57 protein-coding genes (1 of these 57 only partly in view) are annotated in these 57,671 nt (G+C 35.2%); 32 read left to right on the top strand and 25 right to left on the bottom strand.

Features of this window, described 5'->3' with window-relative positions; all coding sequences use genetic code 11:
- The first annotated feature begins 2 nt into the window (after positions 1 to 2).
- A complete protein-coding gene (locus ESU54_RS08910; protein WP_146744036.1) occupies positions 3 to 590 on the top strand; it encodes a Crp/Fnr family transcriptional regulator in 588 nt (195 codons plus the stop codon).
- An 84-nt stretch (positions 591 to 674) separates the two neighbouring features.
- On the opposite strand, the gene ESU54_RS08905 is transcribed toward ESU54_RS08910, so the two are convergent.
- Positions 675 to 869, bottom strand: coding sequence for a hypothetical protein (locus ESU54_RS08905; RefSeq protein WP_146744035.1), 195 nt, complete (start codon positions 867 to 869; stop codon positions 675 to 677).
- Here ESU54_RS08905 and ESU54_RS08900 point away from each other — a divergent pair.
- Together ESU54_RS08900 and ESU54_RS08895 are read left to right on the top strand one after the other, a co-directional pair.
- Entirely contained in the window at positions 862 to 1,299 is a 438-nt protein-coding gene (locus ESU54_RS08900) for a hypothetical protein (protein WP_146744034.1), read from the top strand. The genes ESU54_RS08905 and ESU54_RS08900 overlap by 8 nt on opposite strands.
- Positions 1,300 to 1,311: 12 nt before the next feature.
- Positions 1,312 to 2,016 (top strand): class I SAM-dependent methyltransferase, encoded by a 705-nt coding sequence (locus ESU54_RS08895; RefSeq protein ID WP_160113303.1) that lies wholly within the window; start codon positions 1,312 to 1,314, stop codon positions 2,014 to 2,016.
- A 101-nt stretch (positions 2,017 to 2,117) separates the two neighbouring features.
- Here the strand turns inward: ESU54_RS08895 and ESU54_RS08890 are convergent, their stop codons facing one another.
- From ESU54_RS08890 to ESU54_RS08870, 5 genes are all read right to left on the bottom strand, one after another.
- Positions 2,118 to 3,491: an aspartyl protease family protein gene (locus tag ESU54_RS08890; RefSeq protein WP_146848104.1), complete on the bottom strand. Its 1,374-nt coding sequence runs from the start codon at positions 3,489 to 3,491 to the stop codon at positions 2,118 to 2,120.
- Positions 3,492 to 4,292: 801 nt separating this feature from the next.
- Positions 4,293 to 5,201, bottom strand: coding sequence for a DUF4476 domain-containing protein (locus ESU54_RS08885; protein WP_160113302.1), 909 nt, complete (start codon positions 5,199 to 5,201; stop codon positions 4,293 to 4,295).
- 1,131 nt (positions 5,202 to 6,332) lie between these two features.
- Entirely contained in the window at positions 6,333 to 7,382 is a 1,050-nt protein-coding gene (locus ESU54_RS08880) for a T9SS type A sorting domain-containing protein (RefSeq protein ID WP_111844601.1), read from the bottom strand.
- A 2-nt stretch (positions 7,383 to 7,384) separates the two neighbouring features.
- Complete coding sequence (locus ESU54_RS08875) at positions 7,385 to 9,688, bottom strand: T9SS type A sorting domain-containing protein (protein WP_111844600.1); 2,304 nt, start codon at positions 9,686 to 9,688, stop codon at positions 7,385 to 7,387.
- Positions 9,689 to 9,697: 9 nt separating this feature from the next.
- The gene (locus ESU54_RS08870) at positions 9,698 to 11,266 is read right to left on the bottom strand and encodes a T9SS type A sorting domain-containing protein (protein ID WP_160113281.1); all 1,569 of its coding nucleotides are present in this window, start codon (positions 11,264 to 11,266) and stop codon (positions 9,698 to 9,700) included.
- Positions 11,267 to 11,424: 158 nt separating this feature from the next.
- On the opposite strand from ESU54_RS08870, the gene ESU54_RS08865 reads away from it, so the two are divergent.
- From ESU54_RS08865 to ESU54_RS08855, 3 genes are all read left to right on the top strand, one after another.
- Complete coding sequence (locus tag ESU54_RS08865; protein WP_111844598.1) at positions 11,425 to 13,428, top strand: tetratricopeptide repeat-containing sensor histidine kinase; 2,004 nt, start codon at positions 11,425 to 11,427, stop codon at positions 13,426 to 13,428.
- A 10-nt stretch (positions 13,429 to 13,438) separates the two neighbouring features.
- Positions 13,439 to 14,071, top strand: coding sequence for a response regulator transcription factor (locus ESU54_RS08860; protein ID WP_111844597.1), 633 nt, complete (start codon positions 13,439 to 13,441; stop codon positions 14,069 to 14,071).
- A 480-nt stretch (positions 14,072 to 14,551) separates the two neighbouring features.
- The gene (locus ESU54_RS08855) at positions 14,552 to 14,773 is read left to right on the top strand and encodes a hypothetical protein (protein WP_146743993.1); all 222 of its coding nucleotides are present in this window, start codon (positions 14,552 to 14,554) and stop codon (positions 14,771 to 14,773) included.
- Here ESU54_RS08855 and ESU54_RS08850 read toward each other — a convergent pair.
- From ESU54_RS08850 to ESU54_RS08820, 7 genes are read right to left on the bottom strand one after another with little or no spacing between them, the layout of a single operon-like run.
- Positions 14,770 to 15,045, bottom strand: a complete 276-nt coding sequence (locus ESU54_RS08850; RefSeq protein WP_111844594.1) for an ATP-dependent Clp protease adaptor ClpS — start codon at positions 15,043 to 15,045, stop codon at positions 14,770 to 14,772. The genes ESU54_RS08855 and ESU54_RS08850 overlap by 4 nt on opposite strands.
- Before the next feature lie 35 nt (positions 15,046 to 15,080).
- Entirely contained in the window at positions 15,081 to 15,914 is an 834-nt protein-coding gene (gene prmA / locus ESU54_RS08845; RefSeq protein ID WP_111844593.1) for a 50S ribosomal protein L11 methyltransferase, read from the bottom strand.
- Positions 15,914 to 16,663 (bottom strand): triose-phosphate isomerase, encoded by a 750-nt coding sequence (gene tpiA / locus ESU54_RS08840; protein WP_111844592.1) that lies wholly within the window; start codon positions 16,661 to 16,663, stop codon positions 15,914 to 15,916. The genes prmA and tpiA overlap by 1 nt, the downstream gene beginning before the upstream one ends.
- Positions 16,660 to 17,136 (bottom strand): TlpA family protein disulfide reductase, encoded by a 477-nt coding sequence (locus ESU54_RS08835; RefSeq protein ID WP_111844591.1) that lies wholly within the window; start codon positions 17,134 to 17,136, stop codon positions 16,660 to 16,662. Before ESU54_RS08835 ends, tpiA begins: the two co-directional genes overlap by 4 nt.
- 47 nt (positions 17,137 to 17,183) lie before the next feature.
- Positions 17,184 to 18,260 carry an ABC transporter permease gene (locus ESU54_RS08830; protein ID WP_111844590.1) on the bottom strand — a complete coding sequence of 359 codons (1,077 nt, stop codon included), beginning with the start codon at positions 18,258 to 18,260 and terminating at the stop codon, positions 17,184 to 17,186.
- A gap of 1 nt (position 18,261) precedes the next feature.
- Entirely contained in the window at positions 18,262 to 19,977 is a 1,716-nt protein-coding gene (locus ESU54_RS08825) for a BT_3928 family protein (RefSeq protein ID WP_111844589.1), read from the bottom strand.
- Between the two features lie 24 nt (positions 19,978 to 20,001).
- On the bottom strand, positions 20,002 to 20,544 hold the full coding sequence (locus ESU54_RS08820) for a DUF1599 domain-containing protein (protein ID WP_111844613.1): 543 nt from the start codon (positions 20,542 to 20,544) through the stop codon (positions 20,002 to 20,004).
- 134 nt (positions 20,545 to 20,678) lie between these two features.
- On the opposite strand from ESU54_RS08820, the gene folP reads away from it, so the two are divergent.
- Together folP and ESU54_RS08810 are read left to right on the top strand one after the other, a co-directional pair.
- Positions 20,679 to 21,506, top strand: a complete 828-nt coding sequence (gene folP / locus ESU54_RS08815) for a dihydropteroate synthase (RefSeq protein ID WP_111844588.1) — start codon at positions 20,679 to 20,681, stop codon at positions 21,504 to 21,506.
- Positions 21,507 to 21,555: 49 nt separating this feature from the next.
- Positions 21,556 to 22,329: a diadenylate cyclase gene (locus tag ESU54_RS08810; protein ID WP_111844587.1), complete on the top strand. Its 774-nt coding sequence runs from the start codon at positions 21,556 to 21,558 to the stop codon at positions 22,327 to 22,329.
- A gap of 2 nt (positions 22,330 to 22,331) precedes the next feature.
- Here ESU54_RS08810 and ESU54_RS08805 read toward each other — a convergent pair whose 3' ends face one another.
- Entirely contained in the window at positions 22,332 to 24,098 is a 1,767-nt protein-coding gene (locus ESU54_RS08805; RefSeq protein ID WP_111844586.1) for an ABC transporter ATP-binding protein, read from the bottom strand.
- Positions 24,098 to 24,841: a tRNA pseudouridine(38-40) synthase TruA gene (gene truA, locus ESU54_RS08800; protein WP_111844585.1), complete on the bottom strand. Its 744-nt coding sequence runs from the start codon at positions 24,839 to 24,841 to the stop codon at positions 24,098 to 24,100. The genes ESU54_RS08805 and truA overlap by 1 nt, the downstream gene beginning before the upstream one ends.
- A 103-nt stretch (positions 24,842 to 24,944) precedes the next feature.
- Between truA and ESU54_RS08795 the strand changes: the two genes are divergently transcribed.
- Positions 24,945 to 25,436, top strand: coding sequence for a metallophosphoesterase family protein (locus ESU54_RS08795; protein ID WP_111844612.1), 492 nt, complete (start codon positions 24,945 to 24,947; stop codon positions 25,434 to 25,436).
- 70 nt (positions 25,437 to 25,506) lie between these two features.
- On the opposite strand, the gene ESU54_RS08790 is transcribed toward ESU54_RS08795, so the two are convergent.
- Positions 25,507 to 25,917, bottom strand: coding sequence for a DUF4293 domain-containing protein (locus ESU54_RS08790; RefSeq protein WP_111844584.1), 411 nt, complete (start codon positions 25,915 to 25,917; stop codon positions 25,507 to 25,509).
- 202 nt (positions 25,918 to 26,119) lie between these two features.
- Between ESU54_RS08790 and rho the strand changes: the two genes are divergently transcribed.
- Entirely contained in the window at positions 26,120 to 27,808 is a 1,689-nt protein-coding gene (gene rho, locus ESU54_RS08785) for a transcription termination factor Rho (protein ID WP_111844583.1), read from the top strand.
- Positions 27,809 to 27,859: 51 nt separating this feature from the next.
- Here the strand turns inward: rho and ESU54_RS08780 are convergent, their stop codons facing one another.
- Together ESU54_RS08780 and ESU54_RS08775 are read right to left on the bottom strand one after the other, a co-directional pair.
- Positions 27,860 to 28,555, bottom strand: a complete 696-nt coding sequence (locus ESU54_RS08780) for a LytR/AlgR family response regulator transcription factor (RefSeq protein ID WP_111844582.1) — start codon at positions 28,553 to 28,555, stop codon at positions 27,860 to 27,862.
- A complete protein-coding gene (locus tag ESU54_RS08775) occupies positions 28,552 to 29,604 on the bottom strand; it encodes a sensor histidine kinase (RefSeq protein WP_111844581.1) in 1,053 nt (350 codons plus the stop codon). The genes ESU54_RS08780 and ESU54_RS08775 overlap by 4 nt, the downstream gene beginning before the upstream one ends.
- A 215-nt stretch (positions 29,605 to 29,819) precedes the next feature.
- On the opposite strand from ESU54_RS08775, the gene ESU54_RS08770 reads away from it, so the two are divergent.
- Positions 29,820 to 31,073 (top strand): kelch repeat-containing protein, encoded by a 1,254-nt coding sequence (locus tag ESU54_RS08770; protein WP_160113280.1) that lies wholly within the window; start codon positions 29,820 to 29,822, stop codon positions 31,071 to 31,073.
- Positions 31,074 to 31,187: 114 nt separating this feature from the next.
- Positions 31,188 to 32,942 carry a M14 family metallopeptidase gene (locus ESU54_RS08765; RefSeq protein WP_235004581.1) on the top strand — a complete coding sequence of 585 codons (1,755 nt, stop codon included), beginning with the start codon at positions 31,188 to 31,190 and terminating at the stop codon, positions 32,940 to 32,942.
- Here ESU54_RS08765 and ESU54_RS08760 read toward each other — a convergent pair.
- Complete coding sequence (locus ESU54_RS08760) at positions 32,904 to 33,533, bottom strand: NUDIX hydrolase (protein ID WP_111844579.1); 630 nt, start codon at positions 33,531 to 33,533, stop codon at positions 32,904 to 32,906. The genes ESU54_RS08765 and ESU54_RS08760 overlap by 39 nt on opposite strands.
- Positions 33,534 to 33,540: 7 nt before the next feature.
- On the opposite strand from ESU54_RS08760, the gene pyrE reads away from it, so the two are divergent.
- Together pyrE and ESU54_RS08750 are read left to right on the top strand one after the other, a co-directional pair.
- On the top strand, positions 33,541 to 34,182 hold the full coding sequence (gene pyrE / locus ESU54_RS08755; RefSeq protein WP_111844610.1) for an orotate phosphoribosyltransferase: 642 nt from the start codon (positions 33,541 to 33,543) through the stop codon (positions 34,180 to 34,182).
- 24 nt (positions 34,183 to 34,206) lie between these two features.
- Positions 34,207 to 34,599 carry an SRPBCC family protein gene (locus ESU54_RS08750; protein WP_111844578.1) on the top strand — a complete coding sequence of 131 codons (393 nt, stop codon included), beginning with the start codon at positions 34,207 to 34,209 and terminating at the stop codon, positions 34,597 to 34,599.
- A gap of 8 nt (positions 34,600 to 34,607) precedes the next feature.
- On the opposite strand, the gene ESU54_RS08745 is transcribed toward ESU54_RS08750, so the two are convergent.
- Positions 34,608 to 35,339 carry a biotin--[acetyl-CoA-carboxylase] ligase gene (locus ESU54_RS08745; RefSeq protein WP_111844577.1) on the bottom strand — a complete coding sequence of 244 codons (732 nt, stop codon included), beginning with the start codon at positions 35,337 to 35,339 and terminating at the stop codon, positions 34,608 to 34,610.
- Between the two features lie 90 nt (positions 35,340 to 35,429).
- On the opposite strand from ESU54_RS08745, the gene rsfS reads away from it, so the two are divergent.
- The 6 genes from rsfS to ESU54_RS08715 all read left to right on the top strand — a co-directional run bounded on the left by rsfS (position 35,430) and on the right by ESU54_RS08715 (position 40,234).
- Positions 35,430 to 35,801: a ribosome silencing factor gene (gene rsfS / locus ESU54_RS08740; RefSeq protein WP_111844576.1), complete on the top strand. Its 372-nt coding sequence runs from the start codon at positions 35,430 to 35,432 to the stop codon at positions 35,799 to 35,801.
- A gap of 14 nt (positions 35,802 to 35,815) precedes the next feature.
- Positions 35,816 to 37,771 carry an ATP-dependent zinc metalloprotease FtsH gene (gene ftsH / locus ESU54_RS08735; protein WP_111844575.1) on the top strand — a complete coding sequence of 652 codons (1,956 nt, stop codon included), beginning with the start codon at positions 35,816 to 35,818 and terminating at the stop codon, positions 37,769 to 37,771.
- 110 nt (positions 37,772 to 37,881) lie between these two features.
- Positions 37,882 to 38,493 (top strand): LUD domain-containing protein, encoded by a 612-nt coding sequence (locus ESU54_RS08730; protein ID WP_111844574.1) that lies wholly within the window; start codon positions 37,882 to 37,884, stop codon positions 38,491 to 38,493.
- 1 nt (position 38,494) lies between these two features.
- Positions 38,495 to 39,328, top strand: coding sequence for a phosphatidate cytidylyltransferase (locus tag ESU54_RS08725; protein WP_235004580.1), 834 nt, complete (start codon positions 38,495 to 38,497; stop codon positions 39,326 to 39,328).
- Positions 39,318 to 39,968 carry a phosphatidylserine decarboxylase family protein gene (locus ESU54_RS08720; RefSeq protein WP_111844572.1) on the top strand — a complete coding sequence of 217 codons (651 nt, stop codon included), beginning with the start codon at positions 39,318 to 39,320 and terminating at the stop codon, positions 39,966 to 39,968. The genes ESU54_RS08725 and ESU54_RS08720 overlap by 11 nt, the downstream gene beginning before the upstream one ends.
- Positions 39,968 to 40,234, top strand: coding sequence for an acyl-CoA-binding protein (locus ESU54_RS08715; protein WP_111844571.1), 267 nt, complete (start codon positions 39,968 to 39,970; stop codon positions 40,232 to 40,234). Before ESU54_RS08720 ends, ESU54_RS08715 begins: the two co-directional genes overlap by 1 nt.
- Here ESU54_RS08715 and ESU54_RS08710 read toward each other — a convergent pair whose 3' ends face one another.
- Positions 40,235 to 40,477: a hypothetical protein gene (locus ESU54_RS08710; protein ID WP_111844570.1), complete on the bottom strand. Its 243-nt coding sequence runs from the start codon at positions 40,475 to 40,477 to the stop codon at positions 40,235 to 40,237. It lies immediately after the preceding gene.
- A gap of 153 nt (positions 40,478 to 40,630) precedes the next feature.
- Positions 40,631 to 43,261, bottom strand: a complete 2,631-nt coding sequence (locus tag ESU54_RS08705) for a valine--tRNA ligase (RefSeq protein WP_111844569.1) — start codon at positions 43,259 to 43,261, stop codon at positions 40,631 to 40,633.
- A 128-nt stretch (positions 43,262 to 43,389) separates the two neighbouring features.
- On the opposite strand from ESU54_RS08705, the gene ESU54_RS08700 reads away from it, so the two are divergent.
- Complete coding sequence (locus tag ESU54_RS08700; RefSeq protein ID WP_111844568.1) at positions 43,390 to 43,785, top strand: DUF1573 domain-containing protein; 396 nt, start codon at positions 43,390 to 43,392, stop codon at positions 43,783 to 43,785.
- 57 nt (positions 43,786 to 43,842) lie between these two features.
- Here ESU54_RS08700 and ESU54_RS08695 read toward each other — a convergent pair whose 3' ends face one another.
- Complete coding sequence (locus ESU54_RS08695) at positions 43,843 to 45,099, bottom strand: aspartyl protease family protein (protein WP_146743992.1); 1,257 nt, start codon at positions 45,097 to 45,099, stop codon at positions 43,843 to 43,845.
- A 186-nt stretch (positions 45,100 to 45,285) separates the two neighbouring features.
- On the opposite strand from ESU54_RS08695, the gene ESU54_RS08690 reads away from it, so the two are divergent.
- Complete coding sequence (locus ESU54_RS08690) at positions 45,286 to 46,476, top strand: pyridoxal phosphate-dependent aminotransferase (protein WP_111844566.1); 1,191 nt, start codon at positions 45,286 to 45,288, stop codon at positions 46,474 to 46,476.
- Positions 46,476 to 47,489 (top strand): UDP-N-acetylmuramate dehydrogenase, encoded by a 1,014-nt coding sequence (gene murB / locus ESU54_RS08685; RefSeq protein WP_111844565.1) that lies wholly within the window; start codon positions 46,476 to 46,478, stop codon positions 47,487 to 47,489. Before ESU54_RS08690 ends, murB begins: the two co-directional genes overlap by 1 nt.
- Here the strand turns inward: murB and ESU54_RS08680 are convergent.
- Positions 47,486 to 48,025 (bottom strand): fasciclin domain-containing protein, encoded by a 540-nt coding sequence (locus tag ESU54_RS08680; protein WP_160113279.1) that lies wholly within the window; start codon positions 48,023 to 48,025, stop codon positions 47,486 to 47,488. The two genes, murB and ESU54_RS08680, sit on opposite strands and share 4 nt — an antisense overlap.
- Before the next feature lie 177 nt (positions 48,026 to 48,202).
- Between ESU54_RS08680 and ESU54_RS08675 the strand changes: the two genes are divergently transcribed.
- From ESU54_RS08675 to ESU54_RS08650, 6 genes are all read left to right on the top strand, one after another.
- Positions 48,203 to 48,427: a membrane or secreted protein gene (locus tag ESU54_RS08675; protein WP_111844563.1), complete on the top strand. Its 225-nt coding sequence runs from the start codon at positions 48,203 to 48,205 to the stop codon at positions 48,425 to 48,427.
- 46 nt (positions 48,428 to 48,473) lie between these two features.
- A complete protein-coding gene (locus tag ESU54_RS08670) occupies positions 48,474 to 49,568 on the top strand; it encodes a glycosyltransferase (RefSeq protein ID WP_111844562.1) in 1,095 nt (364 codons plus the stop codon).
- Positions 49,559 to 50,125: an RNA polymerase sigma factor gene (locus tag ESU54_RS08665; protein WP_111844561.1), complete on the top strand. Its 567-nt coding sequence runs from the start codon at positions 49,559 to 49,561 to the stop codon at positions 50,123 to 50,125. Before ESU54_RS08670 ends, ESU54_RS08665 begins: the two co-directional genes overlap by 10 nt.
- Before the next feature lie 153 nt (positions 50,126 to 50,278).
- A complete protein-coding gene (lipA, locus tag ESU54_RS08660; RefSeq protein WP_111844560.1) occupies positions 50,279 to 51,151 on the top strand; it encodes a lipoyl synthase in 873 nt (290 codons plus the stop codon).
- Between the two features lie 14 nt (positions 51,152 to 51,165).
- Positions 51,166 to 52,164, top strand: a complete 999-nt coding sequence (gene gap / locus ESU54_RS08655; RefSeq protein ID WP_111844559.1) for a type I glyceraldehyde-3-phosphate dehydrogenase — start codon at positions 51,166 to 51,168, stop codon at positions 52,162 to 52,164.
- A gap of 29 nt (positions 52,165 to 52,193) precedes the next feature.
- Positions 52,194 to 54,440, top strand: a complete 2,247-nt coding sequence (locus ESU54_RS08650; RefSeq protein WP_235004579.1) for a response regulator — start codon at positions 52,194 to 52,196, stop codon at positions 54,438 to 54,440.
- Here the strand turns inward: ESU54_RS08650 and lpxK are convergent, their stop codons facing one another.
- Positions 54,441 to 55,448 (bottom strand): tetraacyldisaccharide 4'-kinase, encoded by a 1,008-nt coding sequence (gene lpxK, locus ESU54_RS08645; RefSeq protein ID WP_111844558.1) that lies wholly within the window; start codon positions 55,446 to 55,448, stop codon positions 54,441 to 54,443.
- Between the two features lie 103 nt (positions 55,449 to 55,551).
- On the opposite strand from lpxK, the gene ESU54_RS08640 reads away from it, so the two are divergent.
- The 3 genes from ESU54_RS08640 to msrA all read left to right on the top strand — a co-directional run.
- Positions 55,552 to 56,646, top strand: coding sequence for a Nif3-like dinuclear metal center hexameric protein (locus ESU54_RS08640; protein WP_111844557.1), 1,095 nt, complete (start codon positions 55,552 to 55,554; stop codon positions 56,644 to 56,646).
- A 3-nt stretch (positions 56,647 to 56,649) separates the two neighbouring features.
- Positions 56,650 to 57,432 (top strand): zinc ribbon domain-containing protein, encoded by a 783-nt coding sequence (locus ESU54_RS08635; protein WP_111844556.1) that lies wholly within the window; start codon positions 56,650 to 56,652, stop codon positions 57,430 to 57,432.
- A gap of 106 nt (positions 57,433 to 57,538) precedes the next feature.
- On the top strand, positions 57,539 to 57,671 hold the start of the coding sequence (msrA, locus tag ESU54_RS08630; protein WP_111844608.1) for a peptide-methionine (S)-S-oxide reductase MsrA. It continues 539 nt past the right edge of the window; 133 of the gene's 672 nt are visible here — the first part of the coding sequence; its start codon is at positions 57,539 to 57,541; the stop codon falls past the right edge of the window.

The following is a 57,671-nucleotide window of genomic DNA, read 5'->3' as shown; positions in this document are numbered from 1 at the left end:
AATTGGAAAATAATACTCATCCCATGTATAGTCCCATAGCTGAAGTTTTAAATAAGACAGGTCGTTATTCTCAATTAGAGCTGGTTCTTTTTGAAAAAGAACTTCTTTATAGAAAATTAAAAAGAGAAGATTATTTACTCACTAAAGGCGAAATATGTTCCTCAGTTTATTTTATAATTGAAGGAGCACTATATCAATACAAAATTAATTCCGAACAAGATAAATCGATTATAGATTTAAACCTTGCAAAAGACTGTGTGTTAAATTATAAAAGCTTTATTTTACAAGAACCCTCAGCTTATTATATTCAAGCATATGAAGACACTTCTATTTACGAGTTATCAATAGATTCAATACATAAACTTATTGCAATATCTCCCTCATTTCTTCAAATGGGAAGGCTAATGGATGAAACTCTTTTCCGTATTGAATTTTACGACAATAATTTTTCTCCTGATGAAAAGTATGAACATATTTTAAATAATAAACCTCAAATAATTCAAAAATTTTCTCAAAAACTTATTGCTTCCTATTTAAACATTACTCCCGAAACCTTAAGTAGAGTTAGAAGTCGTTATTTTAGTTTATAGCATCGTTATTGATTCTAATCAAGTTTACTTTAGTATTAATTCCGCATTTTTGATTTTCGAATAAATAGAAAATCATATGAAAAGTTATTTTACCAAAAGTACCGGTACTTCAATAATATTAGGAGCTATTTTAATGTTAGCGACTATGGTATTCCATCCATCTGGCGGAAGTATTGAAAAAATATTAAAAGAATCCAAATCCTTGTCGATAATCCACTCGTTGGCAATCTTTTCAATTCCAATATTAATGTTTGGCCTATGGGGTCTAACTATGTCCATTATAGACAAATACAGGTTTGCTATATTTGGATTTATATTCGCGTCCCTCGCCTTAATTGCAGCATTGCTAGCTGCTCTTATAAACGGTCTGACCCTTCCTTTTTTTCTTGGAAAATACGCAATTGATGGAAGTAAGAAGGAAATTATACTTAAAGCAATAGTCAACTACAGCTTTGCACTCAATAAATCCTTAACCTATATATGTATAGCCTTTTTCTGTGTTTCAATTCTCATTTATTCCATCACTATACTTCTTTTTTCCAAATTCCCTAAATGGATAGGATATATAGGAGTCTTCATTGTTCTATTTGCAATTATTATTGCGGTTAATGGATTTGTTTTAACAACCTTATATGGGTTTCGAATTTTCGCTTTTGGTCTTGTTAGTTGGCTGGTATCAGCAGGAATAATATTATTAAGATCAAAATAAATATTTATGGATATGGAAAAAATAAAGAAAGCGTATGAAAAAATTGCAGATAACTACAATGCATTGATTGAGAATAAACCACATAATGCATATTATGATAGACCTAATACTTTAAAACTTATTGGAGAGGTAAAAAATAAAAACATTCTAGACGCAGCCTGTGGCCCAGGAAAATACGCAGAAATTTTTATTGCCAATGGAGCAAATGTTACAGGGTTTGATCTTAGCCCTAGAATGGTCCAACTTGCTAAAGAAAGAAATGGAAGTTCAGGATTCTTCTTTGAACAAGATCTCGCCAAACCATTTAAAACCTTATCAGAAAATTCTTTTGATATTGTAGTCTGTGCTCTGGCTATGCAGTACGTTAAGAACTGGAACCAAACAATCACTGAATTTCATCGGGTTTTAAAAAACAAAGGAACGCTCGTCATTTCTATTGAACATCCCTTTTTTGAATATACTTACTACAATTCCTCTAAGTATTTTCTCATTGAACAAATAAAAACAGTCTGGAAAGGATTTGGTAAACCAATAGAAATGTTAAGTTATAGAAGACCGCTTTATGAGTGTCTCTCACCAATTACCAATAATGGTTTTTATATTGAAAAATTAGTGGAACCTATCCCAACCAAAGAATTTAAAAAGTTAGATCCTAAACACTTTAAAGAATTGAATGAATTTCCCGCATTTATGTGCCTTAAAGCTGTTCGGAAATGATTTATCAAAATAAGAAATTTGAAAAAATACATAAATTTTAATAGCCTCAGTCATAAAGACTCATATTTATCAGCCGCCTCCATTGAAACTAATAATCGTTCTCACATAATAGCATTTTTAAGGTAGAATTTTGTTTTATGTAATAACCCGTCTCTTCTTATTTCCATTGCAATTTTTTTTCCTTCTTCACTAGAAAATATTTCTATCAGTTGTTGAAGTTTATATTCATAACACGGTTTTCCATTAATTGAAATAACCTCATCACTTTTTTCAATTCCAGCTAATGCAGCGGGAGAACCTTCTCGAACATCGGCCACAATGTATTTTGGCACTAATGACAATTGAACTTCGGGTGTGATCGAAACACCGTTCCTGATAAAACTCTTTTTTTGGTTTTCTAGATTCGAAATGACAGCTGTATGTCCTTCTTGCTTTATCAATTCCATACCTTCATGCTCTAGAGTCAATCCACTCATATTGAAATTAAACGGATCTTTAAACCTGCTGTTCTTTTTAAACCTTATTAAATTATTTCCATAATCAAAAGTAACATTGAACTTACTTAAAAATCCTCCACCAACACTACCGTGACGATCTTCATAATAACGCGCTTTCAGGATTGAATTTTCTTCAGGAAATGACGTTATTACTTTCTTTAGAATATATTTACCTACAATCAATTCAGGAATTCGGGCGCGTTTACCAAATATATTTCCGCTGAGTCCCAGACCTAAAAAATCATGGAAATAATTTTTCGGTGATTCCTCAATAAAGCCATCATCATCAAAGAGCCATAAAACATCACTAGATCCCGAATCTATCAATAATTTTATTTCTTTTTGTTTTTCAACGGAAACTATATTTAGAGAAACATATGGTTTGCTTCCCACAAAATTTAGTGGCAAATCCTCACATTTATTACATTTTTCGAGTTTATATTTTTTAGGATCAGAAACAGTTATAACTTCCGAAGCATAATTAATTTTTACAATAAAATTCTGAAAGAATTCATTTCCCAGAATTCCGTGTATTGGGATGCCCATTCGTGGGGAAAAATTGAGGGAACTATCAAAAATTATATATAGTGAATGGTCTCGGTCGAAAATATTACCAACTTTTACATTATTATTTAAGCTTTTCAGCGCTTGTACAGTTCCATCCGGACCTAAGCCCTGTAAAAGCACGGGAGAAGTATTGCGAAGTTGAACGCTATCTACTGCTTCCAAACTAAAAAGGATTGTAGATTCTACTCCCGTATCTAGAATAAATGAAAGGGGTGTGCCATTAATTTCTACATCGACAATGGGTAGATTGTTAACTAACCGAAACGGTATACGGTCTCTCTTTTTATTCTTCTGGAAAATAAAACCAGATTGCTTCGAAAAAGAACTAATATGGTTATTCTCTTTGGTATATTGAGAATATGAAATGACACTAATAAAAAAAAATATTATCGTTGTAAAATATTTCATCATTATTAAATTTGGTATTCTGTATGTTCTTGTAGTTAGTTACATAATCTAAAAAAAAATGGTCATCCCAACTTTGCTCATATTTTAAACAACCTAAATTAAAAGTTAAACCCCTCGCTTAATGCAAGGGGTCCTTCCTTCTTAAAAACTACTAACTAAACTCCAATTTATTCACTATCTTAACTCAAAAACATGAAATTACGTAGGTTTTTAAGATATCACTATATTCTCCCTTTTTTGGCTTAAAAGAATCCTATAGTAATATTTATTATTAAATTTTTCTTTTTCTAAAATTACTTTCATATTATCGTATAAATTTTTATTCGCATTCGACCTAATTATTATGGAATTTTTCCAAAATCGACTTGGTCGTAAAGAAAGTTTCATTTATTTAAAGCAAATTTAAAACTGTATTCAGAATAAAAAAATACCTATAATTAGCGTTTTTCATTTACCTGTAATGAGGTATAAATTGTTTGAGAAACAAATTTTAAATTATCTTGGAAATGATTTTTTTTTAAAAAATCATCGTAATTAATGTAAAAATCTAATGATATCATATTAGTCCCATCACAAATTTTCCAGCTCCTTAACCAAATTTTTCAGAATAAGTAATCCACAATAAAAATTCTGCCTATATCAAGATATTATCGAAAGAAATAAAATAACAGACCCATTCCCTTCTCGGTTTGACTTTTAATAGTCATCTCTTTTGGTTTATGAACCTTTTTAATTAATCAAGGTATGTTATTAAAATATTCAAATTAAATATTAATACCCACCTTTATATTTCTGGGTTTCCAACTATTTTTTTCCTTGAATATAATTGGATAATTCTTCTATATTAACACTGAAGGAAAAAATATCATTTACCAAAAAATATTTTTTTTTGTCAATACAATTGGCATATGCAAATTTTGCAAAAGATAATTTTGAATCCTCAAAATTAAATACTTTCGCAATTTCAATAATTTGGTTAACACTCAAACAATTGGCTGAACTAATCTGTTTTGCAGTGGTCAATTTGGTTTCTTCAAAATTTTGATTTTTTACTGAAGAAACGGCCGCATTGAAATCTGATGATTTCATCTCATATTTTTGATCACAAGAATCTCGATAAGATCCAAAGTCATCAAAACCATGTGTATTGTTTGTGATTGTAGTTTGGGAAATAACCACTGGTTGACGATCATATATTGATACATTCATATTAAAGCCGTCTACACTTATGTTTGCTCCTACTCCAATATTATCAGTAACTGTAGTTATTGTTGTAGTCTCAATTGTTGATTTTTTGATAATTATATCATCAAAATGTATTACATGAACATTTTCTTTTGGAATATAAACTTCTGATTTAGGCGATTCAGAAAAATAATTAAATTTCATCTTATTGCTATTATTCTTATCTCTTCTTATCCTGTATGTCACATCAATATAATTATCATCGACATCAATCACATTAATATTATCTTTATTTATTTCAATCAAATTTTCATTTTCAAATTCAATTCTAACTTGATAAAATGGTTGATCCAAATCTTCAACACGAATATTAGTCTGCGGAATATCATTCATCAGCTCTCCATTAAGGGTTAAAAAGAATTTATCACCTTCCTCAGAGAAAATAGTTAAACAGCCTTCTGAGTTATACTGTGAATATGATATGGATGTTATAAAAAAAACTAATATGGTTTTAAGATAATTTTTCATGCTTATAAATTTCAGCTTTTGCTTTAAAGAATTCATTTTGTTTCGATATTTATTTAAGTAATCAATTAGCCCTAATAATTTTTTAAGCTACCCTAACAGTTAAACCCCTCGTTAATTAACAAGGGGTTCTTCCTACTTAAAAACTACCAACTAACCAAACTCCCAATTATTTAATATACATTTAAACTATTAATTATGAATTTATGTAGATTTTAAGATTTTATTATTACGATAGGCTCTTTTTCTATTTAGTCAAAATAAAAGCCTCCATTAATAATAAATGAAAGGTCGTAATCTATCCTTTAGATCTTCAATTTTCCTATCACTTTTTTTTGCGCTTCAATTGTTTCACTTGGGTTTTTACAGGAAGATATAACCAAAATTATTGTTATCATTAAGAATCTCTTTTTCAATATTTATTTTTCCTAAAGCACAAAATTAAAAATTCATAATGTTATACGAAATACCTGATGATAGCCTTAATTTAATACCTGCAAATAGGTATAATCACTTTTAAAAAATTGAACAAGAATCACTTTATTATATTTTTCATTTTGTGCGTCAAAAAAAATTACATCTGATTTTTAAAAGTCCTATTTACTACCAGAAAATTCTTAAAAACCTATGAATCCAGCCAAGGATATCTAAATTAAACAATGAAAAAAATTAAATTTAAACCTTAACTACTGGAGAACCTTTTTTTTCAAAAAACCCTATTTAGGTCTTATAAAATGAAGAGGTGGTGGCAATCAGCCCCCCTCAGAGCGACCACCACCATAGTTTAACTCCTCATCAATTCAACATCGCTTAATACCAAATGAAATATCATTTTCGAAATAAAATAAAGACATCTAAAAAATAGTTATAAAAGACTAACCTGATGAATGATTATAAAAAAACAGGTGGTTTTATCGCTATAATCAAACAGAAAAAAATATTTTTTTTAAGGATGACTCTTAAAGTTTTAATAATCACAATATTTAAATTTAAGAAATGATGTTAGTATCATTTCTCTCTGTAGAAATTAGATAATTGCTAATAATAAATGGAAATGTATTTAAAGCGTTTGTCTTTTTTGTGTTTTTTAAAAATTGCAATGGTCCCAAATAATTAATTAGGACTATTTAAAATTTAATTTTTTATAATTTTTTTTATAAAAAATTTGCCTCCCATATTTCTTATTTTTAATAGATATACTCCCGGTTTTAAAGATTCTATATTTATGGAACCGCTTTCATCAATATCAACTTTCATCTCTTGTACCCCTGTTGCATTATATATTTTTACTTCACTAATATCTAAATCCCTAGTATAAAAATTGATCTTTGAAGATGTTGGATTGGGGAATAGTACTACAGAATTATCGATAAATTCTGGCGTGCCCAGTAAAAATAGCTTTTCATAATTAGCAGTTTCAATTCTGTTCGGATCATTGGATGCCATTTCAAATGATAAGATTGCACCTTTCACCGTTGAGCTATACCAATAGAAACTATTTTTTGAATAAGGGTTTGATTGGCCAATTGAATTCGTGTCTACCCCATTTTCCACTCGATGTATTCTAACTACATCATTCAATGTTTCTCCATCCGGTGTTACTAATGTGCCAAAACCATCAGCAGTAACCTCAACGGTTCCTGTTACGGTGTGTTCAATACCTGAAGACTGATCGGAGTAAAAGCGATCGAAAGTATCTACATAAGTATCCTGATAGGTAAATGGAAAATCAAGTTCTTTAACAGGGTCAACATAATGATCCTCCCAACGCTCATTACTTGGGTTATCTGCCCAGCTTCCAATAAATTCTAATTTATCGGAATCAATATATATATAATTGTAATTGTTATTGCCACTATCAAATTCATCGGTCTTTCTAATATAGCATAAATTAGCAGCACTATAGTCTGCCCTCAAAAATGTTGGATAAAAAGGTGTTCCAACTGGGTTAACAAATTGCAAGGTATCAACGATAACTGAAGAATGATTAAAATCCATATCCGAGTAATCCCATATAATGTTCTCTCCACTATCACCTGAAGTAAAATTTTCAAGTGATATGTCAAACTTATTGTGTAATAACACTACATCCCCTTCCACATAATAATTATCCCTCGAAATAGAAGTTTGTCCATTCATTACAATAGACAGTAAAATGATATTTAAAAATATTATTGTTTTCATATTTATTTTTTAAAAATTTTTTTGTTTATGATATTTCCTGATTTTAATACTATTTTTAGTGTGTAGAGGCCCGACGCTATATTTGATAAATTCATCTCAAACCGATAACCCCCTTTGCTATCCATAATTTTCTTTCCATCCATTGAATACAAGGTAATCACCTGAACTTGTACGTTTTTGGAAAATATATGAATAATGTCGGGGGTGGGATTTGGAAAAACAATTACCTCTTCTTGTAAACCTCCAATTTCAGGAATAGACAAAGTTTCTAAATCAACTTTGTATTTAATCAATCCCATATCATAGGTTCCAAGATAAATTTCAGCTTGATTTTCTGTAAATGCTATTTCAGCACCAGTAGAAGTTATATATTTCAAATTTTCATAAGACACTTCATTCCAAAATTGGCCACCGTCACTAGAATAATTAACTGTTAACGTTAGTTGATTGTCAAAATCCATAGCTACGATATGATTGCTATTTATTGGGGAGCTCCATACTTTTTGTACGTGAAAATTTGACAATGGAATCCAGCTATTGGCATCATCCAATGATGTGAAGACACCTTTCGATGTTGCAATTGTCAATTGATCTGAATTTAGTGGATTTTGCTTTATTTCATAAATCATGTCTTGTCCCTCAACTAAACTCTCCAATCCTTGTGATCTCAGCTGCCAACTAAAACCATTGTCCACAGTTCTATATATTCGAGCTTCTAACGCAATAGAAATTTTATTTGTACTCAAGGAGTCTATTAAAATAGTTGAGAGTAAGCCTTGTGTTGGAAGGTTAACAAGTTCCTGTGTCACGTTATTTGGGTCCGTTATATCAATCCGAACCAAATTACTTATTGCAAAATCATTGGAAAAGGAAGCTAAAATTATAGAATTGTTACCTGGGTTGGATTTTATATCATGTAAAAATTGAAAGGAAAGAGGAAATGAAGACAATATATTTCCATGATTTTCCATTATTCCCATACCAGATCCATTAAAGGAACTTGAAAACGCATACACTCTTCCTGATACATTCTTATCAAAAAAATAAGTGCTTGTAAAATTCGGAAAAGCTTGTAAGGGTACTATAAAAAAAGGTGTATCAATATTGGTATTTATATTTTTATGTATGTATCCATTTTGGACATTATAATATAAATTTTTCGCCAATTCACTTTCGAAATAGCCTACGTTTCCTATTGAGAAAAAAAATGGGTTTTTTACTTGTAATAAAGTTTCCCCTCCATCATGAGTAAAAAGTGGATAATCATTATTTGTTATAAATATCTCATTGTTATTAAAAGGGTTAATTGATGCATTAGTCCCGAAATAATAATTGTCAAAATTTCCAATTTCATTCTGAAAATGAAGGACCTCGTAATTTTGAAAATTCGTGAATGTTCTAACTATTTCATTTACACCTAATACCAAAATAGAATCAAAATTAGTAGGGTCAAATTGTATTTTAAGAATGCCATTGGGTACTTCCGAAGCCCAATCATTATCTATATTCAACCAACTGTCTCCATTGTCCATTGAGCGATACAAATTTTGAATCTGTGAACCATAAGCAGAACCTAAAAATATCTCTTCTGGGTTGTCAGGTCTAAAAACTATTTGATTAAAATCTATTCCAGAAAGTTTCTCTTCCCAAGATGTCCCTCCGTTATTTGATATTAATAAACCACCATAATCATTAGGATCTAGACCACCCTGACGTGCGATAAAAATCTTACTCGGATTCCCGGGTGAAATCGCAACTCCATTGGGGAAAATTGCATCAAAATTTTCCGTTTGATAAATATCCTCCCAACTATTCCCACCAGTGTTTGTGTAATAAACTTTTCCAAATATTCCACCTCCAATCCCATAAATTTGTTGCACAACAATAAACTGAGGATCATTCATATAAAAATCATATGAAGTTATTTCGCTTTCATCAGCACCACTTGGTATTGGAATATTGTATTCAGTAAAAATTTCAGCACTTGATATTTCGAGTACAAATATTTTATTCCAATTCCCATAACCGGTATCAACTGTAAAGCTAATTTTATCATTCCCAAAGAATTTTAGATTTTGTATAAAGACGTCCCTATCAGGATGCGAATAAAACAAATTCCAAGTGGCTCCATTATCAGTAGAGCGAACTATATGATTTCCAATAGTAGCTGCATAAACGGTATTCTCAATAGAAAGATCATATGTAATATCCACGATCCTTCCAAAATCAGTAGATCCAATCGGATCTATTTGAGCAAAACTTTTTACACAAAAAAAAAGAAATATAAAAAAGTAATACTTATTCATTTTATAAATTCAAAATTTAATAAATTGTTTATGGATTGTATTTAATGAACTGGTTTTTAACCTCAGAAAATATATTCCATTACTTAAATTAGAAATATCAATATTTTTTTGAAATAGGTTTTGAGGACAATTAATCATTTTACCAGATACGTCGAATACCTGAAAGCTTTCAAAAGTTTCTGAAGATATAATGTTCAATTTATCCTTAGATGGATTAGGAAATAGAGCTACATTATTGGAGATAACATCTTCTATATTCAAAACAACATCGAGATCAATCATTGAAATAAAAAACTGTACTACTTCCCAAGAAACATTCGGGTCTTTATGAGGCACATCTCCTATTATAACTGCTTTTGCTTCTCCAAATAATTCAGCATCCGCAAATAACTCTGTCCCATTTTTTGGAGGTATGTTCAACTCTCCCGTATATAAAGGAAGAAGATTGCTGGTTAAGGATAAAAAATAGATATTATCAAATTCTTCAACATTCTTATAGCTCCTATAAATAAAAACAACTTTACCGTTATCCCTAAATATTATTTGGGAGGACTTTGCAACCGAAGCAAAAAAGCCATCTGGTGCGGCATCCACATTAATAGTATGAAGAGGTTCCAAGTTTTTGGAAAAACTTTTTAGAATGATACCTCCTGGGTCACTACAATTACTGTAACTAAAGTACACCTCCTGTGTAACTTTATTAAACTCTAAATCTTCAAATTTCAAAACACAATCGTTTGGTGGATTTTCAATACTATTTAATGTGACGCTACCATCATTTCCATTTATTTTTAGCAATTCTATTGTGTCAAATATTTCACCATTTATAAAATTCCTTATTAATCTGAACATGTAAATATTTCCCTCACTATCAAAAGTCTTAATATAATCCAAGTTAATCTCACTAGGGTCCCCATAGTTTTTCTCCCAAATTAAATTCCCATTCACAGTATTTATACACTTTAAAATATGAGCTTGACCTGTTGAAAAATCAATCAATAAATTACCTGTAGGAAGTATCGAAATATGGTCAACAAAAACATTGTTTGTACTAGTATAGATAATATCTAATTCACTATTACCATTTAAGTGCATCAAATAATAAGTGCCATTATCATTAAAAGTTACAAATTGCTGATTTTCTAGATTAAAAAATCGAATGAGATTGACAAAATTTGAGATAATAGGCAGATTAAGTATTGTCTCAGAAGTTATCTGTAATAATTCATTAAAATGTATAACTTTATAAATAGGAGTAAGAGCAAGTGGTTCCACATTAAAAATCAAAGAAAATTCTGTTTCAGATATTTTAACTATTTCCGAAATGGAACTTACACTTTCCTCAGTATCCAGAATTCTAACAATGTCCCCGTTCTCATTAAGCTTATATATTCTTAATAAATTTCCGTCTTCCACAACGGGGTAGATTATTTTTAAATCATTTGTGAAAACTACATTTTTAGGAACGGCTTGAGAAAAATCCAAGCGTTCCGAGAAAAGCTTAGACCAAACTTCTTCTTGGGAAAACCCTAAATTGAAGATAAAAACGGTAATATATAATAAGTAAACTTTTTTCATTAGTTTTTTTTTCAAACTTATCTGAATTAAGAGAATATTCATATACCTTTTAATAGGCAATATAAGCTACCTGTAATCAGGTATTTTTTACAGAACTTCAAGGTGCATATCTATTTGCGGATTAGAAAATTGTAGCTTTGGGGATTACTATTATCTTAATGAAAAAACACTTATTCTTTTTAATCTTTTTGTTTTTTTCTGGAATAGTTTATTCCCAACGATTCAATTCCTTAAATGATAATAAGAAATTAACCGATAGTATTATTCAGATAATCAAGAACACGAAATCGGATAGTGTAAAAAGTTATTATAGCTTTAAAGTATGTGATGCTTATCGACGTCAGGGCAATAATGAGAAGTTTAGGGAATATCTAAAAATAGGAACGGATGCTGCAAAAGATTATCCGTACCTCCAGGATATTTCAACCTATTATAAATCACTGGAGTATGTACTTTCAGGAGATACACAGAATTACGCGAATGGAATTGTTTCAACTCTTGAAAAACTTGAGAAATATAAATTTAAAGAAAGCTATATTTTTCAAACTGTACTCATTAATAATTTATCGGTAATTAAACAATTGGAAGAAAAAGATGCAGAAGGATTATCTCTTTTAATTGATAGTGCTATTCCTCTTGCGATAAAAGCCGACGACAAGGAACTATTAAGCAATATATATCGTATGGTCGCCACTACCTTAATGAATTTAGGGGAATTCGATAAGGCAAAACAATACTTTAAAAAATCAATATATTTTATAGAAAATGTAGAAAAACCATCTTCTTTTTTATTGGAGGCCAAACTTGAAACATATATTTTAAATGCGCAGAACCTATTATATCTAAATGAGAATATGGAAAGTAAAAAATGGCTTGACAAGGCTTTTAAAATCTTGTATAAGTATCCAGACTCAAATATAAATAACCTTTATTATGCTGCTGAAGCACTCTATTTTTTCAATTTAAATGAATTTAATAAGGCTCTTACAAGTTGTGAAAATGGAATTACCGTTTGTAAAAAAAACGATGATCAACAATCATTAAATCAATTATGGTTTAGAAAATTTCTCATTTTAAACGAACTCAAAAGGTACAAGGAGGCTCGTACATTAATGTATGAAATCCTCGAAAAAGGAGATCCCTTTGAAGTAGAAAAAAAAAGCTATTACAAGGAAATGGTTAAAACTCTCAAAGGCCTAGGAGAGTACAAGGAGGCTATATACTATTATGATAAGTATTCTTTTCTTAATGATAGTTTAAATGAAGTTGCAGCCAAAAAAGAAATTCTAGATTTAGAGACGAAATATAATAGAGTTGAAAGTCAGCAAAGAATAAGTGAGCTTGAGGTTGCAAATAAAAAGGCACAGCTTTTAGCGGCCAAGAATAGTACATACTATTTGTTGTTCGGCTTCTTTTCAATAATCCTGATATTTATCATTTTTCAATTTTGGCTTAATGGAAAAAATAAGGCCAAATTAATTAACGAGAAAGAAAAAAATTACGTTCAAAATTTGATCACTATTCAAAAACAAAAGGAATTAGAGGTTATGCAGGCTACAATTTCAGGTGAAGAAATTGAAAGAAAAAGAATTGCCAAAGATCTTCATGATGGTATTGGTAGTTCACTCTCTGTTTTAAAAATGCGATTATCAAATCTGAAAGATCAAAATGCAAATATTCCTAATAATGAAATTGAAACTATCTCTAAATTGTTAAGTAGTTCCATTACCGAGCTAAGGCGTGTAGCGCATAACCTTGTCCCAGAATCATTATTAAGACTCGGTTTAGATGCAGCCCTCAGAGATCTGTGTTTTTTACTGAGTAGTGATAGTATAGAAATATTTTACCATTCCAATAATATTAAACCCACTATTTCTGAAAAAAATGAACTAACTATTTATAGAATTATACAAGAACTAATTACAAACGCCATTAAGCACAGTAAATGTGGTGAGATTATAGTTGATTGTAGTCAATTTGAAGATACTTTCTTTATTTCAGTGGAAGATAATGGCAAAGGTTTTGTTTACGATCCACTAAAAGATTTCCAAGGTATGGGATTAAAAAATATTAAAAACAGAGTTTCATTATTAAATGGAAAAATGGCCATAGAATCCGAAACAAATTCTGGTGCTACTTTTTATATAGAATTATCAATTTAAATTTTTCAGCATGAATTCAACAATCAAAGTTGTAATAGTAGACGATCATCCCTTAATAATAGAAGGGCTACAAATATTGTTTTCAAATTCAGAGATAATAACTATAACAGACAGCTATAGTTCGGCCTCAGAATTTTTTGCAAGAGATAGTTTTGATGCAATTGATCTTGTTCTATTGGATGTTTTTCTACCAGATATGAACGGTATTGATGTTTGTATAGAAATTAAAAAAGCACAACCTCACATTAAAGTGCTCGCAATGAGCAGCCAAGCTGAAAGAAGTATCATTCTGCAAATGATTCGAAATGGTGCAAGTGGTTATCTTTTAAAAAGTGCTGGGCTGGCAGAATTTAAATATTGCATTGAAAATGCACTTAATGGAAAGATAGTCTTTAGTGATGAAGTTAGTAATTTGGTTAATCAAATTACTTCAAATGATTTGCAAAATATCCCCCGATTGACAAAAAGAGAAAAAGAAATCACCATTTTAATGAAACAGGGTAAGTCCACTCAACAAATAGCGGACATCTTATTTTTAAGCTATTTAACAGTTCAAACACATCGTAGAAATCTATTGAACAAGTTTAAAGTCAAAAATGGCGTCGAACTTATCAACTACGCAATAAATAATGGACTTATTTGATTTTGTTTTCTTTAGCAGAAATATTCTCTCTAAAAATGAATCATCTTTAAAACAACAATTTTAAGATTATCATCTTTGTTGATTTCTGTATTTAATAGATATTCAATTTCAAAACCTCCAGCACAAATTAGTTTCCATTTCCAATTAATTAAATTAGAAGCAGCATTTCCTTTATTCCACACAGCGGGTTTCCAAGTCCATTTTCTCAAAATGGCCAAATCGAAATCATAGAGATACTCCTTTTGAAAATTATAATAGGAATAATCTATGTTTTTTTAATCCTAATCATAAAATAATTAATAAATTTATTTTAAGGAAGTCAAATTTGACGTTTTGAATACAAGATAAGTTCACAGCTCGTCAACACGATTTTAAAAAGTTAGTAGATGTCCACCTATAATTGGGCTAAAAACATTCGGTTTGAATCTTGGCAAGGTCACTAAAAGCAGGAAACCACGTTCTAAAAAACGTGGTTTTTTTATGACAAAGTTTTCGAAACAATTACATATTTTTAAGTATTTTGGACTCATTAAAACCATCAAAATAACTAAAATCGTAAAAGATTCTGATAACGAAAAAGAAAGAGACTACATTTTTCAAGACAATAAAAAAACCTGCTTTGGAGCAGGTTTCATTATTATTGTACTGATTATTCTAATAATAGCCGTAATTATTTCCGGATTGTACTTTGAGTGGTTTTAAATAATCTCAGCGCTTAACCCAGCTTCCAAAAGCATCGAGCAGCGCGGTTTTAATTCGTTAAACTCACCCGTTTTCACAGTACATTTTCCTTTGTAGTGAACGATGATGGAGCACTGCTCAGCCTGTTCTGGCGTGTGCTCGCAGGCAAAGATTAAACTGTTTATTACGTGGTCAAACGTGTTTACATCATCATTGTAAAGCACGATTTCATTCTGGCTGCTTTCCTTTTCGGCAACCGATACATCTTCCTGGATTTTTTCTTTGGTACTCATAACTTTTATACAATTCCTAAAACAAATGAAATTTACTAAATTTTAAACTTTGCTGCAACCCATTTGTTTTTCTCTTTATTTTCAACGAAAGTGAATCCCAGATTATTGCAAGTTTCTGTTATAATTGGTAAATCTTCCACATAAAACCCACTCAGGTAAAGCACTCCGCCCAAATCTAAACATTTTCTATAGACCTCCATATCATTCAGAAGAATGTTTCTGTTGATGTTGGCAATAATCACATCATATTTTTTTTCTGAAAGCAAGGTTGAATCACCCAGAAAAACGGAAATATTTTTACAGTGGTTTCTTTCAATATTTTCCAAAGAATTCTCAAAACACCACTCGTCTATGTCAATGGCATCAAGTTTTGAAGCACCTCTCATTTCGGCCAAAATTGCCAAAACAGCTGTTCCGCAGCCCATATCGAGCACAGATTTTCCTTCAAAATCATTCTCCAAAATATGTTGAAGCATCATAAAAGTAGTCTCGTGGTGACCCGTTCCGAAAGACATTTTAGGCTCGATTACTATTTCATATTCGAAATTTTTATTTGGGTGAAATGGCGCACGAACGGTACATTTTTCGTCAACTTCAATTGAGTCGAAGTTTTTTTCCCATTCTGAATTCCAGTTTACTTGTGCAATTTCAGAAGTAGTAAACTCAATTTTAAATTCATCCGAATCCAAAATATTTATATCTTCTAAAATAGCTGCGTTCCACTCTTCTTTTTGAATATAAGCTGTGACGCCTTCCTCCGTTTCCACAAAGCTTTCAAAACCTGCGTAACCAAGTTCGGCAATTAGGATTTCTGTTCCTGGCTGAAGTGGAGTTACTTTAAAATCGTATTCTATATAAATCTGCGACATTAAAATGAATTTACAATTTTCATAAAACTTTCAACCTTCAGCGAGGCACCGCCAATCAGGCCTCCATCAACATCGTCTTGTCCGAAAATTTCACTGGCATTATCGGGTTTTACGCTTCCGCCGTAGAGGATTGAAACTTTATCTGCTATTTCTTTTGAATAATTTTCTGCAACAGTTTTTCTAATGAATTTATGCATTTCCTGAGCTTGTTCTGGGCTCGCAGTTTCGCCAGTACCTATTGCCCAAACAGGCTCGTAAGCAATAATTATATTTTCCCAAGCATCGCTTGAAATATGAAAAAGTCCTTCAGAAAGTTGTGTTTTAATTAGTTGGAAGTGATTGCCACTTTTGCGGTCTTCCAATTCTTCACCGATACAGAAAATAATGGTCATTTCATTTTCCAAAGCTGTAATTACCTTTCTAGCAAGAATGGCGCTGTCTTCATTAAAATAAGCCCGTCGCTCACTGTGACCCAAAATAACTGTGTTTGCCCCTACACTTTTCAACATTTTTGCAGAGATTTCTCCGGTAAAAGCGCCTTCGTTGTTTTGATGCATATTCTGTGCGGCAATCTTCACGGGATGCTCGCGCAAAGATCTGAACGTGTGGTTCAAATTGGTAAAGGACGGAGCTATCATTACTACTACATTTTCTGGAAATACTTGTTTTTTTAAGTCAACCAAAAACATTTCGGTTTCGGCCAAATCATTGTACATTTTCCAGTTTCCTGCTACTATTTTTTTTCTCATTTCAATGCTTTTAAAAGATTCTCATCATTCGTATCAATGGCTTTGTATAGACTTATCTCGCCTTCAGGATTCACAATCATATATCTGGGGATCCAGTCTAAATCTATGGAAGTACAAAAATCGCCCTTCCAACCTGCAGGTATAAAATAGTTTTCACCAATCACACCGTATTTTTCAATTCCGTTTTTCCAACTTTCCGTTTCCTTATCCAAGGAAAGGAAAAGAAAAACAATTTCAGGATTATCCTTTTGAAGCTTATGTACCTTCGGCATTCCTACAATACAGTCCTTGCACCAACTAGCCCAAATGTCAATAAATACGGTTTTGCCTTTGTATTGTTGAAGTACTTCCGAAAAGGTAATTTCTGAGTTATCTTCCGAAAGAAATTTCTCATTCAATGCAGCTTCAGTAAAGGTTTTTTGCTGTGCTTGTGCAAAAGAAACGAATAGAAAAAGTGTGATTAGTAATTTCATATTACGAAGTTTATTGATACTGTTTATTTTTAAATATTGACGACTTATCACTGACGACTGATTTTCGGGTCCAGCCACCCATAAATTATATCTACAAAAATATTGATTAATATGAACAATGTTGCAATTACCAATACTGCGCCCATAATTATGGGCAAATCCAATGTATTTAAAGCGTTCACAATTTCTTTGCCCAAACCATTCCATCCGAAAATGTACTCTACAAAAACAGCTCCCGCAAGCATCGACGCAAACCAGCCTGAAATTGCTGTAACTACAGGGTTTAACGAATTTTTAAGCGCGTGTCTTTTTATAATTTGATAAAAAGAAAGCCCTTTTGCTTTTGCAGTGCGAATGTAGTCTTGGTTCAAAACTTCAAGCAACGAGTTGCGCATCAATTGGCTCACAACGGCTAGCGGGCGAATTCCCAAAACAATTGCAGGCAATATCAAATTTTTCCATTGAATATATTTCCCATTCCCGAAATCGTCAACTTCATAAAGGCTTCCCGTCATGTTCAAATTTGTGTATTCGTGAAGCAAAAAACCAAAAATCCACGCAAAAATAATTGCGCTGAAAAAAGAGGGAACGCTCATTCCCAGCGTGCTGACCAATTGAATTATTTTATCAATAAAACCATCTTTAAAAAGCACGGAAATTATTCCTAGGAAAACGCCAATCAAAATTGCAATAAAAATTGCCGAAACTGCCAGAATAAAAGTATTCGGGAGGGTTTCTGCTATTACTTCACTAACTTCTTTTCCGTTCTTTTGGAATGATTCGCGCAAGTAAGGCGTTTTCAGGACTATGTTCGTGTTTCCTATTGGAAATAATTTCGCTGCATTGTATTTTCCCTTCGCCAAATAGGTATAAGCATCTGGGGTTTTACTGTGAAAGGAAATAGGCGACAAATCATTTAAATACCTTAAATATTGTACGGATACAGGTTGATCAAAGCCATACTTCTTTTTTACTACGGCAAGCTGTTCAGCAGTTTCGTTTTGGCCGAGCATCATCCGTGCCGGATCGCCGGGAAGAATTGTGAATAGCAAAAAAATTACGGTTACAACTCCAAACAAGGTGAGCAAAGCATAACCTAATTTCTGAAGTATGTAGCCCGCCACCCTATTGTTGATTTATTTGTTCCATAGTACGTGGCTTATACACAAAGTCATCACCAAAAAGTATTTTGGAGTATACCTCGATAGTTTCATCAAAACCAGCCTCTTTTCTTCGTTCGTTTACCGTTTCAGGATTTTCTATGGGCCAGATAAAAGAGCCTCTTGCATCATCATAACTCATTCCTTGCGTGCCGTATATTTGTGGTTTTCCTTCCATCATCAAATAACGGTCTTCCATCATTGCAGCAGAAGTTTTTGGAATCTCTCCAGCATCGGCAGCCCTTTTTACTAATGGTAAATAAAGTGGAATTTTATCAGGATTATGTTGTAAAACATTCCACGCTACTAGACTTGATTCTTCGCCAACCACAGATTTTCCGGGATAGCCTTTTTGAATAAAATACTTTTCAACAAAAACCATATTTACACTGTCCAAAACAAGCTGCATTTGGGAAAGGTCACCACTATATTCAGCTTCCGTAAGACCCATTTTTTCACCTAGTTTCTTTCTTTCTTCTAAGGATCTAGCCTGCATTAGTAAGCGGTATTTCTGATCTAGCACAACTATACTATCTAAACGCTGTTTCAAAGAAAAATCCAACTTTGGTTTTGCATTTTCAACTACTGGAAGTTGCAGTTTTAAGGCATCATTCCAATGTAGTTTTTGTTTGATAGTTCCATTGTCCAATTCCAAAATTCCCGGATTACTTCGAACAATAGTTTTCAAAGTAGTTTCATCACAGAAATAAAACTTGAAATTCAATTTATATTCTTCAACTAGTGCCTCGGTCATTTCTTGTGAAGAAGCCGAAAGACCTATCACATTATAACCATTTTTCAAGGCTTTATCTGTAACTTCTTTAATAGGAATGTATCCGTCCTTTTCGGTATTTCCTAAGCTATACGCAATAATGACCACCAAATTTTCTTCATCCAAAAATTGCGCAGTATAATCCTCTCCATCGCGTTCCATTGTGAAATCGTGGATTGGCGGCGTGTAGCCTTCTTGGATCATTTCAGTGTCGGTACTTATCAATTCGCCATCAACTTTCGGATAGTCGCCAGTAGTAGTGATGATTTTTTCTTCGCCATTGACGTTGAATTTCCACTTGTATTCATAAATAGGTCCCGGCGCATTTTCTGGAATTGTCATTCCTTCTTTTATATTCGCGCCAATTTTATACGGACGGAAATCTATAATAGGAAGGTGCAGTAAAACGTAATAAATAATTCCAAGGCACGCCACAAATGTTGCGAAAATAAGAATGCTTCGCGTTCCTTTTGTAAAAAATGGCTGTATGTATTTTCTTCCTATAAAAAGAATCAATATCAAGACCAGTAAAACAATGTCTTTGCTGAAAGATTCCCAAGGCGTAAGCTTTATAGCATCACCGAAGCAACCGCAATCGGTCACTTTGTTGAAATATGCCGAATAAAATGTGAGAAATGTGAAAAACACAATCATCAACAGAAGGCTCCAAAGCGTAAGCTTTTTTAAGTAACCCAAAAGCAGTGCAACGCCAAGCAATACTTCAATAATCACCAAAAATATTGCAATCAATAAGGCATAGGGCACCAAAAATCCAAGATTTAAAACTTCGGGCGCGAAGTAGTCTTTTAGTTTAAATGAAAACCCAACGGGGTCGTTCAACTTGATCAATCCGCTGATTATAAATAATACGCCAACAATTATTCTTGATATTCCAACTAATATTTTCATACCTCTTTTTATTTTTTCTTTGTTCTATTTTCTTTCTTCCAAATGAATTAACGCAAACACAGCATAATTAATCATATCCTGATAATTGGCGTCAATTCCTTCAGAAACCAAGGTTTTTCCGCTGTTATTTTCAATTTGTTTTACCCGCAACAATTTCTGAAGAATCAAATCTGTCAGTGAACTTATGCGCATATCACGCCAAGCCTCGCCATAATCGTGATTTTTATCCATCATTAATTGTTTGGTTTTGGCAACTTGTTCATCGTAAAGCTGCGTAGCCTCTTCCAAGGAAAGATCTGGTTGCTCTACCACGCCTTTTTCCAATTGAATGAGTGCCATAATAGAATAATTTACAATGCCGATAAACTCACTGGTTTCGTCTTCATCAATTTTTTGTTCGGCATTTTGCTGCAAACCACGAATGCGTTGCGCCTTTATAAAAATTTGGTCAGTTAATGATGGAAGCCTAAGAATGCGCCACGCACTTCCGTAATCGCGCATTTTACTGACAAACAGCTCTCTACATTTTGTAATTTGATTGTTGTATTGATTTGAAGTATCCGCCATTAGTGATGTGTAAGATTTTGCGTAAATTTCGCTTAAATAGTTCAAAGTTCAAAGTTGAACGCTTAAAGTTATTCGCCAATAAGCACATTGACTAAAAATTTATGAATTTTGAAAGCTAAAAAAAGTTTAAAAAATTGCAGACCCTTAATTGCCGCGGCAAAATCATAGACCTCTCCCAGCCCAAAGTGATGGGCATTATCAACGTTACGACTGATTCATTTTATGACGGCGGAAAAACCTATTCCGAAAAAGAAATTTTAAAGCAGGCCGAAAAAATGCTTTCGGAGGGCACTACTTTCCTAGACATTGGCGGTTACAGCACGCGACCCGGAGCGGATGAAATTTCTGAAAGTGAAGAAATTCGAAGAGTTGTTGAGGCTATTGAAAGCATTCTGAAAAATTTCCCCGAAGCTTTGATTTCTGTGGATACCTTCCAAAGTGAAGTTGCAAAAAATGCTGTTGAAACCGGAGCTGTAATTGTGAATGATGTTTCTGGTGGAACTTTGGATACCGAAATGTACAAAACAGTTGCAAAGCTGAAAGTTCCATACATTTTGATGCACATGCGTGGGACGCCAAAAACAATGACGAAACTGACCGATTACAAAAATGTGACTGTTGAAGTTTTAAAAGATTTATCTGAAAAAATTGCATCCGCCCGAGCCGAAGGAATTAATGATATAATAGCCGATCCTGGTTTTGGTTTTTCAAAAACTCGCGAACAAAGCTTTCAACTTTTGAACAATCTGGAACTTTTTCAAAATTTGGAAGTTCCAATTTTGGTGGGTATTTCACGAAAATCGATGATTTATAAAACGTTGGAGACTTCCGCAGAAAACGCTTTAAACGGAACAACTTCGCTAAACACAATCGCACTATTAAAAGGCGCATCAATCTTAAGAGTTCACGACGTAAAACAAGCCATGGAATGTGTAAAATTGTTTGAAAACCTAAAATCTTGACCACAATCCATTAAAATTTTTAAAGTACTTTTACAAAAAACGAACACCATTGGATTTTCTCGACATTCGAATTATAGATATTGTAGATATTTTGCTGGTGGCATTCCTGCTGTACTATCTCTATAATTTGGTTAAAGGTACTGTAGCCATCAATATTTTGGTGGGCATTATTATTGTTTACGCCATTTACATTATTACCCAACTTTTAGAAATGGAACTTCTGAGTAAGATTCTCGGCGGCTTTTTAGGCGTAGGAATGTTCGCTTTAGTAGTGGTTTTCCAACCAGAAATCAGAAAGTTCCTTTTAATGTTGGGATCTACAAATTTCAATGCTAGGCGTAGATTTTTGAAACAGTTTAAATTTTCTGGAAATGATGGAAAACTAAATATCAATGTAGAAGGAATAATCGCTGCTTGTAAAAAGATGTCTGCCTCACACACAGGAGCATTAATTGTACTTCAACGCAACAATAGCCTCGATTTTGTAAAAAATACCGGAGACGAAATGAATCTTGAGGTAAACCAGCCTATTATTGAAAGTGTTTTCTTTAAAAACAGTCCGTTACACGATGGTGCAATGATTATTGAAGAAAATAGAATTACGGCAACCCGCGTTATTCTGCCAGTTTCCAATGACAAAAAAATACCATTGCGTTTTGGGCTTAGACACCGTGCAGCAGTTGGTATTACTGAAAAAACCGACGCAGTTTGTTTAGTAGTTTCTGAAGAAAATGGACAAATCTCCTATTTAAGGGATGGTGATTTTGTGCTTTTTGAAAATACAGATGAATTGCTTAAAATTTTGAAGAAAGATTTAAGTTAACACTAAATAGCTTCTTCAGCCATAAACTGTACTTCGTATAGATTTCTGTAAAAACCATTTTCAAGTTTCAGCAATTCTTTGTGGGTGCCTTCTTCCACTATTTTCCCAGCATCCATCACGATGATTTTATTAGCTTTTTTGATGGTTGCCAATCGGTGTGCAATTACAATTGAAGTTCGGCCATTGGTAATTTTATCTGTAGCAGTTTGAATCAATTCTTCGGAATAAGTATCAACGGAAGAAGTGGCTTCATCCAATACCAGAATACTTGGTTTACTAACATAGGCGCGCAAAAATGAAATGAGTTGTCGTTGTCCGGAAGAAAGCATACTACCGCGTTCCTTTACATTATAGTGATAGCCGTCAGGAAGTGATTCAATGAATTTATGGACGCCAATTTCTTTAGCTGCAGCAATTACTTCCTCTTTGGAAATATTTGGATTGCCGAGCGTGATATTATTCAAAACTGAATCTGCAAAGAGGAAAACATCTTGCAAAACCACTGCTATTTGGTTTCTAATTGAGGCCAATTTGTAATCTTTCAGAGAAATACCATCAATCAAAATCTCGCCGCTATTAATTTCATAAAAACGATTCAACAGATTGATAATGGTACTTTTACCAGCACCAGTAGCGCCTACAATAGCTACTGTTTCACCAGGATTCGCTTTAAAAGAAATCCCTTTAATTACTTCTTCGCCTTCATTATAACCAAAGTAGACGTTTTTGAATTCAATTTCACCCTTAGTACTTATATAATCAATGGTTCCAGTATCTGCAATGTGCGATTTAGTATCGAGAATTCCGAAGACGCGGTTTGCAGCAACCATTCCCATTTGAAGCGTGTTGAACTTATCAGCTATCTGTCGAAGTGGTCTGAAAAGCATTTCAGCATATTGGATAAATGCTGTAATAATACCAAGTGTAACAAAGCCCCCACCAATCACGTTCAAACCACCGTACCAAACCACCAAACCTGTAGCCACAGCTCCTGCGGTTTCTGCAATGGGAAAGAAAATTGAGTTGTACCAAACTGTTTTTATCCAGGCTTTTCGATGGTCTTTGTTTATTTCTTGGAAACGATCGTATTCAGTTTTTTCACGGGTAAAAATCTGAACTATTTTCATCCCTGTTATCCGTTCCTGAACGAAGGTATTTAAATTTGCAACTTGGTTGCGCACATCTTCAAATGCAACTTTCATCGCTTTTTGAAAAACTCGGGTTGCATATAAAATAAAAGGCAAAACAATAAAAACTATCAGCGACAATCGCCAGCTTTGATAAAGCATAAACCCCGCTATAACGGCCATTTTTAAAAGGTCACTAATAATCATAAACAAACCTTCACTGAAAATACTGGAAATGGTTTCCACATCGTTCACAGCTCTGGTTGTCAACCTTCCGACGGCACTTTTATCAAAATATTTCATCTTGAAACTCATCATCAATCGGAAAAGTTTTTGGCGCATATCGCGGATTACGCTTTGGCCAAGATAGTTGGTATAAAAAATAAAGGCGAACTGAAAAATCACCTCCAGCATTAGTACAACCACCATCAAAATGATGTACTTCATAAAACCATCACCATCTTTGGGGACCATCGAATTATCTATGGCCAATTGCAAGAGATAGGGGCGCAAGACAGCAAGTCCTGACATTATAATTGCCGCAAAAGCAACAAAATAAAACACAGCACGATAAGGCTTTGTAAAAGCTAACAATCGCTTAAAAAGCTTAAAATCAAATGCGTTGCCTGTGGTTTCTGCCATTATATTTTCATGTTATCGGGATAAACAACCTTTATTAAATACAATCCATGTGCGGGAGCCGAAGCACCTGCTTCTTCCCTATTTTTACTGTTCAATATTTTTTTAAAATCTTCCAAAGAAGTCTTTCCGTAACCCACATTCAATAGCGTTCCTACGATTGCGCGGACCATATTTCGCAGAAAACGGTCTGCCGCGATGGTAAAAATAAGTCTATTATTTTTAGCTTCCCAATTTGCTCTAACTATTGTACAATTGTACGTTTTTACATCTGTTTTGGAGCGTGAAAAGCATTGAAAATCTCTATGGCTCAATAGTATTTCGGAAGCTTTGTTCATCAAGTCTACATTCGGTTTGTTGTTTATTTGAAATGCAAAATCTTGATTAAAAGGATCTTTGCCAAGGGAAATAATATATTCGTATTCTCTTTCAACGGCATCAAAACGCGCATGTGCGTCTTCGTTTACTTCGAAAATATTTTTTATTGAAATATCCTTAGGAAGAAAAGAATTTATTCTAAAAATAAATTCGTCAAAACTTTCAATTTCTTCAAAATCAAAATGTGCGAAAAGCTGTTTGGCATGCACTCCTGCATCGGTTCTTCCAGCTCCGGTAAGCTTTATTTCCTTCCGAAGCAGGGTGGAAAGCGTTTCTTCCAAAACCTGTTGTACGCTAATTTGATCCGGCTGGCGCTGCCATCCAAAATAGTTTTTCCCGTTATAGGCTATTTCAATAAAATATCGCACTTGGTTTTTTTCAGAATCGACAAAATTACAATTTACAAGTCAGCATTACTGTTATAACTTTCAAAAACTTAATACCTTCGCCAAACAACAAATGCTACCCATTTTGAAAAAAATTTTGCTCTTAAGCGACACCCACAGTTATATAGATGAAAAAATTCTGAAATACGTAAAGCTCGCTGATGAAGTTTGGCACGCTGGTGATATTGGAGACCTTTCGGTTACGGATACCATCAAAAAGCTGAAACCACTGCGAGCTGTTTACGGCAATATTGACGGTACTGAAGCCAGAATGGAATTCCCGCTTCACAACCGTTTTATGTGTGAAGGTGTTGATGTTTGGATTACTCATATTGGCGGTTATCCAGGAAAATATAATCCGTCAATCAGACAAGAAATTTATTCCAACCCGCCTAAAATATTTATCTGTGGGCATTCCCACATTTTAAAGGTTATGCCTGATAAAACCACAGGACTACTCCATATGAATCCCGGAGCAGTTGGAAAACACGGTTTTCAAAAAGTGCGTACCATGTTGCGGTTTGAAATTGATGGAGAAAAAATTCAGAATTTGGAGGTTATTGAGTTTGAAAAGTAAAATTCAATAAACAAAAAACCCCTAAAGTTGGCATACTTTAGGGGTCTTGCACTAATATACTAAGATCGGTTTATCGTAAACGATCAACAGATTTTACGAGGTCCTCATCCCTTTTTATGGCCTTGTTGGCCAGCACTAAAAATACGATAGAAATGATGGGAAAAAGCACCCCAATACCCTTCTCTGAAACAATTGTTTCTCCGGATAAAGTTAGCAACCTGTAAACGAAAACTCCCAGTAATACAAAGTTTGATATGATGTTCAAACGGTTGAGCACAAACTGTAACTGCCGTTTTTTAAAACTTAAAATTGAAATGAAGGCCAGCGCAATAGAAACAAATATTAACCCCAATAACAGAGGCTCATTGCGTTCCATTATTACGGAACCATCCTTGCCCAGAACAACGGGAAACCACATAAACAGTGCCCCCATAATAATGGCAGAAACAACTAAATAAATGGTCTGAATGCGTTGAATCATAATGTAAAAACTCAATTGAACAGCAAAAATACACTATCTTTTTAAAAAAAATAACAGTGCTTTTTAATTTATTGTTGTATTATTGCAGTATCTATTCGTAACCAACTCAATCAAGGTTACTTAGTCTTCGAAAATTTTTTCAACGTACTTACCTTCTCAAAAGGAACATTATAGTATAAACTTAAACTACAGTATTTTCTACATGTTTGAAATTTCAGATTTAAAAAACAAAAAGCTGCCTGAACTTCAGGATATAGCAAAAGAACTTAATGTGCCGAAATATCGCACTCAAAAAAAATTAGACTTGGTATATCAAATTCTCGATTACCAAGCCGCCAACCCTAAGGCGGTAAAAGCAGTCATTAAAACGGAAGAGACTTCCCCAGAAACAAAAAAAGAGGAAACAGCTCCTCCTGCTAGTGACAATCGCGACAAAGACCAAAAACCACGTCCGCAGAAAAACGAAAACAGAAATAAAAAACCTCAGCCGCAAAAACCACAGCACGATAAAAAGAGTGAGGAGGACAAAAAACCTGCAGACGATAAGCGTTCGAGCAACGATAGAAGCGATAAAAAACCGCAACACCAAAAGCCAAACCCACGGGTAGCCTCCAACGATAACGACAACAGGCAAAAAACCCAACGCAGCGACAATCCAAATTCTGATAACCGTCAAAAACACCAATCCCACAAACAAAAAGACGGCAACGTACAGGACAACCGGAACAATGGAAACAAAGATTCACGAAACCGATACCGCGAGCCAGATTATGAGTTTGACGGAATAATTGAAAGCGAAGGTGTGCTTGATATTATGCAGGATGGTTACGGCTTCTTACGTTCTAGTGATTACAACTATCTTTCATCTCCTGATGATATTTACGTTTCACAATCGCAGATTCGTCTTTTCGGCCTAAAAACAGGAGATACTGTTTTAGGTGAAGTGCGCCCTCCGAAAGAAGGTGAAAAATATTTCCCATTAATAAAAGTGAGCAAAATAAACGGTTTGAACCCGAATGTGGTTCGTGACCGTGTTTCCTTTGAGCATTTAACACCTCTTTTCCCGCAAGAAAAATTCAACCTTGCAGATAAGCAGAGTACTATTTCAACAAGAATCATTGACCTTTTTGCACCTATTGGAAAAGGGCAACGTGGAATGATTGTTTCACAACCTAAAACTGGTAAGACCATGTTGCTTAAAGATATTGCAAACGCAATTGCAGCAAACCACCCAGAGGTTTACCAAATAGTTCTATTGATTGACGAACGCCCCGAAGAAGTTACCGATATGCAACGAAACGTTCGTGGCGAAGTGGTTGCCTCAACCTTTGACAAAGAAGCCAGTGAGCACGTTCGTGTAGCAAACCTTGTTATCGATAAAGCAAAGCGATTGGTTGAATGTGGCCACGATGTGGTGATTCTTTTGGATTCCATTACACGTTTGGCGCGAGCTTATAACACAGTACAACCAGCCAGTGGTAAAATATTGAGTGGTGGTGTAGATGCAAATGCGCTTCACAAACCAAAACGATTCTTTGGTGCTGCCCGAAATATTGAAAATGGTGGTTCATTGACTATTATTGCTACGGCTTTGACCGAAACAGGTTCCAAAATGGACGAAGTTATTTTTGAGGAATTCAAAGGAACTGGTAACATGGAACTTCAATTGGATAGAAAAATTTCCAATCGAAGAATTTTCCCAGCCATTGACCTAACTTCTTCCAGCACACGTAGAGACGATTTGTTACTTGACGAAACTACACTTCAACGTATGTGGGTTTTGCGCAAATATCTTGCAGATATGAACCCTGTGGAAGCAATGGAATTCATCAATGACCGAATCAAACAGACTCGAAACAATGAAGAGTTCTTGATTTCGATGAACGGATAAAATACCTTTAATTTTAATAAAATCCCTGAGAACTTCGGTTTTCGGGGATTCTTATTTTATGCCTAACGCCAAATGAACTTCGTTTTTATAACTTCTACCGATTGGTAAATACTTTCCGCGTAATTCAATTTCTCGCGCATCTACAAAGTCAATTTTTAGTTTTGAAACTATATAGGAACGATGGATGCGGAGAAAACTATCTGGCAACTGTTTTTCCAATTCGCTGAGGGCAATGCGGGTATGAATGGTATTGGTTTCAGTAACAATTTTCACTTGCTCACGTTGACTTTCAATATAAATAATGGAGTGAAATGCAACACGGGCTTTCTTTTTGTTTACGGTAAAAAACAACCCTTCTTTTGTTGGTTCTTCTGAAACAAAAACTTCTTTATTTACATGATTTGCAGCTTTTTGTACCGCAACCATAAAGCGGCTAAATTCAATGGGTTTTAAAAGATAATCCAGCACATTGTAATCATAGCTTTTTAAAGCAAATTCGTGATACGCAGTGGTAATTATAACCATTGGTGGATTTTTTAATGTGCTTAAAAAATCCAAACCTTTCAATTTTGGCAGATGGATATCTAGAAAGATTAAATCAATTTTATTTTCATTCAAAATTTTCATTGCAGCAATGGCATCGGTGCAAGTCTTTTCCAAAATTAAAAACGGAACTTGATTGATGAAATCAACCATTACATCCATCGCCAAAGGCTCGTCCTCAACAACAATGCATCTAATTGTCATACTTTATGGGTTAAATTAAGTGAAAGTTCCGCAATAAATTTTTGATTTTCATTTTTGGTTTGAAGGCTAAAATTTTGATACATCAATTCCAATTGGCGACGCAAATTTTTTAAACCAATTCCTTCTTCTTCATTATTAATGATGTTGGGCTCAAATGAATTCTCCACTTTAAAATACAATTCATTCTTAATAAGTTTCAATTCAATAACTATAAAAGAAAGCATTGTTGATTGACTTGCACCGTGCTTAAAAGCGTTTTCAACAAAAGGAGTTAAAATATTCGGCATTATTTGCGCTTTCAAATCATCTAACTCATAAATGAGATTGATCTTGAGTCTATCATCATAACGGATTTTGTGTAATTCAATATAATCCTTTAAAAAATCCAGTTCTTTCTCTATAGGAATAGACTGATGTTTTGTTTCATACATCACAAAACGTAGCAATTTCGAGAGTTTGAGGACAACTTCGGGGGTTTTGTCAGATTTTTTTCGGGCTAAAGAATAGATGTTATTCAAAGTATTGAACAAGAAATGTGGGTTGATTTGTGATTTCAGCAAGGTTAATTCGGTTTTCAATTTTTCCTTTACCAACAAGGCTTCTCTTTCGCGAAGTCTTTGGCTATTGGACATTTGTTTCAATGAAATAGCCAAAGCAGCAATAAAAATTTTATCCATAAACGAGTTGATTATTCCTTGAAAAGCGAGAGTTTCCGTAATATCTACGTCTTTATAAATCGTTGGTAAAAACACATAAACTATAATAAGTTGTGCCAAAATACTGAACAAAATAAGTATTGTGCTGAGCGATAAAACCAATTTCCACCGATTGGGTCTTTCTACGGTATATTTTGACAGAAAGTAAAACATTAAATAAACCATCGGCAGCTTTATCGCCAAAAGGATTACCGTTTCAGCAATAAAAGACATTTTGAAAGCTTCCCAGACAGAAAGATTGTATTGGTTCAGCATCCATAAAAAGTCTGTATAGACCTCAAAGGAATGATACGCCAACCAAAAGAAAACGTGTTTTGCCCATCTTTTTTGCATTGTATAAAAATACGGTTTTGTGCTTTAGTTTTTAAAAAATTGCTACAAACAACCTTATTGTATCTACCAACGACGGTTTTCTTAAAATTTTCGCAAACTATGACTGTTCGTAAACATTAAAATGCTTTTTGTAGATAAATGGATTGTGTCCGTAACTAATTGAAATTTGAATCTTTATAAAGATTTAAATTTCAATGAATTCTAAATCAATCATTATGAAAAAACTTCTATTTTACATTGCATTCTTTTCACTTGCAATTCCAAATGCAATAGCCCAATGGAGCTCGGGTACTGATATTCCCGAACGAATCCGTGCAGGGCAAACAATAGGTTACAGCAACGGTGATGACGGATATCTTTTTATGGTTTCCGGTAGAAATCAGGCTGGTATAATTACACCTATTACGCAACGCTATCAGCTAAGTACAGATACTTGGACCAATGTAGCGCCTCCTCCCACGCAGCTTTTAGGCGGGGCAACAGCAATTTTAAAAGACACTATCTATGTAATTGGCGGATTGTTGACCACGCCCGGAAATGCAATAAAAAAGGTCCGGAAATACAATATTGCAACAGACACTTGGACGGATGCCACAGATTTTCCAAGAACTATTGTGGATGCCAGAGCGGTTTCATACCAAGACAGTTTGATTTATGTGGTTGGGGGTTATCAGCACAAAACATATTTGTATAACAGCACTTACAATCGTTGGAGGGAAGCCACTCCAATGTTGGCACCTGGAAGCAGTATAAGTTGGGGAGGTTTTGCAATTCACGGCAACAAACTAGTTTATATGTGTGGAAGCGACAATTTTTTGTCTAACAATTATTGGGATACCGTAAGAGTTGGAACGATAGACCCAACTGACCGTTCTATAATTACTTGGGAAGAAAAAGCGCCATTTCCGGGACAGACCAGAACTTTTTTTGAAGCACAAACTTGGCGTGATGGTGTGATTATGACAGGAGGAAGCACAGATAATACTTTTGACACTTTTTCTGACGAAACCTATTTCTACAATCCAAACACCGATATCTGGAGGCAATTACCTCCAAAACCCACAGCCTGGTTAACGGGAAACAGTGGTTCAGTTTTTATTGGAAATACTTCAAAATTAATTTGCGCTTCCGGATTTCAGACCGACTACCTTTTTGAAACAGAGATATTTTCACAAGAAGGGAGTCTCTCCACAAATGATTATTCGGCAAATGAATGCGGAATAGAAAATTTCAAAATTTTGAATGATAGTATCGAAAAAATCCATTTTTGCATTATTGAAGATGGAAATGTAGCTGTTATAATTATAGATAATAGTGGCAGAATTGTTTCCAAATATGAGAGCATTGTAAAAGTTGCAGGAAATTATACCATTCCCTTGGAAGGGCTAAATATTGCAAACGGAACATATTTCTGCACAGTTTCACAGAATGGTAATTCAAAAACGAAAAAGATGCTGGTTTATAATTAGTAATTATTCCTTTGTTTGGTTATGGGCGCTATGAATTTAGCGCCCTATTTTTTTATACACACTTTGTTTCTGTTTGAAAATGGACTTTTGTATATATTTGATAAAAACTATTTTATGAAGCAATTTTCGGTAATTCTTTTTTGGTCATTTTTTTTATTTACAACTATTGCAAGCTCCCAAGAGAAAATTTATTATACCACAACTTTTGAAATTTCAAAGGGCTTAATGACAGGTACTTATAATGAAGTTATTGCGTTTTATTTGGTTTTGGAAAAGGAATTTCCTTCCCTCTCTGTTTATGAAATAGGACAGACAGATAGTGGCTTTCCGCTCCATTTGGTTGTATTTAATCCACAAAAAAAAAATCAAAAGAAAACTGATAAAGCATTTTCAAAAAATGGCAAAAACGTATTACTAATAAACAACGGAATCCATCCTGGGGAGCCCGACGGCATTGACGCCACGATGCTACTTTTTCGCGATTATGCTGAAAATAAAATTCCAACACCGAAAAATACTATAATCGCAACGATCCCTATATACAACATTGGCGGTGCTTTAAACAGAAATAGCACCAGCCGAACCAATCAAAACGGTCCTGAAGAATACGGCTTTCGCGGTAACGCTAGAAATTATGATTTGAACCGGGATTTTATAAAATCAGACAGTAAAAACGCCCACGCTTTCGCAGAAATTTTTCATTGGCTAAACCCAGATTTGTTTATTGACAATCACGTTAGCAATGGCGCAGATTACCAATATGTGCTCACACATCTTTTTACGCAACACAACAAATTGGGCGGGGAATTGGGAAATTATTTACACACTTCACTAATGCCGCAATTGGAGGATTCGCTCCATCAAAAAAATTGGGATATAACGCCTTATGTAAATGTTTTCAACGAAGTTCCCGAAAAAGGATTTGACCAATTCATGGATTCACCACGTTATTCAACAGGTTACACTTCATTGTTCAACACTTTGGGAATGATGGTGGAAACCCATATGTTGAAACCTTATAAACAAAGGGTTGATGGCACGTATGAGTTGATGAAAACTTTTATAAATATTGCCGATGCAGATGCAGATAAAATTAAAACACTACGGAGGAATTTATTCGAAAAAAATAAAATTGGAAGCTACTACCCTATTTCTTGGGAAGTGGATTCCTCTAAAACTTCGATATTGAAATTTAAAGGGTTTGAAGGAAAAATGGTGCCGAGCGCCATTACGGGAGCGGAACGTTTAAAATATTTTCGCGATAAACCTTTTATAAAAGATATTACGTATTACAATTATTATAAAGCAACGGATTCCGTATCAATTCCTTCGGCATATATTGTTCCGAAAGGATATTGGAACGTGATTGAACTTTTAAAATTGAACAATATTGAATTCAATGAATTTAAAAATGACACCACAATTTCCGCTGAAGTTTACAGCATAAAAAGTTTCGAAACAGTTAAAAATCCTTTTGAAGGGCATTACCTTCACTACAAAACCGAAGTCGCGAAAAAAACAGAAAATGTTTCCGTTAAATCAGGAGATATTTTAGTAAAAACAAAACAACCTGGCGTTCGCTATTTATTGGAAACATTAGAACCATCAGCTCCAGATTCTTTTTTTAACTGGAATTTTTTCGATGCAATCCTTCAGCAAAAAGAAGGTTTTTCGCCCTACGTTTGGGAAGATATGGCTGAAAAATTCTTAAATGAAAACCCTGAAATCAAAAGAGAGTTTGAAAACAAAAAGCACAACGAACCTGTATTTGCGAAAAACTGGTATTTACAATTGGATTGGATTCACAAACAATCGCCGTATTACGAAAAATCACACCTCCGATATCCTATCGTTCGGGTGGGTGGTTAAGTATTCTTTCGGAAAAAGTAGCTTTATATTTTCATAAGAATCCAGCAGTGCTACTTGCGACTTTTCAAAATTTTTCCACTTTACTTTTTTGATTCCTTCCGTGGGCTCGGGAATGAGTGGGCCGTCGTAATCGCTGAACATCTCGTACCAATAGGTTATTTTCAGCCGGAACTTATTGTTTCGGGTAAAAACGTGATAGGTGGTCATTAAAAAATTACGAATCTCCAGATCCTTCACGCCCGTCTCTTCAACAACCTCACGAATGGCAGCCTCTCGGTGGGTTTCCCCTTTTTCAATTTTGCCCTTGGGAAGATCCCATTTTTTGTTTCGGCGAATAAAAAGAATCTCCTTTTTACTGTTATAGACCAATCCGCCAGCGGCTTCAACTACCTTTATTTTTTTGCGAAGATAGCGTTCCAGTTTCTCCGCATTTTTGTGGTACAGGTTCACGTAAAGCAGTTCGCCATTGTTTATTTTCTTCACCAACTTTTTAAAACGTGCCTGTTTTAAAGGAATGGTTGTGTAATGTTTCCCAATATTTTCTTCTGTTGAAAGAATAATGGGAATATCTTTTACAAAAACTTTATACATTTGCACAATGATATTAAACAAAGAAACGGCACAAAAAACCGCTGCGTTACTATTGCAAATTAATGCAATTAAATTGCAACCACAAAACCCTTTTACATGGGCATCTGGATGGAAATCTCCAATTTATTGCGACAATCGCATTACACTTTCCTATCCCATGATACGAAACTATATACGTGAAAACCTTGCAAAACAGATTGAAGAACTCTACGGAAAGCCTGAAATGATAGCAGGTGTAGCCACTGGCGCGATAGGAATTGGTGCTTTGGTTGCTGATTATTTGAACGTTCCTTTTTGCTACGTACGTCCCGAAGCAAAGGGTCACGGACGCCAAAATAAAATTGAAGGCCATTTAGAAAAAAACACAAATGTAATTGTTGTTGAAGACCTAATTAGCACTGGAAAAAGCAGTTTGTTGGCGGTAGAAGCATTAAAAGAAGCAGATGCGAATGTAAAAGGAATGCTTGCAATTTTTAGCTACGGTTTTAGTACTGCAGAAGAAAATTTCAAAAAAGCAAATGTTACCTTGAACACTTTGAGTAATTATGAAATGTTGCTGAAAGAGGCCGAAAAATCAAGGTATATCAATTCTGAAGAAGCGGTCTTGCTTTCTGAATGGCGGAAAAATCCTGCTGTTTGGGGGAAATAGTATTATTAATTCAAAAATCACAAAATGAAACTAAATAGTAAAAAAGTAACTACACAAAAATCCGCAGCAGACCTTTGTGATTTTTTAACCGAGGTAAAGAATTTTGAAACATTAATGCCTGAGAACATCAGCAAATTTGAGGTTATTAGAGAAAATGCATTTGTTTTTGCTTTAAAGGGAATGCCTGAAATTGCATTGGAAGTAAAGGAAGTTGAAAAACCCAACAAAGTGGTTTTAGGAGCAATTAGTGATAAAATTCCTTTTACATTGATTGGAAATATTGAGGAAGTTACTGAAAACACATCAACCGTAGAGTTGCTTTTTGAAGGCGAATTCAACGCGATGATGGCTATGATGGTAAAAGGACCGATTTCAAAATTTATAGATACGATTGCTTCAAACTTAGAGCAGGCTTAGTTCTGTTATTAGTAAATCAATTTTACTTCTTTTAATTGGAATTTATGAAATGGACCGTTTTCGGTTTCCAAAATAAGTTCTCCTATTTCAGAAACACCTTTTATTATTCCGTTAAATCGCAAACCATCCGGTGTTTCAAAAACCGAAACCTTGCCTTTTCGAAATAATTCGCTCTCATATATTTGCTTTATTTTTGATAAATCGGCTGTTGAAAGGTTTTTTAAATTTTTGAAAACGGCTTTCAAAATTCTATGAAGAACTTCTTCCAACTGAAATGTTTTGCCAGTTTCAAGCTTCATTGAGCTTGCTTGTGGCAGATTTGGAAAGTCTGTTTCATTCACGTTTACTCCAAATCCTATTATTGAATATTTAATAAAACTGCCTTCAAGTACATTTTCAATCAAAATCCCGCCTATTTTCGTATTGGCTGACAATATGTCGTTTGGCCATTTTATTGAAATATTTGGAACATTCAAGCGGTTTATGGCTTCCAATATAGCTAATGAAACAGCCATTGAAATTAAAAATTGACGCTCTGCCGATAGTTCTTTAAACTCTTTAAAGATGCTGAATGTAAGGCTTTGGCCTTTCTTTGAAAGCCAGCCATTGCCCATTTGCCCACGACCTGAAAGCTGGTTTTCTGTAACCAATACAGTTTCATCCAGCAATTGGGTTTCTTTTGCCAATTGCTTTAAGTAAGTATTAGTAGAATCAATGGCACTAAGTTTGATTATCTTCAAAACGATATTTATGTTTTAGTATTACGCTTTTAAGGCGCTTCAAGAAACAAAAAAGTAATAACTTTGCGAAAAAGAAAAGAAAAATAATTAATGCAGAAAAAACAAGCAGAAACAGATCAACTTATTACTCAAATAATACGAGGGATTGAAGATGTAAAGGGAAATGATATTGAAATTCTTGACCTAAGAGATATAGAAAATACCGTTTGTGATTATTTTATAATATGTAATGGTACCTCAAACACACAGGTGAACGCCATTGTGAATTCCGTTCAAAAATCAGTTAGCAAAGCTTTAAAAGAAAAACCTTGGCACGTTGAAGGAAGCGACAACGCAGAATGGATCCTTATGGACTATGTGCACGTTGTTGTACACGTTTTTCAGAAGCATATCCGCGATTTTTATGATATTGAAGGACTTTGGGGTGATGCAAAATCAGTTAAAATAGAAACAACAAACTAAAAGAAAATAGCCATATGGCCGAAGAAAATAAAAATAAGAAGAGCGATTCAAAACGACCGAAGCCCAATTATTATTGGATATATGCGGCAATAATACTTTTGTTTTTTGGCATCCAAATTTTTGGAGGCGGTAGTTGGTCACAGCCTGAAAAAACAAACCAAGCAAAGTTTGAGGAATTTTTGAAAAACGGCGATGTTGAAAAAGTTGACATCATTAACAAAAAAATCGCTAAAGTTTATCTTACAAGTGTTGCAAAAGAAAAGGAAATCCATTCCAAAAAAGGAAACACACCTTCCTTTTTAGCACCAGGCCCAAATGACCCTGATTATCAATTTGAATTTGGTGATCTTCAACTCTTTCAAAAAGATTTTCAGGATATAAAAACAGAAAACGGTTTGACTACCCCTTTAAATTTCGAAACAGACAATAACGTTTGGGGCGATATTTTAATGGGTATTTTACCTTTTGTCATTATCATCGGTATCTGGATTTTCATAATGCGTCGTATGTCTTCGGGCGGTGGCGGTGGCGCTGGTGGCCAATTATTCAATATTGGCAAATCCAAGGCAAAACTTTTTGACGAAAAGATCGATGTGAAAACTTCTTTCAAAGACGTTGCAGGCCTTGAAGGTGCCAAAGAGGAAGTACAGGAAATTGTGGATTTCTTGAAACAACCTGAAAAATATACTTCCTTGGGAGGCAAAATCCCAAAAGGAGCATTATTGGTAGGCCCTCCCGGAACAGGTAAAACCCTTTTGGCAAGAGCTGTTGCAGGCGAAGCCAAAGTTCCTTTCTTCTCACTTTCAGGTTCAGATTTTGTTGAAATGTTTGTGGGTGTTGGTGCTTCTCGTGTACGCGATCTTTTTAAACAAGCAAAAGACAAATCGCCCGCCATTATTTTTATTGACGAGATTGACGCCATTGGTCGTGCCCGAGGTAAAAACAACTTCTCAGGAAGCAATGACGAACGCGAAAATACTTTGAACCAGCTCCTAACCGAAATGGACGGCTTTGGAACCAATACAAACGTAATTGTTTTAGCCGCCACAAACCGAGCTGATGTTTTAGATAAAGCTTTGATGCGTGCCGGACGTTTTGACAGACAAATTTATGTGGACCTTCCAGATGTTCGCGAACGCAAAGAGATCTTTGAAGTACACTTGCGCCCCATTAAAAAAGATACTGAGCTGGATACAGATTTTCTAGCAAAACAAACTCCTGGATTCTCTGGAGCAGACATTGCGAATGTTTGTAACGAAGCTGCGCTTATTGCCGCCCGAAATGGCAAGAAAGCGGTGGACAAACAAGATTTCCTTGACGCAGTTGATAGAATTGTTGGCGGTCTGGAAAAGAAAAATAAGATAATGACAATGGACGAAAAACGCGCCATTGCATTCCATGAGGCTGGTCACGCCACTGTAAGCTGGATGCTTGAGCACGCCGCCCCATTAGTTAAAGTTACCATAGTGCCCCGAGGCCAATCTTTGGGAGCTGCTTGGTATTTACCAGAAGAAAGGCTTATTATCCACCCTGAACAAATGTTGGATGAAATGTGCTCCGCCCTAGGTGGCCGTGCAGCAGAAAAAGTGATTTTCAACCGAATTTCCACAGGAGCATTGAGCGATCTTGAAAAAGTGACCAAGCAGGCACGTGCAATGGTGACCATTTACGGCCTGAACGATAAAATTGGAAACCTAACTTATTACGACAGTAGCGGACAGTCTGAATACAACTTTAGCAAGCCGTATAGCGAAAAAACTGCTGAGCTTATAGACAAGGAAATTTCAAAACTTATAGAAGAACAATACGATCGTGCGGTAAGAATCTTAGAAGAAAACAAAGATAAATTGACCGAATTGGCGAACGTATTGCTAGAAAAAGAAGTTATTTTCAAGGACAACCTTCAAAAAATATTTGGCGACCGTCCTTTCGAAATACCAGAAGATGCAACAAGAGTGGCAACAACTTAATTGTTGCCACTTTTTGATTTCGTAATAAAACTTTTTTTGGCAACACAACTTCAATATAGTTTTATATATTTGAAGTATAACGTATTTACGAACTCCTCAATTCATTATTAATGAGTCTATTTAAAAGGCTTTTAAACCCTAATTATAAATCGGAAGAAAAGGCCAAGCGCGCCGAGAAAGCCGATCATAGCACCTATTACCCTGAGCAAAAACTTCCCATTGACGAAAAATTTACCTATAATTTTAAAAATAACGGCGGTAAATTTATTTATTGTGAAAATTGGGAAGAGGCAACCGAAGCATTTGACAATATAATGCTCGAAAACGATTGGTATGAGCAGGAAGTGTTTTGCGTAAACGAAATGCTTTCCAAAAAATTTGATGGTTTCAACCTCAACTTTACAAAAAGCTCGGATTCAAAATTCTTTCTTTCAACTTGTGAATCATTGGTTTCAAACAATGGTTCCATTTTGCTCTCCTCAAACCAAATAAAGGAAAAGAAACTGAATGAACTTCCCTATAACTTTATCATTTTTGCGACAACTAGCCAGATTGTTGATACCATCAGCGAAGGCTTACGGACTATAAAAAACCAAAGTTCTGGTTACATTCCCAGTAACATTACTACTATTCAAGACTTTGAAACCGAAAAAGAAAAGGATTTTATGAGTTATGGAAGTAGCACAAAAAACCTATATTTGTTGCTACTGGAAGACTTATAATATGAAGGAAATTCTCGTACGGACCCTATCGGGCGTATTATACATTTCGATCATCATTTTTGCAATGTTCACTTCGCGCGAATGGTTTATGGGGCTCTTCTTTGTACTTGCAGTTATCACTTTAAGCGAATATTTAAAACTGGTTCACCTTACCAGCTATCTTGCCTATTTTCTGCTTGCAGCTGCATTTTATTTTTTAAGCTATAACGTTTTTGAAGATAATGCTGTTTATCTTCTTTTGATTTTAAGTGGTTTTGTCAATCTTTTTTTATTGAAAGACGTATTGTGGACAAGCAAAATCCCAATGTTTGAAAAGAAAAAATACGTTACCGTAGTCTTCTATATTATAAGCGGTTTCGTTTTTCTTACCCTAATACCAATTATGAATATTGACGGTAGATTTATGCCGGAAATAATCGTGGCGGTTTTCATACTAGTTTGGAGCAATGATACGTTTGCCTACCTCATCGGAAAAAATTTAGGAAAACGAAAACTTTTAGAACGCATTTCACCCAAAAAGACTGTTGAAGGTTTTGTTGGTGGCATGTTGGGTGCTCTTTTGGCAGGATTCGTTATCTTTAAAGTGTTGGAAAACTACCGGCCGATGGATGCTGAAAAGTATCCATTGTGGGTTTGGATAGTGATGGCTATTATTGTTGCTGTTTTTGGAACGATTGGAGATTTAATACAATCTAAATTTAAAAGACAGGCTGGTGTTAAAGACAGTGGAATCATTATGCCGGGCCACGGCGGGTTGTATGACCGGTTGGACAGTATTATTTATGCCAGCCCATTTATATATGCATTTTTATTAATTGTAGACAATGTTTCATAAAGAAGGTTTCAAAATTATTTTTATAGCGCTGGTAATTGTTATCGGGCTTAGCCTTTTGGCAAATGTGTTTGTGGGAGATCAAACCATTCGCGGTGGAGTAATTATTTCTTTGATAATAATTTTGCTGTTGGTCTTACAGTTTTTTAGAAACCCGAAACGAAATTTTTTGGTACATCCAGATTATGTTTTATCATCGGTTGATGGAAAAGTTGTGGTTATTGAAGAAGTCTTTGAAAACGAATATTTCAACGATAAGAGATTGCAGGTTTCTGTTTTTATGAGCCCAATAAATGTGCATATAACTCGCTATCCTGTTAGTGGAAAAGTGGTTTATAGCAAATATCATCCAGGAAAATATTTGGTAGCATGGCATCCAAAGTCTTCTGAAGAGAATGAACGCACAACGGTTGTTGTGAAAAATGATGCTTTCGGAGATGTTTTGTTCAGGCAAATTGCTGGAGCAATGGCAAGACGGATTGTAAATTATGCCGAAGTAAACCAAGAAGTGGAGCAAACATCAGATAGCGGTTTTATAAAATTTGGATCACGTGTAGATATTTTTCTTCCGCTTGATGCAAAAATAAAAGTTGCACTCAACCAAAAAGTTAAAGGAGGAATTTCAATAATCGCTGAAAAATAATGACTTCGGAAGAGCTTGATATAGCCTTTAAGAATGCCGTGAAGAGCATCAATGAGCATACGGAGCCTTTTCCTGCAGATGTTCTGTTGCGATTATATGCTTATTATAAACGAGCTACTAATGCTGACCATACACCGACCGGCGGCAAGCCCCATATTTCTGCTTTTAAAACCAATGCGCTTTTCCAAACCCGCGGACTTACCTGTGATGAGGCCAAACAACTCTATATTGAGGCCGTGAATCAGTACTTTTTATACCGAAAGTAATTAGGCCTGCTGTGCCTTGTTGAATTCTATTTCGTAATCCTCTATTGCTTCACTAATTTTATCAACATTTTCTGATGCGCGCTCGTGGGCGGCTTCCATTGCTTTCTCTAAGTCCTTATCTGGGTGCTGGAAAAGATCTGTTATTACGTGGTTTATTTTGTCAATAATACTTTTTTGACTGTTTTTTATATCTTCCAGTTTGTGAAGCATTGCTTCCATTTCATTATATTTTGCTTGGTCCATAATTGTTTTCTTTGTGAACAAGTTACGGGCAAAACATTTCAAAAATTAGAAATTAACCTTGTTTTAGAATAAATTAAGAGTTTTTAACTGCTTTTAATTTAAAAGACCTATCAGATTTTAAAATCTGATAGGTCTTTTATTCAGTAAAAAATATTATTTTAATCCTTGAAGACTAGCCTTCAAAGTTTCAATCTTCGCCAAAGCATCCGCTTCTTTCTGTTTTTCCAAAGCCACAACCTGTTTGGGGGCGCCACTTACGAAACGCTCGTTTTTTAATTTCCCTTGAACACTTCTTAGGAAACCTTCGGTGTATTTTAGTTCTTCGGAAAGCTTTGCAATTTCTTCTTCTACGTTTAAGGCACCGGTAATTGGGATGAAATATTCGTTGCTCTTTACGCGAAATGTTAGGGCGCCATCCAGTTTTTCTGAAATGTAATTCAACTCTGAAACATTGCCGAGTTTTGATATTACCGCATCAAATTCTTTTGAAGCATTGTCGTTATTAAGAACTGACAGCTTGATGGTGTCCTTAAAGGAAATGTTTTTTTCTTTGCGGATGTTACGGATTCCGGAGATTACCTCAGAAGCGAATTCGAAGTCTTTTATGATTTGTTCATTATAAGATTCCATTTTTGGCCATTCAGCAATTATTAAAGCTTCGGAAATATCACGTTGTGTGATGTGTTGCCAAATTTCCTCAGAAATAAAGGGAACGAAAGGGTGTAATACTTTTAAATTATCTTCTAATACAGATATTACTTCCAAATAGGTTTTTTCTGAAATCTTTTCGCCGAAAGGTGGTTTTACCATTTCTAAAAGCCAAGAACAGAAATCGTCCCAAACCAATTTATAAGTTGACATTAAAGCATCACTGATTCGGTATTTGCTGTAATGATCTTCAATTTCTGCCAGTGTTTTTTGAAATTTGTTTCTATACCAGTGCAGGGCGGTAATGTCGCTTTGGGATTGTTCTTTTTCCAAGGAAACTTCCCAACCGTCAATTAAACGGTAAGCGTTCCAGATTTTGTTTACGAAGCCGCTCCCCTGTTTGCAGAGGTCTTCGTCGAACATTAAATCGTTACCCGCTGGAGAGCTTAAAAGCATCCCTACACGCACACCATCGGCACCGTAAACGTTCATTAAATCTATAGGATCAGGAGAGTTACCTAGGGATTTACTCATTTTTCTACGTTGCTTATCACGCACGATTCCTGTTAAGTAAACGTTTGTGAACGGTTTTTCGTTTCGGTATTCGTATCCAGCAATAATCATTCTTGCTACCCAGAAAAACAATATTTCGGGGGCGGTAACGAGGTCGTTAGTCGGGTAGTAATAATTAACTTCTTTGTTATCCGGCTCCAAGATTCCGTTGAAAACGCTTATTGGCCATAACCACGAGGAGAACCAAGTGTCTAGCGCATCTGGATCTTGTTTTAATTCGCTTGCGGTGAGTTGTGAGTTATTGGTTTTCTCTTTTGCTAGTTTAAGCGCTTCTTCAATGGTTTCGGCAACTACGAAATCTTCTTTACCATCACCGTAGAAATACGCTGGGATTTGTTGTCCCCACCAAAGTTGGCGAGAGATGTTCCAATCTCGCACGTTTTCCATCCAGTGGCGGTATGTATTTATGAATTTTTCTGGGAAAAGATGCACCTCTTTTTCAAGCACGGCATCTAAAGCAGGCTGTGCAAGTTCTTTCATTTTAAGGAACCATTGGTCGCTGAGTTTTGGCTCTATTACTGCACCAGTACGCTCGCTCGTACCAACTTTGTGCATATGGGTCTCAATTTTTGAAACCACGCCCATTTCTTCAAGTTCCTTTACTATTTCCTTACGAACCACGAAACGGTCTTTACCTTCGTAATGAAGGCCGAAACTGTTCAAGGTTCCATTGTCATTCAGAATATCTATGATTTCAAGATTGTGTTTGTCGCCCAGCATCTTGTCGTTTTCATCGTGTGCAGGGGTTACTTTTAAGCAACCTGTACCAAACTCGATATCTACATATTCGTCTTCAATGATAGGAATCACGCGATTGCTAACGGGAACAATGGCTTTTTTTCCTCGAAGGTGAGCAAAACGCTCGTCATTTGGGTTTATACATATTGCAGTATCGCCTAAAATGGTTTCAGGACGAGTTGTGGCGATGGTCAATATATCATCGCTACCTTCAATTTTATAGTTCAGGTAATAGAGATTTCCCTGTTTTTCTTCGTAAATAACCTCTTCGTCAGAAAGTGTAGTCTTTGCTTGGGGATCCCAATTAACCATTCGATAACCTCGATAGATGTTTCCTTTTCGGTATAAATCTACAAATACCTTTATCACAGAAGCAGACATTTCTTCGTCCATAGTGAACTTGGTTCGTTTCCAATCGCAAGAGGCACCAAGTTTTTTAAGCTGTTCCAGAATTATTCCACCGTGTTTATGGGTCCAGTCCCAAGCATGTTCTAAAAACTCTTCGCGGGAAAGGGTTGCTTTATCAATTCCATCGGCTTTTAGTTTTGCAACCACTTTAGCTTCCGTAGCAATAGAGGCGTGATCGGTACCCGGTACCCAGCAAGCGTTAAACCCCTGTAAACGTGCACGACGAATCAAAACATCTTGCAAGGTATTGTTGAGCATATGGCCCATGTGCAGGACACCAGTTACGTTTGGAGGTGGAATGACGATGGTGTATGGCGTTCTCTCGTCAACTTCTGAATGAAAATATTTATTTTCCATCCAATAGCTATACCACTTGTTTTCAATCTGTTTTGCATTATATTTTGCTTCTAAAGCCATACTTTGGTCTGGTATTTGTACAATGAGATGCAAAAGTAATTATATCTCAAGGATAATAAAAGTGAATAAGTTATTTTGCTCGTTGTTCAAAAGTTATTTACTTTAGCAATCATTAAAAAAACAAAATCATGAAAAAATTAGCTCTTATGGCTCTTGTTGCCTTTATCGGTTTTGCCGCACAGGCGCAACAAGCAAAAATTAGTTTCAAGGACGACACCGTGGACTACGGCACCATTGCAAAAGGTAGTGATGGCGTTCGCGTATTTGAATTCACTAATACAGGAGATGCTCCCCTTATTATTAGTGATGTAAAATCCAGCTGTGGATGTACTGTCCCAAAAAAACCCGATGGCCCCATTGCTCCTGGCGCTAGCAGCACCATTCAGGTTAAGTATGACACCAACCGTGTTGGTCCAATCAGAAAAACTATTACCGTTTATTCAAATGCAAGCGAACCTATGGTGGCCTTAAAAATAAAAGGTGAAGTGATGAGCGACTCCAGTAGTGTTTTGGAAAAAAGCTAAAAACTTTACTCTTAAAAAAAATTCGGCTGGAGCAATTTTCTCCAGCCGAATTTTTTTTTAGAATACACTTTTAAGGTAGAATTTTACCCTGTTTGTGTATAAGCCTCTTTTAAACTCTATATATATCCGTTTGCCTTCATCGGTTGAGAACATTTCGATCAATTGGTAGAGTTCATATTGATAACTAGGCTTTCCATTTATGCTTATTACTTCATCTCCTTTCTCAATTCCAGCCAAAGCAGCCGGAGAACCTTCGCGTACTTCGGCCACAACATATTTTGGAACCAATGAGAAATGGATTTCGGTTGTTATCGATACGCTGTTTCTTGTGAAATTATCAAATTGGTTTGCTCTGTCTGAAAAAACAGGAGATTGCTGTTTTTCTTTCACCAGTTCCATTCCATCATGCTCAAGCGTTATCCCGCTCATATTATAATTGAAAGGGTCGTTAAATTTACTGTTTTTCTTAAATCGAACCAGTTTGTTCCCATAATCAAAAGTAACAGTAAACCTACTCAAAAAACCACCACCCAAACTACCGTCCCTGTCTTCGTAATAGCGAGCTTTCATTATTGCAATTTCTTCGGGGAAGGAAGTATTCACTTCTTTTAGATGGTAATTGCCCAAAATAAGGTCTGGAATTCGGGCACGCTTGCCAAATATATTTCCACTAAGTCCAAGCCCCAAAAAATCTTTAAAATAATTTTTAGGGGTTTCTTTAATGAAATCGTAATCATCAAAAAGCCAAATCACATCACTTGAGCCAGAATCAACGAGTAACTTAACTTCTTCCTCCTTTTCCTGTGAAGCAACTTTTAAAGAAATATACGGTTTGCTTCCCACAAAATTTAAAGGTAGATCCTCACATTTTTTGCAAGATTTTAAAGAATACTTTTTAGGGTCATAAATGGTTATGAATTGGGAAGAATAATTAATCTTAACAATGAAATTCTGAAAAAATTCATTCCCCAAAATACCGTGGATCGGAATGCCCATTCTTGGAGAAAAATTAAGAGAACTATCAAAAATAATGTAGATGGAGTGGTTCCAGTCCATTGCATCGCCAACTTTAACTTTATTGTTTAAACTTTTGAGAGCTTCTATTGTTCCCCCAGCTCCCAAACCTTGCAAAAATAAGGGAGATGTGTTCCGAAACTGAACACTATCAGATGCTTCCAAACTAAAAAGGATGCTAGATCTCACCCCCGTATCAAGAATAAAGGATAGTGTGGAGCCGTTGATTTCCACTTCAACAATAGGTAGATTGTTCACCAATCGAAAAGGGATTCGACTCTTCTTTTTATTATTTTGCAAAAAAAAGCCCGTTTGTGCCGAAATTGAGGCACAAAAGCAAACTATCACAAGAAAAAACCATGATTTGCGCAAATTTTTAAGAATTTTTTTGAAAACAGTTGAAGGTATAAAAAAAAGGCGAATGTTGCTATGGTCACAATGGAATTATAAAATATATTTTGCAACTTTGCGACAAATAAATACACTATGCCTTCAGTTTCAAATAAAGGGAAAAACATGCCGGAATCACCCATCCGCAAACTGGTACCATACGCAGAAAAAGCCTACAAAGCAAATAAAACCGTATATCACCTAAACATTGGTCAGCCTGATATTAAATCGCCCGAAATTGCGATGGAAGCCGTGGCAAACCACAATTTGGAAATTCTTGCCTATACCCGTTCCGAAGGCTCGCAAGAATACCGCGAAAAAATTGCAAATTATTATAAAAACAACAACATTCCTGTTGAAGCAAATAATATCATTGTTACAACTGGTGGTAGTGAAGCACTTCTGTTTGCTATGGGAAGTATTGCAGATGCAGGTGATGAAATTATAATCCCTGAACCATTTTATGCGAATTACAACGGTTTTGCAACAGCTTCAGACGTAAAGATTGTTCCAGTTATTTCAAAGATTGAAAACAATTTTGCGTTACCTCCCATTTCGGAGTTTGAAAAACTAATTACACCAAGAACAAAGGCAATCCTAATTTGCAACCCAGGAAATCCAACCGGATATCTCTATTCTAAGGAAGAAATACAAACCTTGGCTAAAATTGTAAAAAAACACGACTTGTTTTTGGTTGCAGACGAAGTGTATCGTGAGTTTACCTATGATGGTTACAACCACTACTCCATTCTTGAAGAGGAAAGCTTAGCAGAAAACGGAATCATTATCGATTCAGTTTCAAAAAGATATAGCATGTGCGGTGCGCGTATTGGCTATTTGGTTTCAAAAAACAAACAGGTTATAGCTACTGCACTCAAATTTGCACAGGCAAGACTAAGCCCTCCAACATTTGCACAGATCGCGAGTGAAGCGGCTTTGCAAACTCCACAAAGCTATTTTGACGAAGTAATTGTTGAATATCAAGACAGAAGAAACACATTGGTTAATGCTTTAAAAGCTATTCCCGGAGTGCAAGTGGGCGAACCAAAAGGTGCGTTTTATTGCATAGTGCAACTTCCCATAAAAAACAGTGACGCTTTTGCGCAGTGGCTTTTGGAAGAATTTGACGACAAAGGCGAAACCATTATGGTGGCTCCCGCCGCAGGTTTCTATTCCAGCCCTGGCGTAGGCTTGAACCAAATTCGGATTGCTTACGTTTTGAAAAAAGAAAGCCTGGTTCGGGCAGTGGAAATCTTGAAAATTGCCCTTCAGAAATATAAGGATTAATGCGTGTTGAAGAAAACAAATCGCTTAAAAATTACAATACTTTTGGCATAGATTGCAAGGCTCGCTATTTTGTTTCGGTTGAAAGTATTAACGAACTAAAACAAGTACTTTCCGAAAAACCTGCCGAAGAGCTTTTCATCCTCGGTGGAGGAAGTAATATGCTATTGACTGGTGATTTGAATTCGTTTGTGCTTCACATAAACTTAAAGGGAACTGAAATCCTAAAAGAAACTGAAACGGAAGTTTTTGTAAAAGCAATGGCCGGAGAAAACTGGCATTCGTTTGTTCAATATTGTATTTCAAAAGATTTTGGTGGTTTAGAAAATCTCTCATTAATTCCAGGAAACATTGGCACTGCCCCCATCCAGAATATTGGCGCCTATGGCGTGGAATTGAAAGATACTTTTGAAAGTTGTAATACAATTGAAATTAAAACTTTAAAGGAACGGGAATTTACCAAAGCCGAATGTGCTTTTAACTACCGAAACTCCATCTTCAAAAATGAAGCAAAAGGAAAATACATCATTACCAGCGTAACTTTTCGACTTACTAAAAAACATCACAAAACCAGTATTTCCTACGGCGATATTCAGAAGAACTTGGCCGAAAAAAATATTGAAAAACCCACCATCAAAGATATTTCCGAAGCGGTAATCGCCATTCGCCAATCAAAACTTCCAGACCCAAAGGTTTTGGGTAATAGTGGCAGTTTCTTTAAAAACCCTATGATTGATTCAGAAACATTTCAGGAATTTAGAAGAAAGTTTCCTGAAGCTCCTTTTTATGAAGTATCACCAACGGAATTTAAAATTCCCGCAGGTTGGCTAATTGAAAAATCAGGATATAAAGGGCAGCGTTTCGGCGACGCAGGTGTTCACAAAAATCAAGCTCTGGTTTTGGTGAATTATGGAAACGCCACAGGTAAGGAAATCTGGCAACTCGCCATGGATATCCAAAAAAAGGTAAAGGGAATGACCGGAATTTTTATTGAACCGGAAGTGAACGTTTTTTAGTTAGCATTCAGCAAACCATCCAAAACGTAAACCACTCCGTTTGAACTTTCAATACTACCTTTCAATACTTTCGCATTTGCTCCTTTTCCGTCAGAAATAACGATATCTTCACCAGATTTTGTAGCTGTTAAAGTAACCCCAGCAAGCGTTTTCAACTTCACCTTTCCACTTTTATTGATGGTTTGCAGCAAAATTTCTTTATCCATTTTCCCCTGAACTATGTATGATTTCAACATTTCTTCCAACTTCGGTTTATTGTCTGGCGTAGCATAAAATTTCTTTTTCTCCCCTGTAAAAGATTCAAGTGCAATTGTTGAAGGAGCAAAAACAGTATAAGGTCCTTTATCTTCTGAAAGCATCGTTCCCATGCCAGCGGTTACCAAATAACTTGCATATTGTTTTAACTGTGGTTCGGTCATTATGCGGGACATTACACTTTTTATCAAAGCAATATCTTCTGGCGTCAAGTCTTTTTTAGGAGCTCGCTTCATCGGTGGTTTCTGGACCGTATCCAAAACTGCGCTTTCAGTTTCCATTTTTTTGGAGTCTTGTGTTTCATTTTTGCATGAAAAAATCAATAAGGCGAACATAGAAATGAATAAAAAAGCGAATGATTTCGGCATCGTTAAAATATTTAAAATGGAGGCTAAAAATACTTAAATTCCGAGCAAAACAACAAGAAAGATTGTATTTTTGCACTTTAAAATAAAGTCATGAAACTTTTACTTATAACATTAGTATTATTATTACTTGCAGTTGCCGGTATCGCAATTAAATTATGGGCCAAAAAGGACGGTAAATTTGCCGGAACCTGCGCCAGTCAAAGCCCTTTTTTGAACAAAGAAGGTCAAGCTTGCGGTTACTGCGGAAAAACTCCAGATCAGTTTGAAAACTGTGCAGAGGAAAGCCACAAATTGGAAACTTCTAATTCCAAATAAATACCACATTCAAACACAAATCAACTATCTAAAATCATAAATCTTTATGGTGTTACTTTACGTTTTTGGCGCGGTCGCGTTGATTAACTGTGTTTATTACCTCTTTTTTTCGAAACTTGCTTTTTTAAAAACTTCAGAAAGAATTACTTCGGAGAAATATTCCGTCTCTCTTATTGTCTGTGCCAAAAACGAAGCTGAAAATCTTAAAAAAAATATTCCGTTTTGGCAACAGCAAGATTATTCAAATTTTGAAATTATACTTATAAACGACGCCTCGGTTGACGAAACTTTGGAAGTAATGGAAAGTTTTGCGGAAAATGACTCACGCATCCAAATTGTTAATGTGAAAAACAACGAAGCCTTTTGGGCCAACAAAAAATACGCTTTAACTCTTGGCATTAAACGCGCAAAAAACACCCGACTTATATTCACCGATGCAGATTGTTATCCCGCATCAACGGAGTGGTTGGCTATAATGGCCGATAAATTTTCAGACGAAAAACAATTGGTTTTGGGCTATGGTGCTTATGAAAAAAGTCCAGGATTTTTGAACAAAATGATACGTTTTGAAACCTTAATGACTGCGGTTCAATATTTATCGTACGCAAAAGCTGGGAACCCCTATATGGGTGTAGGCCGCAATTTAGCCTATACCAGTAATCTTTACTATGAAAACAATGGCTTTATAAGCCACATTAAGATACCTTCAGGTGACGACGACCTTTTTGTGAATGAAACCGCAACTTCTAAAAACGTTGCAATCTGTATAGAACCAGAAGCTTTTACGTATTCATATGCGAAGAAAAATAAGAAAAAATGGCATATTCAGAAAAAAAGACATTATTCTACCGCAAAACTTTACAAACCAAAGCATCGTTTTCTTTTGGGGGTTTATTACCTCTTTAATTTATTGTTTTGGCTATTGGCACCTATAAGTTTATTCACGGGTTTTTGGGCATTAGGACTGGGTATTATATTTATACGAATTGTTTTTCAGTATATAATTATTGGCAACGCGGCAAAAAAACTAAGGGAAGAAGATTTAGTTCCTTTCATTCCTTTTTATGAATTGTTTTTAATCTTCACTCAATTAAGTATCTTTATTTCTAACAGTAGCGAAAAAAACTCGCGATGGAAATAACTTCGGAAGAAATAGCACACCAAATAGAGAAAGCAAAAAAAGGAAAGCAAGACGCTTTCAAGTTTCTGTTGGATTATTATTGGAATGGGGTTTATGGTTTTCAGCTGAAAAGAGTTCGTAACGAGCACGAAGCTGAAGATATAACCATTGAAACCTTTGCTAAAGCATTTGATAAAATTGAAACTTTCGACGAAAACTACACTTTTTCCACTTGGCTTATCGCTATTTCAAAAAACATCCAAATAGACAAAACGCGGAAAAAAAATGCTTCCATTTATTCAAATACTACCGATACCTCTAACGAACAGATACAAAAAATTGCTGACCACTCGCCCACTCCCGAGGACAAATTGATTCGAGAACAAAATCTTGCAGAACTTTTAAGGTACATCAAACAACTAAAACCACACTACCAAGATGTAATAAATCTTCGCTATTTTCAGGAGATGAGCTATAATGAAATTTCCGAAACCTTGGAAGAGCCACTGAATAATATAAAAGTACGACTCCTTCGTGCGCGAAAACTACTTGCTGAAATTATTACGCAGAAAGGGTAAAAGCTCCCAATATAAATCTCCCAGCGCGGCGGGAAAGAAGCCGATTTTTCAGAAATAATATATTGTAATTTCCATTTCCAATTTTGTCTTTTTTCTTTCTTCTCTTTTCTTTATTCAATTTTCGTATTTCATTTTCGTACTTTTGTCCCCCTTATGAGCACAGAAAATTTGGAAATTCAAAAGCCCGCACCAAAACCGAAATGGTTGCGTGTTAAGCTTCCCACCGGAAAAAAATATACCGAACTACGCGGTGTAGTGGAAAAATATAAACTTCATACCATCTGCACCTCTGGCAGCTGCCCGAATATGGGCGAATGTTGGGGAGAAGGAACCGCAACCTTTATGATTTTGGGGAACATTTGTACCCGTTCCTGCGGTTTTTGCGGCGTAAAAACTGGACGGCCCGAAACAATAGATTGGGACGAACCCGAAAAAGTAGCACGTTCCATAAAATTGATGAATATAAAACACGCAGTGGTCACTTCTGTAGATCGTGACGATTTGAAGGATATGGGTTCCATTATTTGGGCCGAAACCGTTAAGGCTATCCGCAGAATGAATCCTGAAACTACTTTGGAAACCTTGATTCCAGATTTTCAAGGAAACACCAGAAACATAGACCGTATTATTGCTGTAAAACCTGAAGTGATAAGCCACAATATGGAAACCGTAAAAAGATTGACTCGCGAAGTCCGTATCCAGGCAAAATACGAGCGCAGTCTTGAGGTTTTAAATTATTTAAAGCAATCCGGAATGCCTCGCACCAAAAGCGGCATTATGCTCGGTTTGGGCGAAAGGGAAGAAGAGGTTTTTCAAACAATGGAAGATTTGAAAAATATTGGCTTGGATATCTTGACCATTGGCCAGTACTTACAGCCTTCAAAAAAACACCTGCCGGTTAAAGAATTTATTACTCCAGAACAGTTTAAAAAATATGAGACCGTAGGGCTGGAAATGGGTTTCCGTCACATGGAAAGCGGTGCTTTAGTTCGTTCTTCGTATAAAGCACAAAAACATCTCACCTAAATAGCATTTCTGAAATGGACAAAAAGATAACTGTTGGCATTAATGGTTTTGGCCGTATAGGCCGCAATGTTTTCAGATTGTTGCTCAACCACCCTTCAATTGAAGTTGTTGCGGTAAACGATTTGGCCGACACAAAAACGTTGAGCCATCTCTTGAAATATGACAGCATTCACGGCGTTTTAAAAGAAGAAATTTCATATATAGAAAACGAAATCACCGTTGCCGGAAAGAAGGTGAAGTTTTCTTCAGAAAAAAATATAGAAGATATTCGTTGGCAAAATGTTGATATTGTTGTTGAATGCACGGGCAAATTCAAAAGCAAAAAGCAACTTGAAAACCATTTAAAAAACGGAGCTAAAAAAGTAATTCTTTCTGTTCCGCCATTGGATGATGACATTAAAACAGTAGTTCTTGGCGTAAACGATTCAATTCTCGATTCAAGAGATTTAATTATTTCCAACGCTTCCTGCACCACAAACAATGCTGCACCAATGTTGAAAATAATCAATGAGCTTTGCGGTATTGAACAAGCATATATTACTACAATTCACTCGTATACCACCGACCAGAGTTTGCATGACCAGCCACACAGAGATTTACGACGTGCACGGGCTGCTGGACAATCCATTATTCCCACAACTACGGGCGCAGCAAAAGCTTTAACCAAAATATTTCCAGAACTTTCTGAAGTTATTGGCGGGTGCGGAATCCGTGTTCCCGTACCGAATGGCTCTTTGACTGATATAACAGTAAATGTAAAAAAAGAAGTTTCTATTGAAGAAATAAATGCCGCCTTTAAAAAAGCATCCGAAAATTCGCTTACTGGAATCCTTGAATATACCGAAGATCCAATCGTTTCCATAGACATTGTGGGCAATAAACATTCTTGTGTTTTTGACGCGGGAATGACTTCAGTCGTTGGGAAAATGGTAAAAATAATTGGATGGTATGATAACGAAATTGGATATTCCTCCAGAATTATAGATTTAATTGAAAGAATTTCTGTGAAATAACTATATTTAGTCCCCCTTTAAACTAACCAATGCGCCAATTGTTTTTGAAATACAGGATTATAGTGCTTATTCTTGTATGCGCATCATTTTCTGTAAAGTCTTATTCCCACCAAATAAAAGATACTATTGTAGCCATAAAACAACTTCAGTATAACGCTACAAAGGCTCTGGAAAGAGAAGATTTTATTGAAGCTGTAAAAAACTTGAACGATGCCAATAAACTGGCAATGCTACCTAAATATAGAAGCTATAAACCAGATGTTGAGTTAAGCATAGCAGAACTTTATTACAATCTGGAATATTATGAGAAAGCAGTGGAAATAGCTAAAATAGCTATAGAAAACGCTGAAACGTATCAAAACGAATACAAGATTGCGAAAATTTACAACCTTTACGCTATCATACTTATTTCGACTAGAAAATATTCGGAATCAGAATTATATTTAGCCAAAGCAGATTCGCTCTACACAAAACTTAACGACACAAAAAGCAAAGTTAACACTACTTATGGTCATGGCCTACTGGCACTGCAACTTGGAAATTACAATACTGCAGTAGGAAATTTCAAATCTGCCGCAAAAGGCTTTAAGGAACAAGGGCTTCTCTATCAAGAGGTATCTGCATATAGCAATCTTGCAGATGCACTTTCACTTATAAACCCTAAAACCTTTCCAAATCCGCTTATTGAAGCAAGACAATTTATGAACTTAGTTTCAGAAATTGCCTATTCGCAAGGCTTTTCAAAACTATTGATTGAAAATCACCGCATTAATTCCCAGATTTTAATTGCTGAGAAAAGAGGTGCACAGGCAGAGGAAGAATTGAAGTTTTATCTGCATCAAAAAGATTCCTTGAAACAAATACATTTAAAAGCAATTGAACGTGGAATTCAAGCAGAATCTGCAATTGGTGATTTAAAAGAAACCATTGCCAGTCAGCAGAACGACTTGACTAAAAAGGATAAATCGCTTTTCCTTGGAAAACTTACAGGCTGGCTGAGTATTGCTTTAATATTGATACTTTCATTATTAACGCTTTCACTTTATAAAAACAATAATTTAAGGGCAAAAGCTAACGAGCTGTTGCAGGACAAAAATACAGAGCTACAAGAAGCAAAAGAAAACGCAGAAAAAGCCTCACAAGCCAAAGCGCTATTTCTTTCAACCATAACTCATGAACTGAGGACGCCAATGTATACGGTTACTGGATTGACCCACTTACTTTTGGAGGAAGACCCGAAACCCGAACAAAAAGAGCATTTAAATTCTCTTAAATTTTCTGGAGAATATTTGCTTTCGCTCATCAATAATATTCTTGATCTTAACAAGCTGGAGGCCAATAAGGTTGAAATTGAAAAAGTTCCTTTTCATTTGAAAAAAAGGATAGATGGGGTACTCACAGCTTTGAAAAAATCGGCAGAGACTAAGAACAATATTATTAATTACGAATACGACACCACCCTTCCAAATGAAGTGATTGGTGATTCGCTAAAAATATCGCAAATCCTAATTAATCTGATAAGCAATTCAATCAAGTTTACTGAAAACGGCAATATTTGGGTTCGTGTAAAAAATGCTGAAAAAACAGCAAAAAAAGTAGTTGTTCATTTTGAAATTGAAGATACTGGAGACGGTATTTCAAAGAAAAAACAGAATACCATTTTTGAATCTTTCTCTCAAGGTTCGCTTCAAATCAATCGAAAATATGGCGGAACTGGGCTCGGTCTTTCTATTGTTAAAAATCTTTTGGAACTGATGGGAAGCAAAATATTTTTGGAAAGTAAATTGGGTGAAGGCTCTAAATTTTGGTTCAACATAAGCTATGATATAGCTGAAGACAATGGCTTAGAGACTAATCTAAATGATATTGAAGTGGTTTTTGAGAATACTGTTTTCAATAACAAAACTGTGATGATTGTTGAAGACAACAAAATTAACCAAATGATCACCAAAAAAATTCTTGAGAAGAAAAAAATGATCTGTACAGTGGTTGACAACGGTATGGATGCTATAAAATATGCAAAAGAAGAAGATTTCGATATTATTTTAATGGATATTCATATGCCGGGAATAAGCGGAATTGAGGCAACCAAAAAAATCCGTGAGTTTAATAAAACCGTTCCGATTATTGCACTTACTGCAATTACCATAGAAGAGAATTTAGAAGATTTTTACAAGGCAGGTTTCAATGAATTTATTCCAAAACCATTTAAGGCTGAAGACTTCTTCGAGAAAATAAACAGAGTACTTCGCAGTAATGATTTTTTGGTGAAGTAGTTATTCTTTCAATTTAAACTTCCGCTCTATTCTTCTTTTGAAACTGGTTTCTGCTTCGTTTAAAATTACCGTCTTTATTGGTAAATAATAGATTTCAGTTGCGTTTGCTATTGGTTGCAATCGCATAAAATCCTTTTCTGTTGTCAAGATTAAACGATGTTTTTTTAACCTTTCAATCTCAGAAGTCGTGAAATTATGATGGTCCGGAAAAGACTTTTCTTCAAAACCCAATCCTTCATTCTTTAAAAGATCCACCATGGGTTTTGGATTGGCAATACCTGTAACCAAAAGGAATCTCTGATTTTTTAAAAATGAAAGGGGTTTCGATTCTGTTTCGTTTTTTATTTCAGAACTGTATCCTATTTTAGAAAAGTAAATCTCTTGATAGGGTGTCAGTTTCAGTTTCTTCTTTATTTCCTCAATTTTGGAATCACTAATATTTTCCGGACATTTTGTAACCACAATAATATCTGCCCGCTTTGCTCCAAACTTAGGCTCACGAAGATTTCCTGTGGGCAGCATACAATCATCGCTGTACAATTTGTCAAAAGACGTGAGCAAAATATTCACTGAAGCTTTCACTTTTCTATGTTGAAAAGCATCGTCCAGCAAAACCATATCTGCTAAATATTTAAGTTTTTCGATTCCCGTCTGACGATCTTCACAAACTGCCACAGTAATTTCAGGATATTTCTTTTTAAATTGAAGCGGTTCGTCGCCAACTTCTTCAACCAAGTTATTTGCTAAAACTTCTCGGTAACCTTTAGTTTTACGTTTGTAACCGCGGCTCAATATGGCGATTTTATATTCGTCTTTTAAAAGAGAGACCAAAAGCTCGATCATTGGTGATTTTCCAGTGCCGCCAGTAGAAAGATTTCCCACGCAGATAACTGGAAAATCATAATTTTTACTTTTCAGACATCCTTTATTATAGAGAAAATTACGGAGCGCAGTAATACCTCCGTACAACAGTGAAAAAGGAAATAATAACTTCCGCAGAAAATTCATTCAACGAAAGTACTAATTCCGCTGAAAATGATGAATGGTTTAAAATAAAAATAGAAGCCAATAAAAATTCCGCAAACTATTATCTTTACTGAAAATGTAAAAAATGAAGGTAAAAGAAATCATAGTGCTACTTGAAGAACTCTCCCCACTCTCCTATTCCGAAGACTTTGACAATACCGGATTGCTGGTTGGTGATGCCAATGCAACTGTTTCGGGAATCTTGGTAACGCTAGATACACTGGAAAAAGTAGTAGATGAAGCCATAGAAAAAAACTGCAACCTCATCGTTAGCTTTCACCCGATTATTTTTTCAGGATTAAAAAAAATTACTGGAAAAACGTATGTAGAACGGGTCGTTCAGAAGGCAATAAAGCACGACATTGCCATTTTCTCAAACCACACGGCATTGGATAATTCCTGGAACGGCGTGAACGCAATGATCTGCGAAAAACTTGGGCTGAAGAACAGAACGGTTTTAATTCCACAAAACGAAACCATCAAAAAACTCATCACTTTTGTTCCTTCAAAAGATGCGGAAAAAGTTAGAAATGCCCTTTTTGCAGTAGGCGCTGGTAATATTGGTAATTATGAGAATTGCAGCTTCAATATTGAGGGAAAAGGTAGCTTTAAAGGAAATGAAAACTCCAATCCTGTAATTGGGAAAAAAGGTAAATTACATTTTGAAGAAGAAACACAGATTGGAATCACCTTTGCAAAACACCTTCAAAACGCAATTTTGAAATCCCTTTTTGAAACGCATCCTTATGAGGAAGTAGCTTATGAAATAACCACACTTGAAAACCAAAATCAGCATGTAGGTATAGGAATGATTGGCGAATTTGAAAAAGCGATAGTTGAAAAAGAATTCCTAAAGTTTCTTAAAAAAACGATGAAAACAGATTGTGTGCGCCATTCAGCATTGCTTCAAAAATCAATTAAAAGAGTGGCCGTTCTCGGCGGAAGCGGAAGTTTTGCCATTGAGGCCGCAAAAAAAGCTGGGGCGGATGCTTTTATTTCGGCAGATTTTAAATATCATGACTTCTTTAAGGCTGAAAACACAGTGCTTTTGGCGGATATCGGACATTATGAAAGCGAGCAGTACACAAAAGAGCTTTTACATTCTTTCCTTAAGAAAAAAATCACTAATTTTGCAGTCCTTTTATCACAAACAAATACCAATCCTATTAGCTATTTATAATTTATGGCAACAAAAACCGAAGTTACTGTTGAAGAGAAGTTAAGAGCCTTGTATGACCTACAGCTTATTGATTCCAGAATTGATGAAATAAGAAATGTTCGTGGCGAACTTCCGCTGGAAGTTGAAGATCTTGAGGACGAAGTGGCAGGAATGAACACCCGTTTGGAAAAGCTTAAGGCCGATCTTGAGGTAATTGAAGACCAAATCAAGGAAAAAAAGAATAACATTGAAGAGTCCAAAGGGCTCATCAAAAAATATTCTACTCAACAAGACAATGTTCGTAACAACCGTGAATACAACTCTTTGAGTAAAGAAGTTGAATTCCAAGAACTTGAAATACAACTTGCTGAAAAAAACATTAAAGAATACCGTGCTCAGATTGAGCAAAAAAGCCTAGTTATTGAAGAGACTAAAGGACGTTTTGACGAGCGTTCTGAACACTTGAAACACAAACAAAGTGAGCTTGACGAAATTCTGAAAGAAACCGAAAAAGAAGAGCAAACTCTTTTAAAGGAATCCAATAATTTTGAAGCGCAAATTGAACCGCGTCTAATTAAGGCATACAAAAGAATCCGTACGAATGTTAAAAACGGTCTTGCTATAGTAGCCGTTGAACGTGGTGCTTCTGGTGGTTCTTTCTTTATTATTCCGCCACAAGTACAAGTGGAAATCGCCAGCCGTAAAAAAATTATTACTGACGAACACAGCGGCCGTATTCTGGTAGATCCAGATCTTGCAAACGAGGAGCGCGAAAAAATGGAAGCTAGATTTGCTAAACTTAAATAAACACTCTTAAACAATTATAACAAAGCCTTCACAAATAGTGGAGGCTTTTTTTATACTTTTATTGAAAGGTTTTTTTATTCTTAAAGACCAATCCTTAAAAAACGCAATGAAAAGAATCACGATTTTAATTATTAGTATTTTCCTTTTCTCTCTTCAAGGGGCTTGCAAGCCTTCAAATGAAAAAAATATAGAGAACGAGGCTATCGCACAAAAAGAACAAGTCCCTGTTCAAACTGAAT

Origin of the sequence: Aequorivita antarctica (assembly GCF_007997155.1) — a bacterium.
GTDB classification, from domain to species: Bacteria; Bacteroidota; Bacteroidia; order Flavobacteriales; family Flavobacteriaceae; genus Aequorivita; species Aequorivita antarctica.
This window is presented reverse-complemented; position numbering and strand designations above follow the sequence as displayed.

Excerpts from the sequence above, each read along its gene's own strand:
- ESU54_RS08870 (WP_160113281.1), bottom strand. The coding sequence starts at position 11,266 with ATGAAAAAAGTTTACTTATTATATATTACCGTTTTTATCTTCAATTTA.
- tpiA (WP_111844592.1), bottom strand. The coding sequence starts at position 16,663 with ATGAGAAAAAAAATAGTAGCAGGAAACTGGAAAATGTACAATGATTTG.
- ESU54_RS08885 (WP_160113302.1), bottom strand. The coding sequence starts at position 5,201 with ATGAAAAATTATCTTAAAACCATATTAGTTTTTTTTATAACATCCATA.
- ESU54_RS08635 (WP_111844556.1), top strand. The coding sequence starts at position 56,650 with ATGGCAACAAAAACCGAAGTTACTGTTGAAGAGAAGTTAAGAGCCTTG.
- rsfS (WP_111844576.1), top strand. The coding sequence starts at position 35,430 with ATGCAGAAAAAACAAGCAGAAACAGATCAACTTATTACTCAAATAATA.
- ESU54_RS08700 (WP_111844568.1), top strand. The coding sequence starts at position 43,390 with ATGAAAAAATTAGCTCTTATGGCTCTTGTTGCCTTTATCGGTTTTGCC.
- ESU54_RS08835 (WP_111844591.1), bottom strand. The coding sequence starts at position 17,136 with ATGAAATTACTAATCACACTTTTTCTATTCGTTTCTTTTGCACAAGCA.
- ESU54_RS08675 (WP_111844563.1), top strand. The coding sequence starts at position 48,203 with ATGAAACTTTTACTTATAACATTAGTATTATTATTACTTGCAGTTGCC.
- ESU54_RS08680 (WP_160113279.1), bottom strand. The coding sequence starts at position 48,025 with ATGGAAACTGAAAGCGCAGTTTTGGATACGGTCCAGAAACCACCGATG.
- lipA (WP_111844560.1), top strand. The coding sequence starts at position 50,279 with ATGAGCACAGAAAATTTGGAAATTCAAAAGCCCGCACCAAAACCGAAA.
- ESU54_RS08875 (WP_111844600.1), bottom strand. The coding sequence starts at position 9,688 with ATGAATAAGTATTACTTTTTTATATTTCTTTTTTTTTGTGTAAAAAGT.
- ftsH (WP_111844575.1), top strand. The coding sequence starts at position 35,816 with ATGGCCGAAGAAAATAAAAATAAGAAGAGCGATTCAAAACGACCGAAG.
- ESU54_RS08715 (WP_111844571.1), top strand. The coding sequence starts at position 39,968 with ATGACTTCGGAAGAGCTTGATATAGCCTTTAAGAATGCCGTGAAGAGC.
- ESU54_RS08705 (WP_111844569.1), bottom strand. The coding sequence starts at position 43,261 with ATGGCTTTAGAAGCAAAATATAATGCAAAACAGATTGAAAACAAGTGG.
- ESU54_RS08760 (WP_111844579.1), bottom strand. The coding sequence starts at position 33,533 with ATGTATAAAGTTTTTGTAAAAGATATTCCCATTATTCTTTCAACAGAA.
- ESU54_RS08825 (WP_111844589.1), bottom strand. The coding sequence starts at position 19,977 with ATGAAAATATTAGTTGGAATATCAAGAATAATTGTTGGCGTATTATTT.
- murB (WP_111844565.1), top strand. The coding sequence starts at position 46,476 with ATGCGTGTTGAAGAAAACAAATCGCTTAAAAATTACAATACTTTTGGC.
- ESU54_RS08640 (WP_111844557.1), top strand. The coding sequence starts at position 55,552 with ATGAAGGTAAAAGAAATCATAGTGCTACTTGAAGAACTCTCCCCACTC.
- ESU54_RS08805 (WP_111844586.1), bottom strand. The coding sequence starts at position 24,098 with ATGGCAGAAACCACAGGCAACGCATTTGATTTTAAGCTTTTTAAGCGA.
- ESU54_RS08790 (WP_111844584.1), bottom strand. The coding sequence starts at position 25,917 with ATGATTCAACGCATTCAGACCATTTATTTAGTTGTTTCTGCCATTATT.
- ESU54_RS08665 (WP_111844561.1), top strand. The coding sequence starts at position 49,559 with ATGGAAATAACTTCGGAAGAAATAGCACACCAAATAGAGAAAGCAAAA.
- ESU54_RS08720 (WP_111844572.1), top strand. The coding sequence starts at position 39,318 with ATGTTTCATAAAGAAGGTTTCAAAATTATTTTTATAGCGCTGGTAATT.
- ESU54_RS08820 (WP_111844613.1), bottom strand. The coding sequence starts at position 20,544 with ATGGCGGATACTTCAAATCAATACAACAATCAAATTACAAAATGTAGA.
- ESU54_RS08905 (WP_146744035.1), bottom strand. The coding sequence starts at position 869 with ATGGACATAGTTAGACCCCATAGGCCAAACATTAATATTGGAATTGAA.
- ESU54_RS08770 (WP_160113280.1), top strand. The coding sequence starts at position 29,820 with ATGAAAAAACTTCTATTTTACATTGCATTCTTTTCACTTGCAATTCCA.
- ESU54_RS08900 (WP_146744034.1), top strand. The coding sequence starts at position 862 with ATGTCCATTATAGACAAATACAGGTTTGCTATATTTGGATTTATATTC.
- ESU54_RS08880 (WP_111844601.1), bottom strand. The coding sequence starts at position 7,382 with ATGAAAACAATAATATTTTTAAATATCATTTTACTGTCTATTGTAATG.
- ESU54_RS08860 (WP_111844597.1), top strand. The coding sequence starts at position 13,439 with ATGAATTCAACAATCAAAGTTGTAATAGTAGACGATCATCCCTTAATA.
- ESU54_RS08780 (WP_111844582.1), bottom strand. The coding sequence starts at position 28,555 with ATGACAATTAGATGCATTGTTGTTGAGGACGAGCCTTTGGCGATGGAT.
- pyrE (WP_111844610.1), top strand. The coding sequence starts at position 33,541 with ATGATATTAAACAAAGAAACGGCACAAAAAACCGCTGCGTTACTATTG.
- ESU54_RS08890 (WP_146848104.1), bottom strand. The coding sequence starts at position 3,491 with ATGATGAAATATTTTACAACGATAATATTTTTTTTTATTAGTGTCATT.
- prmA (WP_111844593.1), bottom strand. The coding sequence starts at position 15,914 with ATGTCGCAGATTTATATAGAATACGATTTTAAAGTAACTCCACTTCAG.
- gap (WP_111844559.1), top strand. The coding sequence starts at position 51,166 with ATGGACAAAAAGATAACTGTTGGCATTAATGGTTTTGGCCGTATAGGC.
- rho (WP_111844583.1), top strand. The coding sequence starts at position 26,120 with ATGTTTGAAATTTCAGATTTAAAAAACAAAAAGCTGCCTGAACTTCAG.
- ESU54_RS08670 (WP_111844562.1), top strand. The coding sequence starts at position 48,474 with ATGGTGTTACTTTACGTTTTTGGCGCGGTCGCGTTGATTAACTGTGTT.
- ESU54_RS08865 (WP_111844598.1), top strand. The coding sequence starts at position 11,425 with ATGAAAAAACACTTATTCTTTTTAATCTTTTTGTTTTTTTCTGGAATA.
- ESU54_RS08725 (WP_235004580.1), top strand. The coding sequence starts at position 38,495 with ATGAAGGAAATTCTCGTACGGACCCTATCGGGCGTATTATACATTTCG.
- lpxK (WP_111844558.1), bottom strand. The coding sequence starts at position 55,448 with ATGAATTTTCTGCGGAAGTTATTATTTCCTTTTTCACTGTTGTACGGA.
- ESU54_RS08710 (WP_111844570.1), bottom strand. The coding sequence starts at position 40,477 with ATGGACCAAGCAAAATATAATGAAATGGAAGCAATGCTTCACAAACTG.
- ESU54_RS08775 (WP_111844581.1), bottom strand. The coding sequence starts at position 29,604 with ATGCAAAAAAGATGGGCAAAACACGTTTTCTTTTGGTTGGCGTATCAT.
- ESU54_RS08690 (WP_111844566.1), top strand. The coding sequence starts at position 45,286 with ATGCCTTCAGTTTCAAATAAAGGGAAAAACATGCCGGAATCACCCATC.
- ESU54_RS08855 (WP_146743993.1), top strand. The coding sequence starts at position 14,552 with ATGACAAAGTTTTCGAAACAATTACATATTTTTAAGTATTTTGGACTC.
- ESU54_RS08765 (WP_235004581.1), top strand. The coding sequence starts at position 31,188 with ATGAAGCAATTTTCGGTAATTCTTTTTTGGTCATTTTTTTTATTTACA.
- ESU54_RS08850 (WP_111844594.1), bottom strand. The coding sequence starts at position 15,045 with ATGAGTACCAAAGAAAAAATCCAGGAAGATGTATCGGTTGCCGAAAAG.
- ESU54_RS08895 (WP_160113303.1), top strand. The coding sequence starts at position 1,312 with ATGGAAAAAATAAAGAAAGCGTATGAAAAAATTGCAGATAACTACAAT.
- ESU54_RS08750 (WP_111844578.1), top strand. The coding sequence starts at position 34,207 with ATGAAACTAAATAGTAAAAAAGTAACTACACAAAAATCCGCAGCAGAC.
- ESU54_RS08730 (WP_111844574.1), top strand. The coding sequence starts at position 37,882 with ATGAGTCTATTTAAAAGGCTTTTAAACCCTAATTATAAATCGGAAGAA.
- ESU54_RS08650 (WP_235004579.1), top strand. The coding sequence starts at position 52,194 with ATGCGCCAATTGTTTTTGAAATACAGGATTATAGTGCTTATTCTTGTA.